This is a genomic window from Bacillus sp. SH5-2, from assembly GCF_008368905.1.
GTDB classification, from domain to species: domain Bacteria; phylum Bacillota; class Bacilli; order Bacillales; family Bacillaceae_G; genus Bacillus_A; species Bacillus_A luti.
Map to the genome: position 1 here is coordinate 630,624 of NZ_QOSD01000020.1, position 57,671 is coordinate 688,294.

Sequence of the window (57,671 nt, forward strand, 5' to 3'; positions counted from 1 at the left end):
TAGGACAAAAGGAATACAAAAAGGGAATGTCTATTTGTGTGGGGAAGACTTCATTCTTATAGATGATTAGATTGATTACTCAAGTTTCAAAGGACAAGTTATCTCTCAAGCTATCTAACCATTTTTGAGGTGGGTCTAAGCGCATTAAAATGGACTATAGAGTGTGTATAGTTAAGGGTGAAAGGAGATTACCGATGAACGAGCAGCAACGATTAGCAAGTCAACAAGTGAATTCCTCTACGAAAAAAGACGAGAAAGATTATAGCAAATACTTTGAAAGTGTATACCAACCACCTTCCTTAAAAGACGCAAAAAAGCGAGGGAAAGAAGAAGTTAAAATTGAACGGGATTTTGGCTTACCTGAAGAGTTTCGCAATTTTGGTACAGGAAGAAAGTTCTATATTCGTACATATGGTTGTCAAATGAATGAGCATGATACAGAAGTAATGGCGGGTATTTTCACTGCACTTGGATATGAACCAACCTTTTCAACTGAAGATGCAGATGTAGTATTATTAAATACTTGTGCCATTCGTGAAAATGCTGAAAATAAGGTGTTCGGTGAACTAGGTCATTTAAAGTCACTAAAACGAAGAAATCCGGACCTTTTAATTGGTGTATGTGGTTGTATGTCTCAAGAGGAATCTGTTGTAAATAAAATTATGCAAAAAAATCAGCATGTAGATATGGTGTTTGGAACGCATAATATTCATAGATTACCGTACATCCTAAAAGATGCAATGTTCTCGAAGGAGACGGTAGTTGAAGTGTGGTCAAAAGAAGGAGACGTAATTGAAAACCTTCCGAAAGTACGCCGTGGTGATATTAAAGCTTGGGTAAATATTATGTATGGCTGTGATAAGTTCTGTACATATTGTATTGTACCGTATACACGCGGAAAAGAGCGAAGCAGACGTCCAGAAGATATTATTCAAGAGATTCGTCATTTAGCTGCGAATGGTTATAAAGAAATTACATTACTTGGACAGAACGTAAATGCATATGGGAAAGACTTTGAAGATTTAGAATACGGTCTTGGCGATTTAATGGATGAACTCCGTAAAGTTGATATTGCCCGTATTCGTTTTACAACGAGTCATCCACGTGATTTCGATGATCACTTAATTGAAGTGCTTGGAAAAGGTGGAAACCTAGTAGAACATATTCATTTACCAGTTCAATCTGGAAGTACAGAAATGCTAAAAATTATGGCGCGTAAATATTCACGTGAGCATTATTTAGAGTTAGTACGAAAAATTAAAGAAGCAATTCCAAGTGCAGTACTAACAACGGATATTATCGTTGGTTTCCCAAATGAAACAGATGAGCAATTTGAAGAAACGATGTCGTTATATCGTGAAGTAGGATTTGATACTGCGTTTACATTTATTTATTCTCCGCGCGAAGGTACACCAGCTGCAAAAATGAAAGACAATGTACCGATGGAAGTGAAGAAAGAACGTTTGCAACGCTTAAATACACTAGTAAATACGTTGGCAATTGAAAAGAATAATGGTTATAAAGGCCAAATTGTAGAAGTGTTAGTGGATGGGGAAAGTAAAAACAATCCTGAAGTACTTGCAGGTTATACTCGTACGAATAAACTTGTAAACTTCGTGGCTTCAAAATCTTTAATTGGTCAGCTAGTGAAAGTAAAAGTAACGGAAGCAAAAACTTGGTCTCTTAACGGGGAATTAGTTGAAGAGCCGATTGAGGTGAAATAATAGATGAAAGTATATACGAAAGACGAAATCGTTGAACAAGCGAAAGAATTAGCAAAAATGATTTCTGAAACAGAAGAAGTTGATTTCTTTAAGCGAGCAGAAGCGCAAATTCATAAAAATGAAAATGTAAAGCGCGCAATTGATGAAATTAAAGCACTGCAAAAACAAGCAGTAAACTTGCAGCATTACGGGAAATGGGAAGCTTTGAAAAAAGTAGAAGCTGAAATTGATGCCTTGCAAGATAAGTTAGACAATATCCCAGTCGTACAAGAATTTAAATCTTCACAAACATACGTAAATGATTTATTACAGTTAGTGGCTAGTACAATTTCTAACAACGTAACAGATGAAATATTAATTTCAACTGGTGGCGATATATTGAAGGGTGAAACTGGCGCAGCAGTAGACAGTAAAAAAGGAAATTGCGGTTGTTAAAGAGATGTCATATTGACATCTCTTTTTTTTAGTAGGTTAAACGTAAGTTCTTCTCGAAAAAAGAATGACACATTCCGCTATTGTCACGCATATGATTAAGTGAATAGTGATTGAGGAGGGTTACGAATGTCCGAATTTAGAGAGATTATTACAAAAGCAGTGGTTGGAAAAGGACGTAAGTATACAAAGTCAACGCATACATGTGAATCGAATAATGAGCCAACAAGTATTTTAGGGTGCTGGGTAATTAACCACTCGTACGAAGCAAGAAAGAATGGAAAGCATGTGGAAATTGAAGGTTTCTATGATGTGAACACTTGGTATTCATTTGATGGTAATACAAAGACTGAAGTTGTTACAGAGCGTGTGAACTACACTGATGAAGTAAGCATTGGTTATCGTGATAAAAACTTTTCTGGTGACGATTTAGAGATTATTGCTCGTGTTATTCAGCCACCAAATTGTTTAGAAGCTCTTGTATCACCAAACGGTAATAAAATTGTTGTAACTGTAGAACGTGAATTTGTAACGGAAGTAGTTGGCGAAACGAAAATTTGTGTAAGTGTAAATCCTGAAGGTTGCGTAGAATCAGATGATGATTTCCAAATTGACGATGATGAGTTTGAAGAATTAGATCCGAACTTTATCGTTGATGCAGAAGAAGAGTAATAGAAAGCTAGGGAGAAGTTCTTCCTAGCTTTTTACTTTACATAAGTGATGCTTGAATGAACATGATTCCTTATGAAATATGCTATAATGAAGAAAGACTCCTGAAATAGGAGATAAGAGTGTCCGTGAAATGTGACATATATGAATATAGATTATTATGTAAGAATTATGGAGGATAAGTATGACGCAATATACGCCTATGATACAGCAATATTTAAAAGTTAAGGCAGACTATCAAGATGCCTTTTTATTTTTCCGCTTAGGTGATTTTTATGAAATGTTCTTTGAGGATGCGGTTAAAGCAGCCCACGAACTTGAAATTACATTAACGAGCCGAGACGGTGGTAGTAGTGAACGTATACCGATGTGCGGTGTACCGTATCATGCGGCTAAAAACTATATTGAACAGCTTGTTGAAAAAGGATATAAAGTAGCGGTTTGTGAGCAAGTAGAAGACCCAAAAACAGCTAAAGGTGTAGTGCGCCGTGAAGTCGTACAATTAATTACGCCAGGGACGATGATGGAAGGGCGTACAATAGATGAGAAAGAAAATAACTTCTTAGCTGCATTAACACATTTTGAAGATGGATCATATGCGTTAGCTTGTAACGATTTAACGACTGGACAAAATACAGTAACGTTATTGACTGGCTCAGTAGAAGATATTTTATTAGAAGTGTATGCAACTGGTTCGAAAGAAATTGTTGTAGATTCTTCCTTTTCTAAAGATGAACTAAACAAGTTAACTGAAACGCTAAAAATGACGATTTCATATGAAGATGCAACGACAATTCCTGAAGGGTTAGAACATCTTGTGAAAAATGTTTCACAAGCAAAGTTAATTAAAGCAGTTGGACGCTTATTTAACTATGTGATAAGAACGCAAAAACGTTCATTAGATCATTTACAGCCAGTGGAAATTTATTATACGAATCAATTTATGAAAATTGATGTGCATTCAAAGCGAAATTTAGAGCTAACAGAAACACTTCGAACGAAAGAAAAAACAGGGTCATTATTATGGCTATTAGATAAGACGAAGACGGCTATGGGTGGTCGTATGTTAAAACAGTGGATGGAACGTCCACTTATACAGAAAGAACGAATTGAAGAGCGTTTAGAAATGGTTGAAACGTTTGTAAATGATTACTTCTTACGTGAAGATCTAAAAGAAAAATTAAAAGAAGTATATGATTTAGAACGTTTAGCAGGGAAAGTTGCATTTGGTAATGTTAATGCAAGGGACTTATTACAGTTAAGACGATCTTTACTGCAAGTACCAGCCATTTTAGAAGCGATTAGTTTATTAGATAACGCGTATGCAGCGAGATTAATTCAAGGTGCAGATCCATGTGAGAGCTTAACAGAATTGCTAGGAAGAAGTATTCAAGAAAACCCACCGCTTTCTATTAAAGATGGAGATATTATTAAAGACGGTTATAATGACAAGCTTGATCAATATCGTTACGTGAGTAAAAACGGAAAAACTTGGATTGCTGAGCTTGAAAAACGTGAGCGTGATATAACAGGTATTAAATCGTTAAAGATTGGTTACAACCGTATTTTCGGTTACTACATTGAAGTAACGAAAGCGAATCTTGGAGCACTTCCAGAAGGTCGCTATGAGCGTAAACAAACGCTTGCTAATGCTGAACGTTTTATTACAGATGAACTAAAAGAAAAAGAAACATTAATCTTAGAAGCAGAAGAAAAAATTGTACAACTAGAATACGATTTATTTACAGCGCTTCGTGAAGAAGTAAAAGTGTTTATTCCGAAATTACAGCATTTAGCGAAAGTAATTAGTGAATTAGACGTACTGCAAAGTTTTGCGACAGTTAGTGAAGAAGAACAGTTTGTAAAACCTGTACTAACAACGAAGCGTGAAATCTTTATTAAAGATGGTCGTCATCCTGTAGTTGAAAAAGTATTGAACGGGAAATTGTATGTACCGAATGATTGTATTATGCCAGAGAATATGGATGTCTTTTTAATTACAGGACCGAACATGTCTGGTAAAAGTACGTATATGAGACAATTAGCACTTGTAACAGTTATGTCGCAAATCGGTTGTTTCGTACCAGCAACAGAAGCAGTATTACCTGTATTTGATCAAATCTTTACGAGAATTGGTGCAGCGGATGATTTAATTTCAGGTCAAAGTACATTTATGGTCGAAATGTTAGAAGCGAAAAATGCAATTGCAAACGCATCAGAAAGAAGTTTAATTTTATTCGATGAAATTGGACGCGGTACATCTACGTATGATGGTATGGCACTTGCACAAGCAATCATTGAACATATTCATGACCAAATTGGTGCAAAAACGTTATTCTCTACGCATTATCATGAATTGACGGTGCTAGAAGAAAGTTTAGATCAACTGAAGAATGTACACGTTTCAGCTATTGAAGAGAACGGAAAAGTAGTATTTCTTCATAAAATTCAAGATGGAGCAGCTGATAAAAGTTACGGAATTCACGTTGCACAACTTGCGGAGCTTCCAGATAGCTTAATCGCTCGTGCGAAAGAAGTGTTAGCGCAGCTAGAAGGACAAGAAGAAATTATTATTCCAAAGCGTGCAGAAGTGACAGTACAAGAAGTTGCTCCAGAACCAGTGGTTATAAAAGAAGTACCGGTAGAAGTGCAAGAAGAGAAAGAAGTGACTGAAGAAGAATCACAACTATCTTTCTTTAGTGCAGAGCAGTCTTCGAAAAGACAAGACAAGCCAGTTTTAGATGCAAAAGAAACGGCAGTGCTTGCGCAAATTAAAAAAATTGATTTACTTGATATGACACCTTTAGAAGCGATGAACGAACTGTATCGCTTACAGAAAAAGTTAAAGAAAGGATGAGTAAGTAGATGGGGAAAATTCGCAAACTCGATGACCAACTCTCTAACTTAATTGCGGCAGGGGAAGTAGTAGAGCGCCCTGCCTCAGTCGTAAAAGAACTTGTGGAAAATTCTATCGATGCGAATAGTACATCTATTGAAATCCACTTAGAAGAAGCTGGTTTATCGAAAATTCGCATTATTGATAACGGTGATGGTATTGCAGAAGAAGATTGTATCGTCGCTTTTGAACGACATGCGACGAGCAAAATTAAAGATGAAAACGATCTGTTTCGCATAAGAACACTCGGTTTCCGCGGCGAGGCATTGCCAAGTATTGCCTCAGTTAGTGAATTAGAATTAATCACTAGCACAGGTGATGCACCTGGCACACACCTTATCATTAAAGGTGGAGACATTATAAAACAAGAGAAAACGGCGAGCCGAAAAGGAACAGATATTACAGTACAAAATTTATTCTTTAATACACCAGCGCGTCTTAAATATATGAAAACCATTCATACAGAGCTTGGGAATATTACAGATATCGTGTATCGTATTGCAATGTCACATCCAGAAGTATCGTTAAAGCTATTTCATAATGAAAAGAAATTGCTTCACACATCAGGAAATGGTGATGTAAGACAAGTACTTGCATCGATTTATAGCATTCAAGTGGCGAAGAAGCTTGTTCCAATTGAAGCTGAATCTTTAGATTTCACAATTAAAGGTTATGTAACATTACCAGAAGTGACGAGAGCATCTCGTAATTATATGTCAACGATCGTAAATGGCCGTTACGTTCGAAATTTCGTATTAATGAAAGCCATTCAGCAAGGATACCATACATTACTGCCAGTCGGGCGATATCCAATCGGCTTCTTATCGATTGAAATGGATCCAATGCTAGTTGACGTTAACGTGCATCCAGCGAAATTAGAAGTTCGTTTTAGTAAAGAACAAGAATTACTAAAGCTGATCGAAGAAACATTGCAAGCAGCATTCAAAAAAATACAGCTCATTCCAGATGCAGGTGTAACAACGAAGAAAAAAGAAAAAGATGAAAGTGTGCAAGAACAGTTCCAGTTTGAGCACGCGAAGCCGAAAGAACCATCCATGCCGGACATCGTTTTACCGACGGGCATGGATGAAAAACGAGAAGAACCACTGGTTGTGAAACAGCCGGCACAACTGTGGCAACCGCCAAAGCAAGAATGGCAACCACCACAGTCACTCGTAAGAGAAGAACAAAGTTGGCAGCCATCTACTAAGCCGATAATGGAAGAACCAATTCGGGAAGAGAAATCGTGGAACAGTAACGATGAAGACTTTGAATTAGAGGAATTGGACGAAGAAGTTCAGGAAATAGAAGAGATTGAAATGAACGGTAATGATTTACCGCCCCTTTATCCAATTGGACAAATGCACGGAACATATATTTTCGCTCAAAATGATAAAGGCTTATATATGATTGACCAGCATGCCGCACAGGAACGTATTAATTATGAATACTTCCGTGATAAAGTAGGACGAGTAGCACAAGAAGTACAAGAACTACTTGTACCGTACCGTATCGATTTATCTCTTACCGAATTTTTACGTGTCGAAGAGCAACTAGAAGAACTAAAAAAAGTCGGTTTATTCCTGGAACAATTCGGCCATCAATCCTTTATCGTCCGCTCGCATCCAACGTGGTTCCCGAAAGGACAAGAAACAGAAATTATCGACGAAATGATGGAGCAAGTCGTCAAACTAAAAAAAGTTGATATTAAAAAACTACGAGAAGAAGCTGCTATCATGATGAGCTGTAAAGCTTCCATTAAAGCAAATCAATATTTAACGAACGATCAAATATTTGCTTTACTTGAGGAACTTCGTACAACAACAAACCCATACACATGCCCGCACGGAAGACCGATTCTTGTGCATCATTCTACTTATGAGTTGGAGAAGATGTTTAAGAGGGTTATGTAGGGATAATGTATTGAGGTAAAAGTTAATCTTACTGAGTTAAAAATAAATTATAAAAAAGATGACTTCGGTATTATACCGAAATCATCTTTTTTGTTTTAGAATAAAGCTTGTTTAAATGAATGCCAATAACCTTGAGAAACAAACAAAAAGAAAAAACGTGTTTTGAAAAAAGATTGATCAAAACACGTTCTTAATTGTTTCAATTGGATCATTTTTTTATAAAAAGTTGGATTATTTCCTGCCTATATTGCTCAACAATCCCGCCTTGTAGCTTAATAAGAAAACCTTTTATTCAAATACAACCATTTCTCCGACATCTATAAATCCAAATCGCTTATAAATATTTTTTCCATCATCTGAAGCTTGTAATACAACTGGCTTTTGTTTATCCTTTGTTTGATTTAGAAGAAATTGAAACATTTCACTGCCAATTCCTTTACCTCTAAATGTTTCTTTTGTCATCACATCATAAATACCATAACTATCTTTGCTTTCTATTAATAAACCAGTAGTCACAGGCATTTCATCTATGCATCCAATAAACATTTGAACTTTTGAACCTAATTTCATTTGTGAAAACTTATTAAAATAATTTTCTAATGCATCTTTTTCGGGTGTACCTTCAAATAAGCTCATAAATACTTCTCTATATTTCAAAAGTTCTTCATTATTTTTTACATTAGTAATTATAAGCTGATTGGAAATCCTTTGCCCAACATTAAGTGTATTTTCAAGTTTCATCATTACATTGCGTTCTGCTTCTTTTTGGTCATATTCTTGCATAAGTTTTGTCCAGTCCTCGGTTAAATACCGAGCATCAATCCAAATACTAAAGGGATATTTTTTATCAGAAAAATTATCGATTCCATGTTTAATCTTAACTGCATTTTTGATATTTGGAGATTTCGGTAATACTACATTGAACGTATCAGTAGGGATTTTTGTATTTGCTATGACGAAATCTTTTTCTTGTGTAAGTTCGCCGCTAACTGCATGAGTAAATACTTTTAATTTTTCTTCCAAATTGTTTATTACTAATTGTTGATTTGTAATCATGCTTTTGCACCTTTCAATTTAATTTAGCACGCTTTTTTTATTATAAGTTGACTTAAATACTAAATAACAGTGTTCACAGTATTTACATCCTCCCATAATATTCAGAAAACATTGAGGTGATTTGTTCTCTTTCCGAATAATCTGCCCGTTTGTTGCATAAGTAGGAAACGAAATGCTCTTAAACTGACAAGTCGATTCAATCAAAGGAAAGTAGTTAAGGTAATTTTTCCTCGACAACAGTTAATATGTAGAGTTAATTGTTAAACGAAAATATGGCGGAGTGATTTTGTAGTTTATTTAAATTTGAGCGTATCAATCTTAAGGTTGTAAGTAGTTCTAGACTAAGATAACTTTCATTTATCTATGTATAAAAAAGCGCCGTATATCAGCACTTTTTAAAGGTACGTAAATTGTATAATAAAAATTTCTACATTACTAAACATATAACTATGCATGGCCAAATATTGATTCTTATTTGGCTAATTGTTATAAGGATCAATATGATTATTTATTTTTATTATTATTATTAATTTTTTCAGTATATAAAACTTGCTCTTTATAATGCTTTTTAATTGGGAAGTTATGTGTACCTGTGCCGTTCTTGAATTTTTTATCAATGGGGTTCTTTAGGGGAACTGTTGTAGTTTCAGTAAATTCATATGGGTAATTTATTTTAGATTTATCTTCAAACATGAAAGTGCCTCCTTTTAGGATTTCCTGAATTCTTTACTATAACATGATATGCATATAGATTTTTTTGGACTAGTTATTTATATAGGTTAGAACAAATTAATTACATAACTACTGAAATATTTTAAAGGAAAACAATTGGAGAAATATATGATAATGATTTCTTTTATTTGTTAGGGAAGGGGATTTTGCATATATATTCGTTATAAATTGTTTTTATAATATGACTTATATAGGTTTTTCTTGATAATATAATGCGGGGGGATTATAGTCTTATTAGGTTATTAGGAACATTTAATGCTGTTTCATAACTGAAAGAGAATTGAAAAAAAACTGAAACTTTTCTCATAAAAATTCAATCTAACTTGAAAAATGAAAGGAAAATGAAATTTTCCAAAAGGTATTCTTTGTTAAGATAAAAAGCATACATACAAAAAAGTATTGACATATCTTAAAAATGTATTTTCGAGATATAGTGGGGGAAAAGATGAGAGTAGAAAAACAATTAATAAAAAAGATGTATTATGAAACGTTCCTAATGGAGAATGAAACAAAACCACCTCTTGACGTACTCGGAGAAGTTTATGTAAATGAAGAAAAAAATGAGATTTCTGATGGATCTTATATTCGTTTTGCACAAGGTGAATTTTATTATCGCCATCAAGATTTTGAAGCAGCTATTTTTAAATGGGAGAAGGTTGGTAATGAATTAACGCCATGGGCACAAAAAAATATTGCGGATGCTTATTTCGAACTTAATCAATTATCAGTTGCTGAAAATGTTTATACTTCCATTACTACTGATAATAAAATATTGATGACCGAAATTAGACTACAATTACTTTCTCTTTACATAGAGCAAAATAATTTTGATTCAGCTTTCGCTGTTATTAAAGAAGCGGTTTCTTTAAATCCGGATTATCCGAATGTCACAAAAATTGCCCGTTCCTTTTATGAGGAGCAGCAAGATTTTGATAGTGCAGTAGAGCTTGCTGTGAATGAGTTAATTCGAACAGAATCTTATCCATGGTTTGAGGTGTTAAAAGGATATATCGATAAAGGATTTACTAAACATATTTCACCAGATTATTTTTATGATGCATTAGTTACATTAAATAATGTAGATCAAGTACAATTTACGCAAATGGTTTCATCACTTTGGAACAGTTATAAAAATGAACAAAATTACTTATTGTGGCTTAACACGATAAATGAATTTTTCTTACATATTGAAATACATTCGTCCGATATTTGGGACAAAATTTCTTCTCTTTACGAAGAAACATACTTTGCATTAATTCAAGGGAAATATATGCTTAGACAATTACACGATATCATTCCAAATCTTTTAACAAATTGGTTAAAAGTAGTCAATCCGTCTTATGCTGTATTTCCATCTGCAGCTGTATTGGCATGGGATGAAATTTTCCCTTCCAAAATGGATGTAGCAAATATACAACATGCGGAAAATCTACTTTCATATTCTGTTAATCATGTGAATGGTTTAGAGTACAGTCTACATCTTTTTGAATCTATTACAGAGTGGGCACAAAAGCATAATATAGAAATAGGTCACCGATTTAGATGGTTAGTTGACGAACTCGCAGATTTAAGAACAAATCGTATTTTAGTAACGGGAACTTCAGGAAATGGAAAAACTGCATTTGTTAACTCTATATTAGGAGAAAATATATTAGAAAACGCCATCTCAAATGTAGTAGTTTTAAAAAATGATGCTCATACAGAAATTAACGCTATATCAGATTCAGCAATTACAACAACTGAAGATTTCTTTGATTACCATAATATAATGTCGTTACACCACCAAACATATAGAGATAGAGCATGTGTTGAATTTAAATTACCATGCAGATTTTTAAGTGAAAATAAACTTACATTTGTAGTTACACCTGGCTTTAATAGGAATAACGACACTAGGGATGAGGTATTTGAATATCTAAATTCTGTGGATGAATTATTGTTTGTATTGAATGCGGATTCACCTTTTACTGATAAAGAACGTGATATTCTATTAAGCATTCAAGAACATACACCAAATTTACAAGTGCATTTCTTATTAAATAAAATCGATAACATTTATAGTGAAGCAGAAGTGAAAAGAGTACTACATGATACGGCAGCGAGAATAAACACATATTTCCCACATGCGAGGATTTTCCCTTATTCTTCGTTATATACAAGTAGTCAACAATTGAATGAATTAACGGAGTTTATTCATTTTAACTTTTCTCATAAAAATATCGATGCAGAACGTACTGAAAAGCTGTTGTTTTTCATTCGAAAAACAATTACATATCTTTTGGATAAACGCGTTGAGAAAGAAAATAATCTAATGGATGCTATTAATTGGAATGAAGATATGCTAGTGAAACTAAACGGTAGCATTAATAACCTTACTGCATTTGAGAGGGAAAAAATTCATTTCATTACAGAGTCATATCGTACAATGAAAACTGAAATTACGAATGATCTTACTGAAAATATTCCGAAGATATTACAGGGTTGTTCTGATTTAATGAGTGAAGAAAGCGATTTCGGTCACATGGATATGGAACTAAATAAAGCAATGAATGAAAGAGTGCATAAATATTTAGAACAAACTGTATTACCTAATCTTGCTCTTTCTATGCAAAATTGGATTGCAACTTCTAATAATGAGCTCCTTCAAAGTCAATCGTACTTAGAAGAACTTAGTGAAGGACTTAATTCTTTATTTGGAGAAAATCGAATACAGTTAGAATGTGACTTTAAAGTGCTTGATGACTGGCGCAGAGATACTGACAGAATGACGACTAGAATACAAATGGATGAAGTAAATATTTTACGTCGATTTACACCAGCACAATTTTTACTGAAAAGTGCCGGTAAATTATTTGGAGTTCTTCCTAAAAACAAAGCTATGCTATATAACAAATACAAACAGTATGTAGAAAATGAAGATTATACCGAGGTAACGGATTCTATTATGAAGAAATTTTTCTTGCAATTTGAGCTATTTGAAAACACACAAGAGCGAGATATTAATATATTCTTTAGGAATCCATTTAACTCCTTGAAACAAGCTGTAGAAAATACACAATTAGAAATACAAGAAAAACAAGAGATGTTACATAAAATGAAATCAAATCCTGAAGTATATCATGATTCTATCATGCTCTTTGAATTGAGATTACGTCAATGTGAAGTGATTTTAAATATAGGTGATGATTATACTTATACAGATGTAACTTTAGAAACAAGCGTAGAATAAAAGTAAAATATATAAGAGTTTTTATTTGAAATTGCATCATGTGTTATAAGAGAGTAAAAGGGAGCAACTGTAACGAGTTGCTCCCTTTTCATATTAAGATTATTTTTCAGTCTCTTTAATTTTAGTTTGTACTTCACCAGCTTTAATTTTATTACTTTCTGAGAAACGTAATAAATCGCCTTCAATAATTTTGTCAGACATTCGTAATTCATTTTGTGCACGGTTAATGAGTGCTTATGCTTCTTTTTTGGTTAATTATTAATGATAGTGGAACTTAAACTATTTGACGGACGTTCAAATATCAGATAAATAGTTTCCAACATATAGACCACTTGCAGCTGCTTGAGATAAGGAATGAGTGACGCCAGAACAATCTCCAATTAAAAATAGCCCATTTATACTTGTTTCAAAATGGTTATTGATTTTTATCGTAGGGGCATAGAACTTTCCATCAATTCCATATAATAAAGTATCTTGATCGATAGGTTCTTGTATAAATTGTTCTAAACGTAATAAAAATTCTTTGAGCCCTTCAATATATAAGGGAGGGATTTCTTTATGCAAATCTCCATAATCTCCGTGCAGTGTGGGTTGTATACGATTATGATTCATACTGTTTGCCGCTGTAGGTTGTTTCTTTATTAAGTCCTCTAAGCGTTGTATAACAATCCGATCTCGTCCTTGGTTAATGCCTTTAATAATTGAGCTTGCGTATATATTTGCTTCTTTGAGAGTTGGAAAATAGCATGGTATAAATAAAGTGAAATTTAAGTTGGCAGTTTTAGTTGCGCGTTCTCGAAAATTTTGACCGTCAGGCATAACTAAACCTTCTTCGTACTTTCGAATAATTCGTCCTTTTGGATTCATACAGTAAGTAGTTGCTGTGAAATTTTCGCCTTGATAAGAAAGTTTCGTTTCAAAAGTATCTTTTAATATAGAGCGTAATTGGTTTTCTTTCATTTCTACTCTAATACCTAAATCTACACGGGTTTGTTCTTGAGAAATATGTAGAGAAGTGCACATCTCCTTTAACCAATCCGCACCAAAACGTCCAGTTGCAAATACTAGTTTCTTAGAATGTATAATTCCTTGGTTTGTTTCTATTTTAAAATGATCTTTCTGTTTCATAATATGTTGTACATCTATATGGAATTGTATATTTATTTTCGTAAGTAAAAATTCGTAGAGCTGCTGAAAAATTTCACTTGAAAGGGTAGTACCAAGATGCCGTACTTCTGTTGTTAGCATTTGTAAACCACAAGATTCAGCTCTCTTATTGAGATTTGGATTTTCTGTAGAATATTTTGAAACTGAATTTCCGCCAAACTGACATAGAATTTCATCTACTTCAGCCATGAGTTGAATAAAACGTTCTTTACCGACTTTTTGTTCAAGTTCTCCGCCAAATCCGTTTGTATAATTAAATTTCCCTTCAGATTTTCCTAAACCAGCAAATCCGAAATATTTATCACATGTAGTACAATTACACGCTTTTCCTTCGTCTAAAGGACAATGGCGATCTTCTAGCGCTTTACCTTTATCAAGAATTAAAACCTTTTTGTTACTTTTAGCTAGTGAATAAGCCATAAAAATGCTACTTACTCCAGCACCGATAATTGTAACATCATACATATTCTTTCACCTGCTAACGAATAGTTTGTTTGTTATTTTCTTAGTGTATAACAAATTAGTGAAGGGAGGAACTAGCTATATTGATAGGGAGAGAGGATGTGTTTGTTTTCGTAAGGTATGTAGGATTCAAGGGAGTAGACTTTCAGGAATTACTTATCCCTATAATGAGTAAAGGTTTAGTTGTATTTATATTTAGAAGCCATCTGAAAAATAATTTTCAGATGGCTTCTTATTTTGGTTTTCTTCTATTATATAGAAAAATTATTTTGTAAGCTCGAGGACTGTGTCATAAAAAATATTCGTAGCGATTATGATATCTTCATCTGAACTATGTTCTAACGGGTTATGACTAATACCATCTTTGGAGCGGACGAACAACATACAGATTGGTGCCACAGCAGCAATGTTCATCGCATCGTGCCCAGCGCCGCTTATTAATGAAAAAGGCAGTATACCATTTTTTTCGATACTTTTTGCTAGTTGTCGATTTAAGATAGAATCTGTTTTTGCAGGTTGGACACGTTGTAACACTTTTGAATCCATCGTAATATTTCTACGTTCAGCAATTTTTTTTAGTTGATCTATAATATTATTTTCTAATGTGTTTATTTTTTGTTCGTCTATGTCACGGATATCAATAGTGAAGGTTACTTTACCCGGGATGATATTTACGCCGTTAGGTTCGACATTTAGCTTACCGACAGTTGCTACAGAGGTGGTCGTATTATTAAGCATGTGTTCAATGGCTAAAATCATTTCACTTGCTGCGGTTAGTGCGTCATGTCGAATTGGCATTGGTGTTGCACCAGCATGCTCACTAATTCCTGTAACGGTAACTTCTAGCCATAACGGTGCAGCGATTCCTGAAACTATGCCCACGGGTAATTTTTCATTTTCTAATACCTTACCTTGTTCAATATGCATCTCTAAATATGCTTTTATATCGTTACGTTTTACTTTGTCTAAGGGAAGAGGGGACAATTGAAATTGTTTCATAGCTTCTTCAATAGAAATGCCAGCAGTATCTTTTTGCTGTAACTGTTTATATGTTAAAAGACCAGCTATTGCACGGCTACCAATCAAACCGAATCCAAAGCGTGTTCCTTCCTCGTCTTTAAATGCAACTACTTGTATTTTCTTTGAAAGTGCTAATTGTTGTTCGTGGATTGTTTGTACAATCTCAATCGCGGCCAAAACTCCTAAAGCACCGTCAAATTTCCCGCCTTCTGGAACGGTATCAATATGTGAGCCTAGCATAATTGTTTCATTACCTTCACCAAATGTGCCAATAATATTTCCGACAGCATCAGTAGTAACAGTCATACCTGCTTCTTTCATAAAAGAGGTTATGAGGTTAATAGCCAGCTGTTCTTCATGTGTAAAAGAAAAGCGATTTATGCCACCAGTTAGTTCATTATGACCAATTTCGCTTAAATGTTGAAGGCGACCTAACAGCCGATTAGTATGAATCATTACATTCACTCTTTCATTTGGAATTGGAAATGACATTGACCTTCGCGAAGTACAAATTGGTCGTGCACGACTTCAAAATCTTTATTATATCCTTTTGCGATGGATGGATCGATTACTTTGCAATACAGAATACCGTATTTACCCATTTCATCATCGGCCCATTGTTGACCAAATGGACATTGAGTAAATGTTTGTTCAATTTCATTTTGTTTGTAGATGGTATCTATTTCAAATAAATCACTGCGTCCCATATCATAGTTTGTTAAATAATTTTCAATAGAATTATCTAGGCCATTTGTTCGCGCGCGCTGTGCAATTCCAGCCCCACGTTTTTGTCCAAAACGTTCGACTGCTCGCATGATGACTTGTTCACCTTCCGTCCCGTATTCATCAACAACTTGTTTTGCGATTTGTGCAAACATTTTTGAAAAACGTGCATACGTAGTTAAGTTAGAGAATTTTTCTTCACCTTCAACAGTTTGCGGTAAATATTCAAAGAAAGTATGATTTTCACCTTCTGCAGTTGCTTTTTTTGCCATAGCTTCAGCGTCTTTCAGTCCGAAGGCTTCTAACCCTTTTTGGATTAAGTTCCGTCCACGTTCATCATACTCTTCGGTAATAGATACATGTAATTCGGTAAACATTTTTGCTGTAATGATATCCATGGATAAGGCCTTCATCATCAATTTTTCCTCTGCCATGTTTTAGCACCCCTCAATAATTCGTATTGATTTACTTGGTTTTTGTTTTTATTATATAGGTGGGTATGAAAATAAATCAAATGAATGTTTTTGTATTCAAGTATGAAAAAAAATCATAAAAGGAGTTAATCAATGGCTACGTTAGCACAATATACAGCATTTCATACACTCATCAATACAGGGAATTTTACTGCAACGGGTTTAAAACTTAATCTCACGCAGTCATCTATTAGTCACGCGATTAGCAATTTAGAAGCAGAATTAAACTTAGCTCTTATTATCCGCAATCGAAATAATATTGTTTTGACGAACGAAGGAAAAGTTGTTTATGAACATATTTCAAAAATTTTAAAGCAACAGCAACATCTTGAAAGTGCAGTTGCTGATTTAAAGAATCTCATTGGAGGTTCATTATCTGTTGGTATACTTCCGAGTGTGTCACTCGTTTTATTACCGAAAGTGTTGGCGTATTTTGAGGAGCATCATCCAAACTTACATATTCGTTTGATGGAAGGGGATTATGATCAAATTGAGGAATGGCTACATAATGGGGTTGTTGATATTGGATTTTTAGTAGAGCCACATTCAAAAGATCTTGTTTTTAATCATGTTTTTTATGATGAACTCGTTTGTATTATGGCAAAGCATCATCCGTTAGCTAATGAAGAGAAACTACACCTAGAACAATTAAAAAATGAAAGATGGATTATGCCAAAGCGAACGATTGATCGTGATGTGTCACGTATCTTAACTGAAAATAAAATGCAACCAAATATTGTGTATGATTTTACCGTTGATCAAGTTATTTTATCAATGGTAAATGAAAACTTAGGGATTTCAATTGTACCGAGTTCGCTTTTAATTCATGCACCACATCAACTTATCCGAAAAAAATTTTATGAGTCATATGTTAGGAATGTTGGAATTGCCCATAATCGTAGTGTTCATCTTTCTCCAGGTGCTTTAGAATTTTTAGAAATATGCAAGAAATTCGCCTCAAACTTGGAATCTAACTATTGACAAATAAAAAATTCCGAAATACTATCTGATAAAACCGATTGGTATTGTTAACTTTAATCAGATGGAGGAATAAAGTCATGCAAACTGTTGTATATGTTGAAATTTTTATATATTTACTTGCGATGCTTGCAATTGGTATATATTTCAGCAAAAAAGATTTATCACACAACGACTATTTTTTAGGGGGAAATAAACTTCCTGGATGGGCATTAGCGTTCTCGGAGCGTGCAACAGGAGAATCAGCTTATATGTTTTTAGGGGCAATTGGGTTTATTTATGTAGCTGGTTTATCGGGTATTTGGATTTTGTCCGGAATGTTTTTAGGAGTTATTTTTTCATGGATATTTTTATCAAAACGTTTTATGACGGAACAACAAAAATATAAGGTGAATAGTTTAACTGATTACATAGCTGTGAAATTTCCAAATCATGCAGATATCATCCGTTGGTTAGCTTCGATTGTTCTTGTATTGTTTTTCGTTTGCTATTTAGCAGCTCAATTTTCAGGGATGGGAAAAACTATTTATTCATTTTCTGGTTTTAATATTACATGGGGAACGATTATTATTGCCATCATCATTATTGCATACTCTTGCATGGGAGGTTTTATGTCTGTAGTATGGACTGATACGATTCAAAGCTTTTTGATGCTTGTATCATTCATTATCGTTCCCATTGCAGCTTTTATGGAAATTCAAAATCAAGGATTAAGCATTTCAACTGAGCTCGCCAAAATGGAAAATGGTGCAGATAGCTGGGTTGGTGGTTTAAATGGAATCGCCTTAGGTACAATGTTATTTACAAACGTATCATGGTTTTTTGGATGGCTAGGTGGTCAACCGCAATTAAGTTCTCGCTTTATGGCAATTACGACTGAGAAAGAGCGTATTACAGGTCGTAATATGGCGATTCTTTGGACTTTAGTTGTATACATTGGTGCTTTTTTATCTGCCATATTCGCTTCTACTTTATATAAACAAGGAACAATAGACGATCCAGAGATGATCTTACCTCATATGGTATTTGATATACTACCGCCATGGATAGCGGGGATAATCATTGCAGGTATTTTAGCGGCAATTATGTCGACTGCCTCATCGCAATTATTAGTCATTACAACTTCTATTAGTGAGGATATTATTCATAAAACATTGCGGTGGAATATTTCAAGTAAAAAGCTAGTTCATTTATCACGCATTGTAGCAGTTGTTAGCGGTATAGTTGGTATAATTATTTCACTTAAATCTGGATCTGTCATTTACAGTCTCGTATCTTTTGCATGGGCGGGTATTGGTAACACATTTTCAGCCATTATTTTATTAATATTTTTTTGGAAACGCATGTCGGGCATAGGTGTTATTGCGACGATTATTGTTGGATTTTTCAGTGCAATCATTTGGTCACTTTCACCTCTTGAAGTGCTTGTATCTGCAAAGGCTGCGACATTCTTTATTTGCTTATTTGTTGGTATTATAGTCTCGTTAATATATCCTGATTCGAAAGAAGAGAAATTAGTTGAATTAGGGAAGTCATCATAATGAATGTTAATTTTACATGAAATGGATGTAGATAATCTTGTGAAAAAGCAACTGATCACTTATGGTCAGTTGCTTTTTATTTTCCAAGTGGATGAGCAAAAAAATACGAAAGTGGTTGGTCCGTTTTTTGCAAACATCCATTATGATAAGAGAAGAAAGGTAGTATGTTATCAAAGTTTTAAAAAAGAAGTTCTTTATTAAAATAGATTGTCTTTAGAGAGGTGAAAATACAATGATTTTTGCAATTTCACTAGTGGTTATTATTGTAATTGGGTCGCTGTTTGGGACCGTGCTAGTTGCACGAAATGTGGAGGAGAATTACGGCAAGTCCACAAAGAGAAATGTGAAAAATTTATCAACGATTTATATTCTCCTTCTTTTCGTACTACTTGTTGGGGTAACGTGGTATGCGGTAGTGATTTAATAGTTTTGAAAGAAAAAGATTATTAGTGAGTAAAATATAGTTAGTTTTGAGAGGGAGGCAACTATATGGAATGGAAACCAAATCGTGCAGATAAGACACCCGTGTATAAACAAATCGCTGATTATATTGAAAGAGGTATTTCTTCAGGTGGGTTTCCTTCTGACAGCAAGTTACCTTCTGAGCGTATGTTAGCAAAAGAATTACAAGTGAACCGGAGCACAATAGTAGCTGCATATGAAGAATTAAAGTCACTTGGAGTAGTAGAACGGCAAAAAGGAAGCGGGACAAGAGTGAATACAGATATATGGGGTGTTTCACAAAAACGTATACCGAACTGGGGTAGGTACGTTGAGGATGGATCGTTCTTACCAAATGTCCCACTCGTTCAACAAATTCGAACAGAAACACAAAAAGATGATTTAATCAACTTAGCGAGTGGTGAATTGTCACCAGAATTAATTCCGAGTGATAGATTCCGAACGATTTTGTCGGAGAAAACATTTATGGAAAACCTCGGTTATGACCATCCACTTGGAAATGAAATGTTGAGAAAAACAATTGCAGCACACGTAAAGCAATATAAACAAATTGAAGCGGATTCAAGTTCGATCCTTATTACATCAGGAGCACAGCAGGCACTTAATCTTATCGTTCAATGTTTATTAAAGCCTGGAGATGCGATTGCAATTGAGGATCCCTCCTATTGTTTCTCGCTTCCCATGTTTAAATCTGCAGGGTTAAAAATATTCCATTTACCTGTTGATCAGCATGGAATGAATCCAGATGACTTAATTGATTTGCATAAAAAACATCGTATACGAATGGTGTTTTTAAATCCAGATTATCAAAATCCAACTGGAACAGTACTATCATTAACGAGACGTAAAAAGATTTTAGAATTATCTTCTGAATATGGTATACCAATTGTAGAAGATGATCCGTATAGTTTGACTTCTTTTAATGGAGAAGTGAATCCGACATTAAAATCGATGGATCCAAACGGGAATGTTCTTTATATAAGTTCACTCTCAAAAATTGTTGCATCAGGATTACGTATTGGCTGGGTAATTGGTCCTACGCGCGTAATAGAGCGTTTAGCAGATGCAAAGCAACAAGTTGATTTTGGTCATAGTGTATTTACGCAGTGGGTAGCAAATCAATTTTTAGAATCAGAGGATTTTCATACGCACATTACGATGCTTCGTGGACAATTGAAGCAAAGAAGAGATGTATTAATTGCAAAGCTTGACGAAATACTGGGAGACCGAGTTGAGTGTTTCGTTCCAGAAGGTGGAATACATGCATGGTGCAAGGTGAAGGGAACGTTTGATGAATACCACTTATTAGGTGAATCTATACAAAATGGTGTCGCATTTGTTCCGGGAAGTGTTTTAGGCTCTAAAAATGAATATATCCGATTTACGTTTGGGAGAGCGAATATAGAACAAATTCAACTTGGAATTGCACGGTTTGCTGATACGTTAAATGAGATTTCATAATATGGATGTGAGATAGTGAAAAGAGGGAAAGAAATGAAGTACGTGACACTTTTACTTCAAGTAGGCGTGCTGTATATATTTAGCTTAGTTGGTCTATGGATTCAGGAAGTATTTCAACTATCGATGCCAGGAAGTTTAATAGGGATGTTAATACTGTTCTTGCTCCTTTCTACTCGGATTTTGCCATTAAGATGGTTTGAGTTAGGTGCGGAGAAGTTAATCGTATTTTTACCGTTATTTCTCATTCCTTCGACAACAGGTCTGATGGAATACGGGTCTTTTCTTTTCAGTAAGGGGAGTATTATATTCCTGTTAGTAGTTGCAAGTACGGTAGTAACTTTGATTATTTCATGGAACGAAATTTATATTTTAAAATGTAATGGAGATGATGAAAATGACAACATGGTTTATAGTTACATTATTTATTTTTGGTGCTCTTAAAGTACTAGTTTCTAGTATGCCAACTTCTGTTGTAGAATCAATTATTAGTAGATTTGAATTACATCAAAAACTCGAGGAAGAGAATACCTCTATATCAATAGATGGAAAGAATATAGAGGGAGAAATGAAACTACAAGTTATTCATGAATTTAATGAAGCTTTATTTTTAGATAAACATTATTTTCCGCCGCACGGGGAAGGAACACCAATCGTTATTAACACGAAGAAAGGGAATAAAGAGATTAGATTTTCTTTATATAGCCATGAGGAACATGTTGATGTGATAAAACAATATAAGAAGAAAATCGTTGCCTATCGTTTACGTTCAAAAAGCCTTCAAACTCTTGCACCATTAGTAATAACCGAAGATTATGCTTAAGAAGAGATCTATATTGGTCTCTTTATTTTTGTATGAAATGATATACTGTCGAGATAAAAGAAAAGAAAATCATATAGCCAAATAAAGAGTATGTATGATTCCAATCTACGCTATGAATAAAGAAACCTAATCTTTCAGCAATCTGTTCAAAAATGCTGGCACAAATACCTATTGAAGCAATAAATAGAATTCTAGAAACTGTAGACAATGTTTTTGAAATTTGTATGAAAGTAGCTGTTAAAATTGGTAGTACAAATAACGTGAAGCCTATGTTAACGGAAAATATGGATGGGAACGGTCTACCTGGAAAGGAATATATTTGTTTCGTGACAAAGAAAGCATCTAAGCACGTTCCGATAACAGTAGAGAGCAAGATTGTAACTGTTAATGCTAGAAAATCATTCTTCTTCTCGAAGGAGGACATTTTTCTTTGCGAGAATTGCCAATTCAATTTTTTCGAGTGTTTTGCAGTAGTCTTCTGTAATTTGCCCAAGTATGTGTTCCTCCTTATCAGTTAAATAATGTATTACTTGCCAGTCATTAAACCAATCTTCATGTTTTGTTTCTTCGTGTTTCACATTTTTCCACGCGTACATAAGTGCAGGACTATATATACGATAGGAATCATTTCTTAATTGGCAATTTTTTATTCTTCGTTTATAAAACTCTCTGGAAAAGGATTCGTTTACACTTGAAAATAAATGTGGCCAGTAATCTTTTCTTGAGCCTGTATGAGGATTAGTGTCTGCCCAATGTTTAACCTGAGATAAAATATGTTCATTATGAAATAACAATGTGTATAATCTTTTTCCAAGTAAAATTCGTTCATGTAGCGAAGTGAAGTGTGTCATTGTATCACCAATTAGTACTGTTTTAGCATTCATGTTACTTTCGTAAAAAGGGAAGAGGATATGATTGAACTGAAAAAAATCAAATAGTTTAAATCCAATGCTGTTTAGAACATTTTTTTTGAAGTGTTCATTTTGAATGACCCTTTTCTCCAAGTAATTTTGCTCATTAATAATGGTTGCGATTGCTAATGTTTTTTTGTCCCCAGTTTTCCAAAAGGAATTCCACATCGTTTCCATAAAGGTGGAAACATTGAGGTGAGAGAGAAGGCGGAAAAGGTTTGTAGCGCTTTTTACACTTTGTTCATATAGCAAAAATTGTGGATACACATCTTGAAAGATAAGCCAATTTCCCCGTTCTAAAAAAGAAAAGAAAGTAAATTGATCTTTCTCAGATAATAACTTCGTATATAAATCCCCCTTTAAATCTGACATGTTCCAACCGCCGTTACGCGATACCATATGTCCAAGTAATGCCCAATGTATTTCAGGATATTTTTTATAAAATTGATAGTAAGCACGAGTTCTTGTAACATTATTTTGATTTAATAATTTTGTTCTTTCTTTAATTGTATGTATTAATACTTCTTCTTCTTTCGAAAGGGGATATAGGAAGTTATTTACGTTGGTGCATTTTTGTTTTAGTTCATTTTTTATTGAATAGAGGGATAGAGGAATATTTTTGTAATATTTATTATTTGGATTATCGTGGTACATATAAATTCCCTCCTTATTCAAGTCTGTTATCATAAATGTATTAGTAACTACTTAAATAAATGATATGTGAAGGAAATGAAAAGTTGCAAAGTACAGAAAAAGGAAAGAAGAGACGGGCTCTTCTTTCCTTTTTTGTAAAAGATTATAACGTGAAGCTATAGGGGATGAACACCTTTTTTGAGCAGAGTAGAGAATGAATCAACATGAATAGGTTTGCTGTAATAGTAGCCTTGAATAAACTGACAGTTATTTTTTTGAAGGAAATTCACATGTTCTTTCGTTTCTACACCTTCAGCAATGACAGACATTTCTAATGTATGTGCTAATGTGATAATCGTTTTAATAATTTCCATTCCATCTTCACACGTTTCAGACATTGTAATAAATTCTCTTGGGATTTTTAACGTATCAATTGGATATAAAGGTAAATACGCTAGTGAAGAATAACCTGTACCAAAGTCGTCGATTGAAATATGAACACCTAAACTCTTTAGTGTGCGCAATTTTATCAATGTTTCTCGCTCATCCATCATTGCAATTCGTTCTGTTAATTCAAGATCAAGAGCATTTGCTGATAAGCCTGTAGTTGCTAATGTAGCAGAAATAGTCTTTACAAAATCGTCTTGTTCAAATTCTTTAGCAGATAAATTTACGCCTATTTTTAAATGGGAATATCCGAGTGTATGCCAACGTTTCATTTGTTGACATGCTTGTTGTAACGTCCATTTTCCAATTGTTATAATTTGCATCGTCTCTTCTGCAATTGGTATGAACTCAGATGGAGAGATTATACCTAATTCTGGATGTTCCCATCTGATTAAAGCTTCGGCTCCAATAATTGTATTAGATTCGCTATTCACTTGTGGTTGATATAAAAGGAACAATTCTTCATTTTGAACTGCGTTTGGTAAATCTTTTTCTAACCGCAGTCTTCTTTCGATTTTTTTAGCGATTATATCGTCGTAAATAGAGAAAGAGTTAAGCTCTTTTGCCTTTGCATCATACATTGCAACATTAGCGTTTTTTAATAGTGTAGTGATATCTATTCCAGAATATGGATAAATAGCGATACCGATACTAAGTGATAAAGTTAATGTATGCTCATGTATGACAAATGGCTTTTCTATGCTTGCAAATAATTGGTTACATAACTTGAATAAGGAATTTTCGTCAGTATAGTTTTCAAGTAAAATTGTAAACTCATCACCACCGATTCTTGACAGATGAGTATGTGATGGAAGGCATGATTGGAATCGTTTTGCTACTTCTTCTAATATGTAGTCCCCTGACGAATGTCCAAGTGTGTCGTTTATAACTTTAAACCGATCTAAGTCTAAATATAATAACGCAAACTCGCTTTCTGTTTTTTTAGCACTTTTTATAACTTTTTTTAATTTCTTATGAAAAAAGGCACGGTTCCCAATTTTTGTTACAGTATCATGGAATGCTAAATATTTTATTTCTTCTTGTTGCTTTTTAAAGGCGGTAATATCTTTCACCATAATGTAGCTTCCTGAAATTTGCTCATCTATCATGATAGGGACAATGGTAACATATAAAGAATAAGTAAAGCCATTATTGTATTGAGAACGTAATTGTAAAGAAGTAGGCTCCTTCATTTTTACTTTTTCTAATGCGGATGCTAGTTTGAGCTTATCTTCATTTAAGATAATAGAAAGACAAGTCTTTCCAAGCAATTCACTTGTAGCGACTCCGAGTAGCATGCCCCCTGCTTTGTTCACATTTAAGAAAATGCCATTTAAATCAATAGTAAAAATAGGGTCAGGATGATATTCATATAATGATTCGAATCTTTGTTGTTTTTGAGATAAAGCTTCTGATTTTTGGACTAGATCAGAAGTTCGCATTGCAACTTTTTCTTCTAATTGTGCATTAAATAATTGTAAACGATTTGTTAAAGTATTATTGTGCATACCGCCAATAGAATGACGAATAAGTACGAAAATAAAAGTGATACAGTTTCCTGTAATAAGAATGGAAGAAGATGTTTGTTCTTTAAGGGTAAAGCCAATTAGAAACGTAACAGTAAGATATGGAAACGCGACTAAAACTTTTTTCCCTAGTATAGGGTTTACAATGAAATAGCTTGTATGATTCGTAAGACCTTTTGGAATAGAAGCCACTATTGCAATCAGTAATAATGGGGCTCTATAGAAAAGTCGTAATAATGCTATCGTGTCATTCGATACATGGGTATCTAAGTAAAAATAAATATAATTAAATGTTGCCGAACTTATTAATACAAAAACAAAAATATATGTTTTCCATGTTGACTTAAAAATCGTTGGACGGAAAAAGAAACTAACACCCAGCAATAAGAAGAATAAATCTGCAATTGGATATAGAAATGCAAGGAAAATTTCTCCTATTGGTAGAGAAAATATACTTAAATCTAATTGATAAAATAAATACCATTCTAATGTGAGTACGGAAGTCAGTAAAATACATATATCACAAATAAAGAAAGCTTTTTCCCACTTATCACATTCTTTTAAAATTTTATAACAAAAAGCGATGATGAAAAAGAATAGAAATAGCATGTAAAATATATCAGAAATAACAAACTCTTGTATTGGGAATTGGAAAAATTCATGTTGAAACGTAAATATTATATTCCCTAAAAAAAAATTTCCTATTGCGAAAGTAATACATATCCAAAAAGGATTAAAACAAACCTTCTTGGAATAAAGAGAGTAAATCAGTGATATAAATGTAATGCTTTCAACAGTGAGTGAAGCAAAACGTACAGCGAAATCAGAGAAATGTATAGGGAATAAAAAGAAATGTATAAGACAATAACTTAAATAGCAAAGCAAAAACGTTAATAAAATACATAATTGTAAATTTTTATTTAGTTGCAATAGAATCACCTTCTTAAAGTATACACTATATTCATAATATCCATACGTAAGAATATTACTTGGAAATTGTATCAGATTTATTAGGAAAAATCATGTTTCTGAGTAAAGTAACGAAGAATGTAATGAATCTGTAATCAGGAAAATATTACAAAAAATAGCTCGATAAAAAATGAATGAAAATTGTATATTAAGTCATTTTTAAAATGGTAATGTTTTTTTATGCTTTGCAAATGAATGTGAAAAATTTCATAAATACTCCAATTTTCATTTTGTGTAAACTTTTGTATGTATCTATTCTCATACTAATGAGGGATTTCAAAAAAATGTTACGTATATACAATAATACGTAAGCATGTATGAAGTTTTTTAGTACGGGAGGAAGCGTATGAAAAATTGGGTGAAGTTTCGAATCGCACGTCCGACGGATAAGTTTGAAGAGGTTACAGCATTTTATGAAAAAGGGTTAGAGTTAAAACGTATAGGTGAATTTTACGGTCATGAAGGCTACGATGGGGTCATGTTTGGACTCCCAGATGAAGAGTATCATTTAGAATTTACAAGGCATATAGAGGGGAGTCCTTGTCCAGCTCCAACAAAAGATAATTTACTTGTATTTTATATGCATGACGATAGTGAAATGAGAAAAGTGACTAAAAGGCTGTATGGATTGGGATATGATGAAGTCGAACCAGAAAACCCATATTGGAAAGATAAGGGGATAACGATAGAGGATCCAGATGGCTGGAGAATCGTGTTAATGAAAATAGAAGAATAAGGGGTAACGAAACTAATAAGAACAAGGTTTCAAATTATGATAGGGTAAAAATAGATCAGCTTCCTTCTAGGAAATAAAAATAGAAGGAAGCTTTTTATTTATGATCTGAAAATTCGGATTTGACAATTAATTGAATGGGATGTAAATTGAGAACGTGTATTCTTATAAATTTGATAGTGTTGCCATTCAAAAGGAATGTATAAATAGGGAGGACTTTTTATTTTATTTCGAATTGAGGATGCAGAAATATACTATGAAATCGTTGGAGAAGGAAAACCAGTCATTATCATACATGGCTGCGCTCCTGACCATAGGTTAATGATGAAATGTATGGAATCGGTATTTCAGAAATATGAAGGTTATAAGCGAATATATATTGATTTACCTGGAATGGGAAAATCGAATGCTCCAGATTGGATAAATAGTTCAGATCGTATAGTAGAAGTGCTTATCACATTTATTGAGAAAATCATTTCTACTGAAGAATTTTTATTGGTAGGAGAGTCATACGGAGGCTATTTAGCCAGAGGAATACTCACAAAGCTGTTTGAAAGAGTTAACGGATTACTATTAGTATGTCCCGTTGTTGTAGCGGATCCAGAAAAAAGGACTCTTCCAGAAAAACAGATAATTTTACAAGATGAGGAATTTTTAAATAAGCTCACTTCTACTGAAAGAGAGGAATTTTGTGAGTTAGCAGTGATAGCAAATGAATATACATATAAGCGATTTAAAGAAGAAATTAAGCCGGTGTTAGATATTGCTAATTATGAATTTATTGAAAGATTGCAAAAAAAATACTCTCTTACTATGGATTTTCACCGTAAGAATTATGAGAAACCCGTTCTTTTATTAGCCGGAAGACAAGATATATCGGTAGGTTATCAAGATGTTTTAGAAATTATTAATGATTACCCAAGAGCGACATTAGCGGTGTTAGATATGGCAGGGCATAATTTGCAAATGGAACAGCCTGAATTATTCGAGAGTTTAGTAGGAGAATGGATTAGACGAACAGATCAGCAAAGTTTATAAAAGACAAATGCATATTTTCAAGGAGGAAGTATGAATACATATATCTATATGGTTAGGCATGGTGAATCACCAAAATTAAAAGGGGATGAAAGAACACGTGGATTAACTGAAAAGGGAAGTTTAGATGCTCATAAAGTAACGGACATATTAAAAATAGAGGAAATTGATACTTTCATTTCAAGTCCATATAAAAGGGCTGTATTAACGATAGAAAAAACAGCCGATTTCTATGAAAAAGAAATAGTAATATATGAAGATCTCAAAGAGTGTATGTTTTCAAGTGAGGATAAGATTATATCAGATAAAGAGGTGTATCCACTTGTAAAGAAGATGTTTTCTAATCCGGATTTTGCACTAACGGAAGGGGAGTCATATAAGGATTGTCAGAGAAGGGTAGTGAAAGTGTTAAAGGAAATATTAATGGATTTTCAAGGGCAAAAAATTGTAATTGGCACACATGGGCTTGTAATGACACAAATGATGAATTATTTTGATAATCAATACGGGTTTGAGTTTTTAATGAATACGTCAAAACCAGATATATATAAGATGGAGTTTAAAGAAGAACAATTGATGAATATAGAGAGATTATGGAAAGCGTAATAAAATCTTCTTATTTGAATAGAAAGCATTTTTATCAACTATTTTTAGAATGTTAAATCAATAAGTAATTATTCAGTATTTGAATAAATTACGGAGAAATTGGTTTAGGAAAATAATTTTAAATGTGTCAAAACTCCAAACGTTGGATTTATATTCAATAGGAGAAAAAGATGTAGAATTTTGTCTTACTGTCCCCCGTTTACTTTTCGTTTCATTACATATGGGCTTTGTGGTATAAAGGGGAAAATCACCTTTACACAAAATTTATAAGGAGGATATTGTGATGAAAAAGATTAAAAAGTTTGCGGGAGTTGCTTTAGCGGGAACGATTGGATTAAGTGGACTACTGTTTTTAGAACCAAGTATAAGTGCTGCGGAAGCACAGCAAGTGAAAGAGGAGAATTTCAATGCAATTGATGTATCAATGAATCTAAATGAATGATATGTATTAAGTGGCAGAAGCATTGATGTTCTTTCTGGAGATAAAGAAGCATAAATACACAATTAGTTTTAGTAAACCCGGGAAGTACGTTATTAGGGTAAATGGTTGTATTTATGACGATGTATATACTTTTATTGTGAATGAATAGCATATATTCTTAAATTGTGAGATAAAAAAAGAAACACCCTATTTGCGGTGAGAACCGTAAATAGGGTGAATTTACTTGTATTAAGTTGTGTTTTATAAATTTTCATTAATTTGCTCTTTGTTTTTGTTTTGTAAAGTATGTAAGAGTGTTTGAAACATTTTAAACGATTGCTGAAAGATTGGACTTTGAATAAAAGTGTATAGAAAAGTTACGATAAAAACAGGACCACCGAGCATAAATCCAATAACTAGTACAAAGCATTCTACAATGATTCGCGCACGGCTAATAGATAGACCTGTTTTATCGGAAATAGTAAGCATGAATCCATCACGAGGTCCAGCGCCAATTCCAGCCGCAACATACATACCTCCCCCGATACCTGTAATGGCGATACCAGAAAATAAAATGAGTAAGTTTATCCATAAATAATTAGTAGCGTTTGGAAGAATATTTGATTGTAAAAAAAAGTCCATAATAGGACCGATAAGTAGTGCATTTAAAAATGTTCCCACATTTATATATTTTCGATCTACTAGTAAAGAAATGAGAACGAGACATAACCCACATATGACACTCCACGTACCAATAGTCCATCCAAACCTTTGGTAGAGAGCCATATTTAAAACTTCCCAAGGATGCAAACCGAGAAATTTAACTTTGACTGCAAAAGCATTTCCAAGGCCAAAGAAAATTAAGCCTAAGAAAAAAAGAAAATAGCGAAAGAGAATTAGCCTCATCTTTAATACCTCCCATATTTATAATTATGTATGTTACATGTTAGAGTTGTGGTGAGCAAATATTATGAATTTTTATTGTTTGTGAAAATGTAAAATATTATATATATCTTCATAGCCAAAAAAGTTAAAATATTTCGTTTTAAGGATTATAATAGAGAAAGAAGAAAAAAAGGGAGTGAGCGAGTTTGAAACAAGAACTTATTGAAAGATTTACGAGATATGTAAAGATTGATACACAATCAAATGAAGAAAGTCATACAGTGCCAACAACACCAGGGCAAATTGAGTTTGGTAAGTTATTAGTGGAAGAGTTAAAAGAAATTGGGTTAACAGAAGTAACGATGGATGATAACGGGTATGTAATGGCAACACTTCCGGCTAATACGGATAAGGATGTTCCTGTAATCGGCTTTTTAGCACATTTAGATACGGCAACAGATTTTACAGGGAAAAACGTAAAACCACAAATTCATGAAAATTTTGATGGCAATGCGATTATGTTAAATGAAGAGCTAAATGTTGTGTTAACACCAGAACAATTCCCAGAATTACCATCTTATAAAGGCCATACGATTATTACAACTAATGGTACAACACTTCTTGGAGCAGATGATAAAGCGGGTCTTACAGAAATTATGGTTGCAATGAATTATTTAATACATAATCCGCAAATTAAACATGGGAAAATCAGAGTAGCATTTACGCCGGATGAAGAAATTGGCCGCGGTCCAGCTCATTTTGATGTAGAAGCGTTTGGCGCTTCATTTGCTTATACGATGGATGGAGGCCCATTAGGTGGTTTAGAGTATGAAAGCTTTAATGCTGCAGGTGCTAAGTTAACGTTTAACGGAACGAATACACATCCTGGAACAGCGAAAAATAAAATGCGTAACGCAACTAAACTTGCGATGGAGTTTAATAGTTATTTACCGGTAGAAGAGGCACCAGAATATACAGAGGGTTATGAAGGATTCTATCACTTACTTTCTTTAAATGGTGATGTTGAGAAAAGTAAAGCGTATTATATTATTCGTGATTTTGATCGTGAAAACTTTGAAGCGCGTAAAAATAACGTTGAAAATATTGTGAAGCAAATGCAAGAGAAATATGGACAAGATGCAGTCGTTTTAGAAATGAATGATCAATACTATAACATGCTTGAAAAGATTGAACCAGTGAGAGAAATTGTTGATATTGCATATGAGGCGATGAAAAGTTTAAATATCGAACCAAACATTCATCCGATTCGCGGTGGAACAGATGGATCACAATTATCGTATATGGGGTTACCAACGCCAAACATTTTCACAGGTGGTGAAAACTATCACGGTAAATTTGAGTATGTTTCGGTAGATGTTATGGAAAAAGCTGTTCAAGTTATTATAGAAATTGCAAGACGATTTGAAGAACAAGCTTAAAAAAGAACCAAGTAGTACGGATGTGCTACTTGGTTCTTTAGTATAGTACTCGCCACAAATAAAAAGTTGCGTAAGACTCCCAGTTGATCCAATTTGCTGCAAAGGCTTTTATTTCATGTTTAGTCGGTTTACTTTCGGAACCTGTTATACATTTAATTGCATTATGCAAACCAACATCGTCAATTGGAAAAGCTGAAGGAAATCGTAAACAGCGCATTAAAACATAGTTGGCAGTCCACGGTCCTATACCATGTATAGCAGTTAATTGTTTTTCAGCAATCTTTACATCCTGTGTTTGTAGTAAAGATTCTTTTGATAGTTTTCCTTCTGTAATAAGCTTTGCAATACCGATTAAATATTCACACTTTCTAGTCGTCATTTTTAAATTTTTGAGATCCTCTACGTGTAAATTGGCAATCGTTTCAGGAGAAGGGAATATCCAATGTTTTCTATCGTCCCATTCTACATAATTTCCAAATGTCTCGACTAATCTTCTTTTTAGCGTATAAGCATATGTGAGATTAATTTGCTGACCGATAATTCCCCAGGAAAGTGCTTCAAATAAATTCGGAATACCTAAAGTTCGAAGTCCATAAAAGTTTTGAACAGGACCTTGAAGTAGCAGATCAAGTTTAGCTAATTTATAAAAGGGAGCTAAATCAGTAGTTAAATCCAACCACTCTGTTACATAGTTAGCTACAGCATCACATATCCATTTGTGAGAGATATATGATTCTCCTAAAAAACGTATTTCCAAATGGCCATCAATGTTCATACTAATTTCAACCAAAGGGTTTATATGTTGAACAGGGATAACTTTATAAATTTTGTTATCTTCAATGTGAAACATACATTCATTGTTAGAACGGGATAGATAGCGTAAATTTTCTTGGAAACTAAATTCTTTCGGAACTGCTAAAGTTAATGCGCTAGTATATTCTGCCGTCATATGAATTTCACCTGTGACTTTTCTAATATAAGCAATTCTTTTTTCATTTCTAATCCCCCTCTAAAACCAGTTAGTTTTCCATTTTTCCCTACAACACGATGACAAGGAATTGTAATAAGAAGAGGGTTAGCAGCAATAGCAGAAGCAACAGCGCGCACAGCTGTAGGTTTTTGCATTATTTCGGCAATTTCTGAATAAGAATATGTCTTCCCGTAAGGAATTTCACGTAACGTATTCCAAACAGATAATTGAAAGGCGGTTCCGTAAGCATCGATAGGGAATGTAAAAGTTCCCCGCTTATTTTCTAAATACTCGATAACTTCTGTCGTATATGTTTGCAAGTAACCTGGATTGCGGGTCAATATATATTGCGGCAGTTTTTTTCTAGCCCATTTAGTTAGTTCTTCGAAGTTTTCGTCTTGTGATCCAATGAAACATAGTCCATTTTCAGTTGCGGCAATATGAAAGCACCAATTTTTGTGTGTAAGTAGCGTCCAATATATAGATTTATTTTTGTAGGAATTCATTATTGTATCCCTCTTTCATTGCATTCTGTTTTCGATATTCAGTCGGAGTAAAGCCGGTTTTCTTTTTAAATAAAGTTGCGAAATACTCTGGGTTTTCTATCCCGACAGCAGTACTAATTTCTTTAATAGATTGATTTGTATGTGAAAGATATTCTGCAGCTTTAACAATCCTGAATTGCTGTATATATTCTATTGGACTTATTCCTATCAGTCTTTTGAAAGTACGTTGTAAATGAAATGGGCTACCGTGGCACATTTCTGCGAGTAGGTCGAGAGTTAATCCTTGGTCAAAATGTTTTTCGATATAATCTTTAATTTGTTCTACCCACTCTTCGTTAGGTAAAGTTATCCCATTTGGTTTACAACGTTTGCACGGGCGAAAGTTTTCACTTAATGCTTGCTCTGCATGATGAAAAATTCGTACATTGTTTTTATTCGGTATTCTTGATTTGCATGATGGCCTGCAAAAGATTCCGGTTGATTTCACAGCATAAAAGAATTTGGTATCATAGGAAGAATCATTATGAAGAATTGCTTGCCAATGCTCATTTGTTAACGTAATCCCTTCATTGTGCAAAGAACATCACCTCTGAAATTAGTATAACCTGAATAATGTGCATATGTACGTATTTACAAATGTAAGAGCAAGATTACAAAGATGGAAATATGCTTGATTTTCTATTTTGTGGTAGCATGAAATTTGAAAGTGAACATCAAGAGGAGGATTATTAGTGAAGTTAATTTCATGGAATGTAAATGGTTTGCGAGCAGTTATCGCAAAAGGTGGATTTTTAGAATATCTTGAGGAATCAAATGCTGATATATTTTGTTTACAAGAGATTAAATTACAAGATGGACAAATTGATTTAAATCTAGAGGGATATTATACATATTGGAATTATGCTGTGAAAAAAGGATATTCTGGGACAGCTATTTTTTCGAAAAAAGAACCGCTTTCTGTTACATACGGTTTAGGAATTGAAGAGCATGATCAAGAAGGACGAGTTATTACTTTAGAGTTCGAAGATTTTCACATGATAACGTTATATACACCAAACTCCAAACGAGGATTAGAACGATTAGATTACAGAATGAAATGGGAAGATGATTTCAGGGCGTATATTAAACGATTAGATGAGAAGAAACCAGTTATTTTTTGCGGTGATTTAAATGTTGCTCATAAAGAAATAGATTTAAAAAATCCAAAAAGTAATCGAAAAAATCCTGGGTTTTCTGATGAAGAAAGGGAGAAATTCACACGTATTGTAGAAGAAGGATTTATCGATACGTATCGTTATCTATATCCTGATCAGGAAGGCGCATATTCGTGGTGGTCGTATCGAATGGGAGCCAGAGCAAAAAATATTGGATGGCGTTTAGATTATTTTGTTGTTTCCGAGAGAATGAAAGACCAAATAAAAGAGGCGAAAATTAATAGTGAAGTAATGGGATCAGACCATTGCCCAGTTGAATTACATATAAATTTCTGAAAAAAGAAGTATCCCCCTAACATTAGGCGGATACTTCTTTTTTAATTCAGTTTGTTAAAATATTTCAAATCTTTCTTGAAATAATTGTATATTAAATATATAATTAATAACGATAATCATTATCAATGAAAAATATTATCAATGGGTGAGGTGTAAAAGAATTATAGCTTAGGGGAAGTGAACGAGAATGAGTTCTGGATAGAATTATTCATCTAATGAAATATATATGTAAGATAAGTTTCATATAGTTAAGTTTTATTGAGAACATAGTTTTGAAAATTTGAGAGGAGATATATAAAGATGAATAAGAAGTTATTTACATTAGGGATGGTCACAGTTTTAAGTGTAGGTTTAGCGGCATGTAATAGTGCAGATAAAACTTCAGGAGAGCAAAAACAACAAACAAAGGCTAGTGAGACGAAAAAAGAAGAAAAAAGAAAAATTACATACTTAGGTAAAGAATATACAGTGCCAGCAAAAGTAGATAAAATTGCGACGGCTAGTTTAGAGTCAATGGAAGATGCAGCAGTACTTGGTATTAAACCAGTAGGTGCAATTACTGTTGGTGGTAAACTACCGAAGTATCTAGAGAAAGATTTAGAAGGTGCGAAATCTGTTGGTGAGAAAATGGAACCAAATTTCGAAACATTACTTCAATTAAAACCAGACGTTATTACATCAAGTACGAAATTCCCAGCAGAAACAGCTGAAAAGTTTACGAAAGTAGCTCCGACGTTCCCAGTATCACACGTTTCAACAAATTGGGAAGATAACTTAAAGTTAATGGGAGAATTAACTGGTAAAAAGGATAAAGCAGAAAAAATTATTAAAGATTACAATGCAGATGCTGAAAAAGCAAAAGCAAAACTAGGAGATAAGTTAAAAGACAAAAAGGTACTTGTAATCAGACTAAGAGCAAACGAATTATTCCTATATCCAGAAGGAGTGTACTTCAACCCTGTAATTTATAAAGACCTTGGGCTAACTGCTCCAGAACAATTGAAAGCTGTAAAAGCACAAGAGAAAATTTCATTTGAAAAACTTGCTGAACTTAACCCGGATTATATTTTCTTACAATATGAGACAACTGAAAATAAAAATCCGAAAGTGCTAGAAGAAATTGAAAAGAATCCAATTTGGCAAAGTATGAATGCTGCGAAAGAAAAGAAAGTATTTGTAAACGTTGTTGATCCAATGGCACAAGGTGGTACTGCTTGGAGTAAAACAGCATTCTTAAAAGAAGCAGTGAAAAATTTATCTAAATAATATAATAAGTAAGGTGCGTTGAATGATATGCAGAAAACAAATGCAGTACCAGTAACTATATTATGTATAGCACCCATACTCATCTTATTTACAGTTATACTTTCTATTTTGTATGGGGCAAAAAGTATTGATGCTGAAACAGTGTGGAACGCATTATTTCATTTTGATTCAAGCGATGTAAATCATAATATTATTATTACTTCACGTTTACCAAGGGTAGTTGCAGCTCTTTTAGTCGGAGCATTTCTAGCCATATCAGGAGCACTTATGCAGGGGATGACAAGAAACTATCTTGCATCCCCTTCTATTATGGGTGTGACGGATGGGGCAGCCTTTGTTATTACACTTTGTATGATTTTTCTTCCGGGAATGTCCTCAATTGGCATGGTTTTATGTTCAATGATTGGTTCTGCACTTGGAGCCGGTATCGTGTTTGGTTTTGGTTCGCTTCTTCAAAATGGCTTATCACCAGTTCGGTTAGCAATTATAGGGACAGTTATTGGAACATTTTTAAGCAGTCTATCTGCTGCAATGGCTTCATATTTCCAAATTTCTCAAAATGTTAGTTTTTGGTTTAATGCAAAATTAGATCAAGTCGATCCTAATATAATTAAAATCACGATACCTTTTGGGATAATTGGAATAGTTTTAGCTCTGGTAATATCAAAATCTATTACTATTCTCTCTTTAGGAGAAGAAGTTTCTATTAACCTAGGACAGCGTACAAAACTAGTTAAAGCGATGGCAATTTTATCAGTTATTTTCTTAACAGGAACGGCAGTTGCTTTAGTGGGGAAAGTTGGTTTTGTAGGTTTAATTATTCCACACATTACTCGCTTTATAATTGGGGTAGATTATAAGTGGATTTTGCCATGTGCAGGCGTTATTGGCGGCGTTTTTCTAGCATTATGTGACGTTTTAAGTAGATTTGTAAATTATCCATTTGAAACGCCAATCGGAGTTGTAACATCTTTAATTGGAATTCCTTTCTTCCTTTATTTAATCCGTACAAGAGGAGGAGAGAGACATGCTTAAAAGTTCAAGGCAACGTTTTGGAATGACGATGGGGATTATTATATTTTTAATATTATGTGCTATTTATATTAGTTTAACGAATGGTACGTTTGATATTACGATTACAGATGTATTTAAAACACTCCTTAGAATAGATCCAGTACCAGACCATGATTTGGTTATTTTTGAGTTTCGTCTCCCGCGCATTGTAATTGCTGGATTAGTAGGATTAGGTCTCGGTGTTGCAGGTGCTGTTATTCAAGGGATTACGAGAAACGGATTGGCGGACCCAGGTATTTTAGGCGTAAATGCCGGAGCAGGAACAGCCATCGTTATTTTTATGTTTTTCTTTCAAGGACAATTAAAAAGCACAGACTGGGTTTCTATTATGATGATGCCAATGTTTGGTTTAGTAGGCGGATTAGGTGCAGCTATCATTATTTATCTGTTTTCTTGGAAAAATGGTAAGTTAGATTCGCAGCGTCTTTTATTAACAGGGATTGCGATTGGATCAGGATTTGGAGCTTTTTCTATGTACTTATCACTCAAAATGAAGTCAACTGATTTTGAAATGGCTGCAGTATGGGTGTCTGGAAGTATTTATAATGCAAACTGGAAATATATTATTGCTATGTTACCGTGGCTTATTATATTAATTCCTCTCATACAAAAGAAAGCTTATTTATTAGACTTATTTCAATTGGAAGAAACGAGTATTACAAGTTTAGGTGTTTCAGTAGAAAGAGAGAAATCAATTTTACTACTAAGTAGTATTGGACTTGTGAGCGCATGTGTTGCTGTTTCAGGAAGTATTGGTTTCATTGGACTAATGGCACCGCATATAGCGAAACGACTTGTCGGTATTCAGCATAAGCATATCATTCCTACGTGCGGAGTAATTGGAATGTTCCTTGTAATTGCTTCAGACTTTATTGCAAAAACAGTTTTCACACCTGTAGAGTTACCAGTTGGAATCGTTATTTCTATCGTCGGTGTACCGTATTTCTTATATTTACTTTATAAGGCGAAAGCGTAAGAGGAGGAATAAAAGTGAGTATTTTAAGTGCAAAAAATTTAGAAACAAGTTATGAAAAGCTTACAGTGTTTCGCGATTTAAATGTGGAAATACAAGAAGGAAAAGTAACGACAATTATAGGACCAAACGGGTGTGGTAAATCGACACTGTTAAAAACAATGGGAAGAATTTTAAAGCAAAAGAGCGGTAAAGTATATTTACAAGGACAAGATTTACATACAATTCCAACGAAAGAAATTGCGAAGCAGTTAGCTTTACTCCCGCAAACTCCAATTGCACCAGGAGAACTTAAAGTAGAAGAATTAATTTCTTATGGACGTTATCCACATCGAAATAACATACATAAGTTAACTTCAAAAGATAAAGAGATGATTGACTGGGCATTAGATATAACGAAAACTTCTGCATTTCGAACGAGACAAATTGCAAATTTATCAGGCGGTCAACGACAAAAGGTATGGCTAGCGATGGCGTTAGCACAAGAGACAGAAGTGTTGCTATTAGATGAGCCAACTACATACCTTGATATGTCTCATCAGCTAGATGTACTACAAATTGTGGAGAAATTAAATAAAGAACATAATTGTACGGTCGTAATGGTACTACATGATATTAACCATGCAGCGAGGTTTTCAGATGAAATTATTGCAATGAAGGAAGGGGAAATTGTTACAACTGGTAGTCCAGAAGAGATTATTACAAATGAAGTATTAAAAGAAGTATTTCATATTGATGCGCGTGTCATGATCGATCCGTATAACGGGGCTCCTGTTTGCTTCGGTTATGATAGCGTTGTATCTCAAGAAGAAAAAGTAGAAATATATGTAACAAGTTAAAAGGGGGGATATAGGGTGAATACTACTATTGAAAAACAGCAGATTATAACATCTAATACAGAGCAGTGGAAAATGTATTCAAAATTAGAAAGTAAGGAATATCAAATTCATATTTCAAAACCGAGGCAACCAGCACCCGAGTCAGGGTATCCTGTCATTTATGTATTAGATGGCAATGCCTTTTTTCAAACATTCCATGAAGCAGTTAAAATACAATCAGTTAGAGCAGAAAAAACAGGTGTTTCACCAGCCATTATAGTAGGTATTGGTTATCCAATTGAAGGGGCATTTTCAGGTGAAGAAAGGTGCTATGATTTTACGCCTAGCGTAATTTCAAATGATGCACCTTTAAAGCCAGACGGTAAACAGTGGCCTAAAACAGGAGGAGCACATAACTTCTTTACTTTTATTGAAGAAGAATTGAAGCCGCAAATTGAAAAGAATTTTGAGATTGATAAAGGAAAGCAAACGTTATTTGGACATTCTTTAGGTGGCCTATTTGCCTTACATATATTATTTACAAATCTAAATGCTTTTCAAAATTATTTTATAAGTAGCCCGTCGATTTGGTGGAATAACCAATCTGTACTTGAAAAAGAAGAGAACCTTATAAATGAATTAAACAATGCAAAGTTTGAAACAGGAGTGTTCCTTACAGTTGGGTCACTAGAACGAGAGCATATGGTTGTAGGTGCAAATGAATTATCAGAGCGCCTTCTTTTAGTAAAACACGATCAGTTTAGATTTAAGCTTTATGAGGCGGAAGGAGAGAATCATGCATCAGTTGTGCCGACTTCTTTAAGTAAGGGATTACGATTTATTAGTTGTGTGTAGAATGTGTACGAGATATGCATACTTTTCATATTTGGACGATTGATAAGAAATAGGAGAATCACGAAGTTCATCAAAATATGATTGATATGTTAAAACAACAGTTCCATATTGGACATGCTACAATTCAAATTGAAACGCTTAAAATTACACATAACGAAATGATTGTTTAATAAAATGCAAATAAAAGGCTGTGGGGAATTTCTCCATAGCCTTTTATTTGTGTAAGTAGAATTGTCCTTTTTGAAAGTTTTGTTTCAACTTTTCGTCTAAAGAGACAAAAAGTTGTCACAATTCGGTCACAATTAGCATAAACATAAAATAGACGAAATGAACTTATTTCCAAAAGGCTTGGTTTATTACAATCAGGATTCGTAGAGCTGAAAAAGCACGGATAAAAAGTTCACTATATTCCCAAGGAGGTAGATCGTATGAAAACTATTCTTGCTATCGCTGGACTTATTTGGGTTTTATCGCATGGCATCCCAATTTATGAAGGAGAACAAATTCGCAGTGCTCTGAATAAAAATTTTAATGAATATCATATCATTGATCGGCAAGATAATGTTGTGACAGTTCGAGTGAATGATTGTTTTCATACGGTAACCGTTGAAGGAACTTCAGTAGTGAATGATACAAAAGTATGTGATCAGCAATAATTATATATAGGGAGAAAAAAGTCTCAATTTACATATGTGAAGATTGAGACTTTTATATTTTGGGATGAATAATAAGCGGGGATGGACAATCCCCGCTTATTATTGTTTTTTGAAAAAAGTAAAGGGTATAATGAAAATTGAGACTGAGAAGCTAACAATGTGTTAAGAATAATCATAAAGTGGAAATATACTCATATGGGGTATCATGCATAGATATTTAATGCTATAATTGGTATACTCATAAAAGCAATTGTTTTATTGGATGAAGAGAAACTTTAAGAAGGTGATAATATGGATCATAAAGAGCATGAATCAGTAACACATAGATCAGAAAAAGAAAAAGAGCAAATTATAAATAGATTGAAGAGAATCGAAGGACAAGTTCGTGGTATTCAAAATATGATTGAAAATGATCGTTATTGCGTCGATATTTTAGTGCAAATTTCAGCGATTAATGCAGCGATGAAAAAAGTAGGAATGGGTGTCTTAAAAAATCATACAAGTCATTGTGTTTCAGGAGCCATTAAAGATGGAAATGGTGACGAAGCAATTGAAGAATTAATGACAGTATTTGAACGTTTTTCAAAAGCGTAAGAACAAGCTAGTATGTAACTGGCTTGTTTTTTTGTTTAACTTTATATAGGATTTCGAGGTATTGGTGTGAAAAAGTGTGTGTAAAATAAACTTTTAGAAAATAATTGAAAAATCATGATATAAAACCATTGATTACCTTAGGGGGGTATGGTAAGATGTAATTGTGATTAACAAACAATGAAGAAACAAGAGGAGGATTTTAAATGGAACAGTTAACATTACAAGTTGAAGGTATGTCTTGTGGACATTGTGTAAATGCTATCGAAAGCAGTGTGAAAGAGCTAAACGGTGTTGAACAAGTAAAGGTTCAATTAGCAGAAGGAACTGTTGAAGTTACTATCGACTCGTCTGCTGTAACATTAAAAGATATCGTTGCTGTCATTGAAGATCAAGGATACGATGTTCAATAATTATTTTTAGATATGGAAATAAATCGTACTTTAAATGAAGTACGATTTATTTTGCTAATAATTATACCTCATAAGGGTATATAGAGGTGAGAGATATGAATGAACAAAAAGAGGCCAATCTTCAAATATCAGGAATGACATGTGCAGCATGTGCAAATAGAATTGAAAAAGGTCTAAAAAAAGTAGAAGGTGTTCATGATGCAAATGTAAATTTTGCACTTGAAAAAACAAAAATAATGTATGATCCCCAAAAAACAAATCCACAACACTTTAAGGAAAAGGTTGAAGCGTTAGGATATGGAATTGTAAGTGATAAAGCTGAGTTTACTGTTTCAGGGATGACATGCGCAGCATGTGCAAATAGAGTAGAAAAGCGGTTGAATAAGTTAGAAGGTGTGAACGAAGCGACAGTTAACTTCGCTTTAGAGTCGGCAACAGTAGACTTTAATCCAGATGAAATTAATGTAAATGAAATGAAGAGTGCAATTACGAAATTAGGATATAAATTGGAAGTGAAATCAGATGAGCAAGATGCATCAACTGATCATCGCTTACAAGAAATTGAGCGACAAAAGAAAAAGTTTATCATTTCGTTTATTTTATCATTCCCGTTACTATGGGCAATGGTGAGCCATTTCTCATTTACATCTTTTATTTATTTACCAGATATGCTTATGAACCCATGGGTACAACTAGCACTTGCAACACCAGTTCAATTTATCATTGGGGGCCAGTTTTATGTTGGAGCTTATAAAGCGTTACGTAATAAAAGTGCCAATATGGATGTTCTCGTGGCACTTGGAACGTCGGCCGCTTATTTCTATAGTGTATATTTAAGTATTCAATCTATCGATTCTTCGGAACATATGACAGATTTATATTTTGAAACGAGCGCGGTACTTATTACACTAATTATTTTAGGTAAATTATTTGAAGCAAAAGCAAAGGGACGTTCATCAGAAGCAATTAAAAAGTTGATGGGTTTACAAGCAAAGACAGCTACAGTTGTGCGAGATGGAACAGAAATGAAAATTTTAATCGAAGAAGTAGTAGCTGGTGATATCGTTTATGTAAAACCTGGTGAAAAAATTCCGGTAGATGGTGAGATTGTAGAAGGAAAGTCAGCCATAGATGAATCGATGTTAACAGGTGAAAGTATTCCAGTTGATAAAACAATTGGGGATGTAGTAATCGGTTCTACAATGAATAAAAATGGATTTTTAAAAGTGAAAGCAACTAAGGTAGGAAGAGATACTGCATTAGCTCAAATTATTAAAGTAGTAGAAGAGGCTCAAGGTTCAAAAGCTCCTATTCAAAGGGTAGCAGATCAAATTTCAGGTATTTTCGTACCGGTTGTAGTTGTGATTGCTATTATCACATTTGCAGTGTGGATGATATTTGTTACACCAGGCGACTTTGGCGGAGCACTTGAGAAAATGATAGCAGTACTTGTTATCGCTTGTCCATGTGCATTAGGTCTTGCAACGCCTACATCTATTATGGCTGGATCAGGAAGATCAGCTGAGTATGGTATTTTATTTAAAGGCGGAGAGCATTTAGAAGCAACGCATCGATTAGATACAGTTATTCTAGATAAAACAGGTACTGTGACAAACGGGAAGCCTGTGTTAACAGATGTAATTGTAGCAGATGGATTCCATGAAGAAGAAATACTACGTTTAGTAGGTGCGGCAGAAAAAAATTCTGAACACCCACTTGCAGAAGCGATTGTAGAAGGAATTAAAGAAAAGAAAATTGATATTCCAAGTTCAGAAACGTTTGAAGCGATTCCTGGATTTGGTATTGAATCAGTCGTAGAAGGGAAACAATTATTAATTGGTACACGCCGATTAATGAAGAAATTCAATATTGATATTGAAGAAGTTTCTAAATCAATGGAAGAGTTAGAACGAGAAGGCAAAACAGCAATGCTTATTGCGATCAATAAAGAATATGCTGGTATAGTTGCCGTTGCAGATACTGTAAAAGATACTTCAAAAGCAGCTATCGCAAGACTTAAGAAAATGGGTCTAGATGTTGTTATGATTACAGGAGATAATACACAAACTGCTCAGGCAATCGCTAAACAAGTTGGTATTGATCACGTAATTGCAGAAGTATTACCAGAAGGAAAAGCAGAAGAAGTGAAAAAACTTCAAGCGCAAGGTAAGAAAGTAGCAATGGTTGGAGATGGAATAAATGATGCTCCTGCTCTTGCAACGGCGGATATCGGTATGGCAATTGGAACGGGAACGGATGTAGCGATGGAAGCAGCAGATATTACGTTAATCCGTGGTGATTTAAATAGTATTGCTGATGCAATCTTTATGAGTAAGATGACGATAAGAAATATTAAGCAAAACTTATTCTGGGCACTAGCTTATAACGGCTTAGGAATCCCGATTGCAGCGTTCGGCTTCTTAGCACCTTGGGTTGCAGGAGCGGCTATGGCATTTAGTTCTGTATCGGTCGTATTAAATGCATTACGATTGCAAAGAGTGAAATTAAAATAATAAAACTTTAAATCTATAGAGTAATGGCATAGGTTTTTAAACAAAAAACAATACTTTGAAATAAGTATTGTTTTTTGTTTATATAGAAAGAAAAAAGATATAATAAAGCAGAAATGTTGAGTCGTAGATGGTAGAAAAGTTAAATGATAGTTTAGTAAGGGGGTTCATATATGTTAAAAGATACGGTCATTAGAACATTCCGTAAAGAGGATTTAGAACAAGTATTACAGCTGTTCTATGAAACAGTTCATACAATTAATGCAAAAGATTATAACGTGTTACAGCTACAGGCGTGGGCACCAGATCGACTAAATAGAGAAGGCTGGTTAAAATCTTTAGAGAAGAACATTAGTTATGTAGCGGATCATAACGGTGTGATAGTCGGATTTGGAGATTATAATGAGGATCATTACGTAGATCGTTTATTTACACATAAAGATTATCAAGGGAAAAGCATAGCTTCATACATAATACAGAAGTTAGAAAAAGAAGCAGTGAACCTAGGGCATAGGGAGATCTATACAGAGGCGAGTATTACAGCAAAACCTTTCTTTGAAAGTAAAGGTTTTATTTGCATAAAGGAACAAAGGAAACAGCATAATGGTCAGATTTTTATTAATTATATAATGAAAAAAATAGCCCTCTCGTAAACGAGAAGGCTATTTTTCATTATTTTACAGCTTCTTTTAGTTCTTTACCAGCTTTGAAAGCAGGTACTTTAGAAGCTGCGATTTGCATTTCTTCACCAGTTTGTGGGTTACGGCCTGTACGAGCAGCTCTTTCGCGAACTTCGAATGTACCGAATCCGATAAGTTGTACTTTTTCACCAGCAGCTAAAGTGTTAGTGATTGATTCTACTACAGTTTGTACAACTACAGTAGCTTCTTTTTGAGAAATCTCAGCATTTTGTGCTACGTTTTTAATTAATTCAGTTTTGTTCATGTTTTTCACCTCATATGTAAATAATGCTATTTAAGTTGTTATTATAACGTATAAAACATCTAAGAACAAGTGTACGCAGATATATTCACAAAAAAAATGAAATTTGTAATATTTTTCAGGATTGCTGTATAGTTGTTCAATTTAAGCGGATACAGATTTTTTCTTTAATGCGGTTTGTTCTTCTTTGGAAGGCATCTTCTTTTTATAAGATATGAAATAAGGTAATGCCACAAATAACATACCTCCTACTAAGTTTCCGAAGAAAACAAAAATGAAGTTTGGAAAATATTCAATCCATGTTAAATGACCAGCAAAAATTGCAGCTGGGACGACAAACATATTGGCTACAACGTGTTGAAATCCAATTGCAACAAAAGTCATAACTGGGAACCAAATGCCGATAATCTTTCCGATAAATTCTTTACTTCCCATACTGAGCCAAACAGCTAAACAAACGAGCCAATTACATCCGATTGCAGAAATGAAAGCTTGTAGTGGTGTATCTTGTAGTTTAGCTTGCGCAATAGAAACCGTTTTCGCTAAAAAAGCTCCCTCTGTTAATCCGACGATATGACCGAAAAAATAAGCAACGAATACAGCACCTATGAAGTTGCTAAACGTAACAATAACTAAATTTCGAATGAAGTGAAATAAGTCTATTTTTTTATGAAGCCACGCCATTGAAACGGTCATCATATTGCCAGTTACTAACTCACCGCCTGCAAGAATAACGAGTATAAGACCGATAGGGAATACAGCGGCACCTAGAAAACTAGTAAATGATCCCCAAGCCTTTGGCATTGTTCCAATAACATGAATATCGAGTAAATACCCTAATGCTATGAAAGCACCGCCAAAAAAACCGAGAATTAGCATAGGGAGTAATGATAAATGAGCCTTTTTTCTTCCGGAATTAGCAGCAAGTTCCGTAATTTCTTCTGGTGTAAATACAGACATGAATAATCTCTCCTTAATAAAATGATAAAAAATAAATGGAACATTTTTAAGAATCTATGTATTATAAAAATATGTTATGACTTCTGTATAAATTTGTCAAAGTGAGCAGGGATGGAATTGAATATAACTAACATTGTTCGTGTTGTCACATTAATGTAACAATAAGGTTTTAAAGTACTTCTAGAGGTGAGAACATGAATACGCATCACGTAAAAGAAGAACAAAAAAAATCAATCGTCAAGATATCTATAATCAGTTTCGTAAGTATAGTAATGATTTCTATAAGTTTGTATTTCTATGCGACAGAAATAGAACGAAAACTAGTAACAGTTACGTGGAATGAAATAGAAGCTTCTACAATTCCTAAAGAGTTTCATAATAAAAAAATATTGCAGTTCTCAGATGTACATTTAGGACCAGAATTCACACTGAAACAATTAGAAAATTTGGTGGAGAAGATGAATGCATTAAGTCCAGATGTAGTAGTTTTCACAGGGGATTTAATAGATAAGTTTGGATCGTACAAAGCCGAAAGAGAAGAAGCGAAAAGGATTTTACAAAAAATACATGCGCCCTTAGGGAAATATGCAGTGTTTGGGAATCATGATAGAGGCGGGGGAGGTAGTTTATTTTATAAAAAATATATGGAGGAAGCTGGTTTCGCAGTGTTAGTCAATGAAGTGCAGAAAATTAAAGCGGAAAACGGCAAGTATATTACAATATCAGGTTTGGATGATTTTTTATTAGGGAAGCCACAAATAGACTCAACTTTAAAACATGTAAGGCAACAAGATTTCAATATGCTATTAGTACATGAGCCAGATGTTGTAGACAAAGTAGCACGTTACCCAGTTGATTTTCAAATGTCAGGCCATAGTCATGGAGGACAAGTTCAAATTCCTTTTATAGGCCCATTAATTACGACAAAACTAGCTGAGAGTCATGTTGAAGGTATGTATGAATTAGAAGGAAAGAATAAGCCATTACATTTATACGTAAATCGTGGTATTGGGACAACTCGAATGCCTGTTAGATTTTGGAGTGTACCTGAACTTTCAGTATTTGTATTGAAGCAAAATAGTAACTAATGTATTCAATTCCACATCATCATTCTCAATTTGATTTTGATGAACGAGCGATGTTAATTGGTGGTAAATTACTTTTAGGTCTTGTAAGTAGTTATGTAAGAGATGGAAAAGAATCTCTTCATCATGTAGAAGTGAAAAAGTAATTTACATAAATAAAAAACAACAATAGGTCATATAAAACCTATTGTTGTTTTTTATTATTTTTGCAAAGGAATAGCATCGAAATATGTTCTATAGTTACTAGAGAATTCAAAGTTGTTTTTTGCATCCCAATTAATAGACCAAGACATTAGACCGCGGAATGCAGGATAGCCACTCTGATTTGAAAGTTTATACTTTCCTCCGAAAGGAATTCCCTTAATGATATAATCTAAAGCTTTTTTCATTTCAGTTGGAGAAATATACCCACCACTTGGAGCGGCCGCTGGTGCTGCAGGAAGTCCAATCATTACTTGATCCGAACGAAGAGCTGGGAACATGTTATTTGCATTATAGGATACAGGAAAACCATGTAAGAGCATATCTGCCATAGCGACCTCATAGTCTGCAGTACCTTGATTGTAGTTATTACCGTCCATTCCAATGCCACTGCCAGCGTTGTAGTGTTGAACGTGAATGTATGTTAGTTTGTCTTTCACTCCGTAAATAATCGGTAAATATGCACCCCAGATGCTTCCGTATGCGCTATAACCGCCTTGAACATAAGCTGTTTCAGGAGCCATGCTTAATAGAAAGTCGGGACCATAATGATCTGAGATTGTTTGAATAGCCGAAATAAGATGTACGATTTGAGGAGTAGTTGGTTTTTGGAAATTAGTGTCATTACCGTTTAAGTAAATACCTGATTCAAGGTCAATATCTATTCCATCAAAACCGTATTTATCGATTAGAGATTGTATGGAATTAATGAAACGTTGCTTAGCGGCATTGTCAGGAAGTAAAACGACCCCATTCTGTCCACCTATTGAAAGAACTACTTTCTTTCCTTTACTTTTTAAATAAGAAATATCTGATTTGAATTCTGCATCTGAACCATACACAGGAGAAAATTCAACAGTAGAACGATCACCACCAGTTTCCCCGAATGATACATTGATTACATCCCATTTTGGTGAAACGTCTCTTAATTTAATAATGCCAGTACCGTTATCAAAGTTATGTCAGTACTCAACGAGTAGTTTTGATCCTAAATTGTTTGCTGCTTGTGCTTGAAAGGGGGCTAGTGGTAGCAGTAAAAAAATTACTAACGTACAACAAATGAATTTGAACTTGTTTAACATATCAACACTCCTATACAAAAGTTGTCTAGATGTATAATCTTGTTTATTTAATGATATCTGAAAATTTTTTTTGTAAGGTGACTATAATTTTCTCAATAATTGTATATGGAAAATTATTAAACTTAATGTAATAATTTCTGTAGGAGCTTGCTTACAATTGTTAAATTCAGAATATTTTGATATATTTTAAAGTATAGAACAAGGTTTTTCGCATAATACTCTTACATAAATTTCAAAATTATGTTTGGAAGGGGATGTACAAGAGTTGGAAAAAAATCTTAAGAAAGACCTCAAAATACGCCATATTACAATGATTTCAATTGGTGGCGTAATAGGAGCTGGTTTGTTTGTTGGAAGTGGGGCGGTTGTACATTCAGCCGGACCAGGTTCTATCGTTTCATATGCATTAGCAGGACTTCTAGTTATTTTCGTTATGAGAATGCTTGGGGAAATGGCAGCTATTAACCCGACAAGTGGGTCATTTGCAACATATGCAAGAGAAGCGATTGGTCCATGGGCGGGTTATACAATTGGGTGGCTATATTGGTTTTTCTGGGTAATTGTTATTGCGATAGAAGCCACAGCAGGTGCTGGTATTATTCAATACTGGATTCCAGAAATCCCGCTTTGGTTATTAAGCCTAATATTAACGATTTTATTAACATTGACGAATGTTTTTTCAGTGAAATCATTTGGAGAGTTTGAATATTGGTTTTCTTTTATTAAAGTAATAAGTATTGTTTTGTTCCTTTGTCTTGGACTAGCTGTTATTTTAGGATTTGTACCAGGAACGGAAGCACCTGGCACTTCCAATTTAGTAGGACAAGGAGGATTTATGCCAAACGGTATAAGTTCGGTGCTACTTGGAATTACTGTCGTAATATTTTCATTTATGGGATCTGAGATTGTTGCAGTAGCTGCTGGAGAGTCTGCTGAACCTGTAAAAGCAGTAAAAACAGCAACAAATAGTGTAATTTGGCGTATTCTCGTATTTTTCATTGGATCTATCGCTGTAGTTGTTACACTTCTTCCATGGAATTCAGCGAACATACTAAAAAGTCCGTTTGTAGCGGTACTGGAACATATAGGAATACCAGCGGCAGCACAAATTATGAATTTTATCGTTTTAACAGCTGTACTTTCATGTTTGAATTCGGGTTTATATACAAACTCAAGAATGCTTTTTTCGATGGCAGAAAGAGGAGATGCTCCAAAGGCGTTTTTGAAATTGAACAGTAGTGGTGTTCCAGTTCGGGCAGTTTTATTCGGAACGTTCTTCGCTTATATTGGAGTTGTTTTTAGTTATATATCTCCAGATAAAGTCTTTTTATTTTTAGTGAATGCATCTGGCGGGATTGCGTTGCTCGTTTATCTCGTTATAGCTGTTTCACATTTAAAGATTCGTAAAAAAATGGGAAGGGTAGAACAACAAAATTTGAAAGTGAAAATGTGGTTTTTCCCGTATGTGACGTATGTTACAATTGCAGCTATTATAGCAGTTTTAGTTGCGATGCTTGCAATTGAATCTTTACGTTCACAAGCACTTTTGACGATGTTTGTTACGGTTCTTATAATAATTTCTTATTTTATTTTTAATAGAAATAAAAATAGTACGGTGTTGAATACTAAAAGTAAGAATGAGGAATCTATTCGATTCTAATTTCTTGTTTTCTAAGAAATGCTACATCCAATCATTGCTAGAAAAGATTCATATACAAATAAAGAAAAGGGTAATTACTATTGTCATAGTGGTTATAAACTTTTTTCTTGACTTTTTATACGAAGGCGAGCAAAATGGTAAAAAAGGAAGGGGGGATGATGATGGAAGAGTACGTATTAGAGCTATATAACCTGTTATATACGACAGAATGGCAAGATATTGTTTCGTTTCTAGGAATAGTATTTTGCATGAAAATTGTAATCGTATATGTGGAAGAGCAAGGTATGTTCTATTCCTTCTCATCTCCGTTCGATTTGCAACGCGAGCCGTTGCTACACTATGCCAATATAAATTACGAACAAATTCCTTTTGTTATCTTCTTTATGATTCGATTTATAACAGCGATTGTAAAGAAAAAAGAAAGTGATGATGAAGAGTGCCACTCAACTTGTAATATAGCGAATGCTTTTTAAGCTAAATACAAGGAGGAGATTTATATGTGGTTTCGATTTCTTATGATTGGTTTCTTTTCATTAACAGCAATTTCATTAATGGGATATCAAGTGTCTGAAATTTTTCAAGCATATAGCAGCACGTTTTTTAACAAAAACTAATTACATTGCTATTTAAATAATAAAGCGATAAAATCCTTCTTAAGAAGTTTTATTAAGAAGGATTTTTTTCTTTGTCTTGTCTTGCTGTGTCAAACTATTGTCACATTTACACTGTGAATAATATGTTAAAATAGTGAGGTTACGTATACATATTTGAAGGAAGAGGGAGTGACCATTTTGGTGGATCAATCAACAAATCAGAAAAGCTATGCTCCTATTGTGATAACGCTTTCTGTAATTGTAAATGCGATTATTTTATTTTTATTCTTTGGACCTGTTGGTTATGAAGGAGAAGTACATTTTGATGTAACAATTTTACCAATGTTAAATGCGATTTTTAATAGCTTTACGTTCGTATTCTTATTAGCAGCATTATTTTCTATTATTAAAAAGAATGTAAAAATGCATCGTGGTTTCATCCTCGCAGCATTTACAACGACGTTGCTATTTTGTGTTTCTTATTTATCGTATCATTACTTGGCGCCAGCAACACATTTTGGCGGAGAAGGATTCATTAAATATGTGTATTTCATCATTTTAATTACACATATTATCCTTGCAGCAATTATTGTACCACTTGCATTGTTTGCACTTGTATTTGGTTTTACGAATCAATTAACACGTCACCGTAAAATTGTACGTTGGACGATGCCAATTTGGTTATATGTAAGTTTATCTGGTGTTATTGTTTACTTAATGATCTCACCTTATTATCAATAAAAAAATCTCAGCCTTTAAGGCTGGGATTTTTTTATTAAGCAAATATTTTTGTGAAATGAAAAAAGTATGGTATACAAAAGTATAGTTGCTTTTCATATAGAAGGGATGGTAAAGGAATATGCAAAATTTTGTATTTCGCAATCCAACGAAACTTATTTTCGGTAAAGGTCAATTAGAACAGTTAAAAACTGAGATTCCACAATTCGGTAAAAAGGTTCTTCTCGTATATGGAGGAGGCAGCATTAAAAGAAATGGTATTTATGATAATGTAATTTCTATTTTAAAGGATATAAATGCGGAAGTATTTGAGTTGACAGGTGTTGAACCGAATCCTCGTTTATCGACAGTAAAGAAAGGGATTCAAATTTGTAAAGACAATGGAGTCGAATTTATTTTAGCAGTTGGTGGAGGAAGTGTAATCGACTGTACAAAAGCGATTGCTGCTGGTAGTAAATATGATGGTGATGTATGGGATATTGTAACAAAAAAAGTATTTGCTAGTGAGGCGTTACCGTTTGGTACTGTACTCACTCTTGCAGCGACAGGTTCTGAAATGAATGCTGGTTCTGTAATTACAAACTGGGAAACGAATGAAAAATATGGCTGGGGTAGTCCAGTTACTTTCCCGCAGTTTTCCATTTTAGATCCGGCCCATACTGCATCTGTACCGAGAGATCAAACGATTTACGGTATGGTAGATATTATGTCACACGTATTAGAGCAATATTTCCATCATGGAACAAATACAGAATTACAAGATCGTTATTGTGAATCTATTTTAAAAACAGTAATAGAAACTGCTCCAAAGCTTTTAAGTGATTTAGAAAATTATGAGCATAGAGAAACCATTTTATATTGCGGCACGATGGCGTTAAACGGTATTTTAGCGATGGGAGTAAAAGGAGATTGGGCAACCCATAATATTGAGCACGCAGTTTCTGCTGTTCATGATATACCGCACGGGGGTGGCCTTGCGATTTTATTCCCAAACTGGATGAAGCATGTTGTAGATGAAAATATAAGTCGTTTTAAACAGTTCGCTATTCGTGTGTTTAATATAGAAACAGACGGTAAAACAGATAAAGAGGTGGCGTTAGAAGGAATTGAGGCGTTACGTCAATTTTGGACTTCAATTGAAGCGCCAGTAACTTTAGCTGATTACGGTATTGGGGAAAATGAGATTAACTTAATGGCGGATAAAGCGATGGCTTATGGTGAATTTGGTAACTTTAAAAAATTAAATAACGACGATGTTTTAAGTATATATAAAGCTTCTTTATAAGTGAATCAAGTAAAGAAACCCATTTGATTATTAGATCAAATGGGTTTCTTTTTTGTTGTTTATAAACGTTAGTGACCGAATTTGGTTATTTATGAACGTTTGTGGTTGATTTTTGTGATCGTTTTCATTATACTGTAATCAAAGAAGAGGTGAATAAAATGTTAACTCCTGAACGTCATCAAATGATATTGCAACTTGTCAAAGAACAGAAGGTTGTAAAATTACAACAATTAGTGGAAAGAACAGAAAGCTCTGAGTCGACAATTCGTCGTGATTTAGCACAATTGGAAAAACAAAGGTTATTAAAAAGAGTTCATGGTGGTGCGGCTGTTTTAACAGGAAAAGGACAGGAGCCAACGATGGTTGAAAAATCATCCAAAAACATTCAAATAAAACAACAAATTGCGAAGTATGCAGCTAACCTGGTTGAACAAGGAGATTGCATTTATTTAGACGCAGGAAGTACAACATTTGAAATGATTCCATTTTTAATAGATAAAGATGTTACTGTCGTTACAAATGGACTTATGCATATTGAAGCTTTAGTTGAAAATAATATTCGTGCATATTTACTAGGCGGAATGATGAAGAGTAGGACGAAAGCTTTAATTGGTGCAATGGCCCAGGAAAGTATGCAGAAGTACCGTTTTGATAAATGTTTTTTAGGAGCGAATGGTGTACATGAACAGCTTGGTTTTACAACGCCAGATCCAGAAGAGGCACTTTTGAAACAAATGGCATTAACGTTAGCGAACGAAGGATATTTCTTAATTGATGAAAGTAAGTTTTCGGAAGTTGCGTTTGCGAAAATTGCCAATGTTGAAGAGGCAAATATTATTACAAACCATTTAGAAATTGATTTAGAAAAATATAAAAGACAAACCAATGTAATTGAGGCTGATAAACAATGATCTATACCGTTACTTTAAACCCATCTATTGATTATGTAGTACAAGTTAATTCCTTAGATTTAGGCGCAGTAAATCGAGCAGAGAAAGATATGAAGTTTCCTGGAGGGAAAGGGATTAATGTTTCTCGCGTTCTCCAGCGTTTAGGTGTTGAAAATATAGCGCTTGGATTTACTGGTGGATTTACCGGTCGATTTATTAAAGATGTATTACAGGCGGAAGGTGTAACAACAAACTTCGTCCAAGTAGATGGAGATTCTCGAATTAATGTGAAAATAAAAGGGCAGGAAGAAACAGAATTAAATGGGCAAGGGCCTAGCGTGACAAATGAACAATTTGAACAATTAATGAAACAAATCGAAAGTATGAAGAAGGGAGATTGTGTTGTACTAGCTGGAAGTGTACCGGCATCTATCCCAACAACTTTTTATGAATCAATCGCAGCGTTTGGGGCTGAAAAAGGTATTCGCGTAGTAGTAGATGCAAGCGGAAGTGCACTGCAGCATGGAATTAAAAATAAGCCGTTTTTAATAAAGCCTAATCATCATGAACTTGGTGAGTTATTCGGAGTAGAGATTTCAACAGTAGAATCTATTTTACCGCATGGAAGAAAATTAATCGAACAAGGTGTAGAGCACGTTATCGTATCAATGGCGGGCGAGGGAGCTATATTATTTACGGCAGACGGAATATATGAAGCGACTGTTCCAAAAGGTGTTGTAATTAATTCGGTTGGGGCTGGAGATTCTCTCGTTGCAGGGTTTGTAGGTAAATATGAACAGACGAAAGATATTGAAAAGGCATTTCAATATGGTGTTGCAACAGGGAGTGCAACAGCATTTTCAGCTGATTTATGTGAAAAGGAAAAAGTAGAAGAATTATTGTCGCAAGTAATTGTAACTAAGCGATAGGGGGAAGCAACATATGAAAATTACAAAACTATTAAAAAGGGATACAGTCATTATGAATTTGACAGCTTCAAATAAAGAAGCTGTCATAGATGAATTAGTTGAAAAATTAAACGGGGCAAATCGTTTAAATAGTAAAGCCGAATTTAAAGAAGCTATTTTAAAGCGGGAGTCACAAAGTACAACAGGCATTGGTGAAGGGATTGCGATACCTCATGCGAAAACAAAAGCTGTTAAGCAACCAGCTATTTGTTTCGGTAGAAGTGTAAGCGGTATCAACTATGAATCGCTTGACGGACAGCCTGCGCATTTATTCTTTATGATTGCTGCGAGTGAAGGGGCGAATAATACTCATTTAGAAACGTTATCACGTCTATCTACACTATTAATGGATGAAGGGTTTCGTAAGCAATTATTAGAAGCAAAGGATGAAGAGGAACTTCTTCGTTTATTTGATGAAAAAGAAAATGAAAAAGAAGAAGCTGACATTGAGGTTGCAAAACCAGAAGGAAATGAACCATACGTATTAGCTGTTACGGCTTGCCCGACTGGAATCGCTCACACATATATGGCTGCGGATAGCTTAAAAGCAAAAGCAGCAGAGCTAGGAATAGCGATTAAAGTTGAAACGAACGGATCAACAGGTATAAAAAACGGTTTAACAAAAGAGGATATTGAACGCGCAACGGCTATAATTGTTGCGGCAGATAAACAAGTAGAAATGAACCGTTTTGCTGGGAAACATGTTATTCAAGTGCCAGTCGCTGACGGGATTAGAAAAACGGAAACTCTTCTTAATCGAGCCGTAAAACAAGATGCACCGATCTTTAAAGGAATAAAAGAAGATGGGAAGACAGAAAGTGCAGAGAAAGAAAAAGGATTAGAAATTTATAAGCATTTAATGAGCGGTGTAAGTAATATGCTTCCATTCGTTGTTGGTGGCGGGATTTTAATCGCATTAGCATTTATGTTCGGTGGAATTAAGGCGGAAGGTCCTATTGCTGAAATGTTAATGACCATTGGTGGTGGAGAAAAAGGAGCCTTTTTATTCCTTGTACCAATTTTAGCTGGATTTATTGCAAGTTCTATTGCTGATCGACCTGGTTTTATGCCTGGTGTTGTTGGAGGATTTTTGGCGGCACAAGCGAATGCTGGCTTTTTAGGTGGATTAATCGCTGGTTTCTTAGCGGGGTATGTTGTTGTTGGGTTGAAAAAGTTATTTTCTAGTTTACCAGCGCAGTTAGAAGGGATTAAACCAGTCTTGCTTTATCCAGTATTGGGGTTATTAATTACAGGTGTTATCATGTTAAAAGTAGTTAATCCACCTGTAGTTGCGTTAAACGAAATGTTAACGAGTTGGTTAAATAGTTTAGGTGGTACGAATGCTATACTATTAGGTTTAATTTTAGGTGGTATGATGGCAATCGATATGGGGGGGCCAATTAATAAAGCGGCATTTACATTTGGTATCGCTGCAATCTCAGCAGGGAACTTTGGTGTTCACTCAGCAGTTATGGCCGGTGGTATGGTACCGCCACTTGCGATTGCATTCGCAACTACATTCTTTAAATCAAAGTTTACAGAAGCGGAACGTAAATCTGGTTTAACAAATTATATTATGGGAGCATCGTTCATCACAGAAGGTGCGATTCCATTTGCGGCAGCAGATCCGGTTCGAGTGATAGTAAGTTGTGTTGTTGGTTCAAGTATTGCGGGTGCATTATCTATGTTATTCCAAATTACATTACCAGCACCACATGGTGGATTGTTTGTTATCGCATTAGTAAATAAACCATTACTATATATTTTCTCTATATTAATAGGGACAGTTGTTTCAGCTCTTATGATGGGGATTTGGAAAAAAAATTAAATAACAAATGAAAAGGGAGTAGCTGCTATTAGCTGCTCTTTTTTATTACAAAAAAGTAGGTTAATAATTGAAGAATGATGAATTTTGGTAAAAGATGTAATGAAATGTGAATTTTTTGTAACAAAAAAGTAATACTGTAATTTTTTTTGGAAAAAAATTCTGGTGCTTGTATGTGGAAAATATATGAAAACTATTGGGAATTCTATTGGAAATGGAATTTATTAATATGGAAATTTATGTTACAACTCATTAATCGTATATTACGAATGGTTTGTAATTGTGTGATTTCTAAAAATCCTAAAAATCTGTTGCTATAATAAAAATACGAAAACAAAGCAAATGGAGGCTATTCATGAAAAAATTATTAGGTATAGCAACGGCGGCAGTTTTTGGTCTTGGGATTTTTGCAGGTTCTGCGAAAGCAGAAACGATTGTAACAACAGATGTATTAAATGTTAGAGAAAACCCAACTGTAGAGTCAAAGCTTGTAGGTAAAATGTTGAGTGGAAATAAATTAGATGTGATAAATACAGAAAATGGATGGACGAAAATTAAGTTGGATGGTAAAGAAGCGTTTGTAAGTGCTGAATTTACAAAAAGTACATATTATGTAACGGCGAGCGTATTAAATGTTCGTGCTGGAGCGAATACTGGCTCTGAAGTTCTTGGTAAACTGAATAAAGATGATGTGATTGAAACGACAAATCAAGTTCAAAATGAATGGTTACAATTCGATTACAATGGAAAAGTCGGATATGTTCACGTGCCATTTTTAACAGGAACGGCACCTGTGATTGAAAAGAAAGAAGTTGTGACGCAAGATGAAGCGCTGGCTAGAGTAAATACGCCGGTTAAAAATAATACAGCAGTTAAGAGTAAGGAATCTGTTAAGAATGTAGAATCAAGTAAACCTGTAGGAAAAGCAAAGCCAGCTGCGAAACCAGTTGCAAAATCTACTGAAACTAGTGCACCTACAGGTGGTGGTCGTGAAATAACAGTAGAAGCGACAGCCTATACAGCAAATCCGAGTGAGAATGGTTCGTATGGTGGTCGTGTACTAACTGCAATGGGGCATGATTTAACGGCGAACCCAAATATGAAAGTAATTGCTGTTGATCCTAAAGTAATTCCACTTGGATCAAAAGTATGGGTAGAAGGATACGGAGAAGCGATTGCTGGAGATACTGGTGGTGCGATTAAAGGAAATCGTATTGATGTTCTAGTTGGTTCAGATGGTAGTGCTAATAGCTGGGGACGTAAATCTGTAAAAGTGAAAGTTATACAATAATTTACCTTTTATTAATGTGAAAAAAGCGGTTGCTTGAAAATATGTAAGCAACCGCTTTTTATTATTTTGTGATAGAACACTTTCGTCTCAAAAATGATTATTGAAATGGATAAATTGTTTTACCTGTAATAATTTTATATGCGCTGCAAAATTGAGTTTGCATATACTCTGTATGTGCATTTTCCGAATGTAAGGTTGTCTCTTGAAGGGTAGAATAAAAGGAACGTAGTAAACAATTTAAGGCGAAGTATAATTCTTCTTGTGAACAATTTTGTTCTTTTGTAGCGGTAGCCAAAATGAGGTCATTTGTTAATGCTGCAAAATTGATAGTGGATTGTTTCATAGTTAACGCATCCTCTCCGAACGATTTTTATCATGTATATGCAGATTTGGACAAACTATGTTCTTTTTTTATATGAAATTTCATGTACCGAATTGAAAGAACTTGCAATAATGTCGTTAAAATTGTTAAGATTGGGTATAATCAATAGATGGAGTACATTACATAAAGAGAGTTGAATGATATGGGAGAAGTGCAACGTGAAAAAGTTGCTGTCATCATTGGGCCAACGGCTGTTGGGAAGACGAAGTTAAGTATCGATCTTGCAAAAGCATTGAACGGTGAAGTTATTAGTGGTGATTCCATGCAAATTTATCGCACAATGG

The 57,671-nt window shown here is 34.2% G+C and carries 54 protein-coding genes and 3 pseudogenes (1 of these 57 only partly in view); 41 read left to right on the top strand and 16 right to left on the bottom strand.

The window, feature by feature from the left end:
- Positions 1–194 precede the first annotated feature (194 nt).
- The 5 genes from miaB to mutL all read left to right on the top strand — a co-directional run bounded on the left by miaB (position 195) and on the right by mutL (position 7,634).
- Positions 195–1,724, top strand: coding sequence for a tRNA (N6-isopentenyl adenosine(37)-C2)-methylthiotransferase MiaB (miaB, locus tag DN410_RS18485; protein WP_149177543.1), 1,530 nt, complete (start codon positions 195–197; stop codon positions 1,722–1,724).
- 3 nt (positions 1,725–1,727) lie between these two features.
- Positions 1,728–2,159 (top strand): YlbF/YmcA family competence regulator, encoded by a 432-nt coding sequence (locus DN410_RS18490; protein ID WP_149177544.1) that lies wholly within the window; start codon positions 1,728–1,730, stop codon positions 2,157–2,159.
- A 126-nt stretch (positions 2,160–2,285) separates the two neighbouring features.
- Positions 2,286–2,828, top strand: coding sequence for an outer spore coat protein CotE (cotE, locus tag DN410_RS18495; RefSeq protein WP_088230066.1), 543 nt, complete (start codon positions 2,286–2,288; stop codon positions 2,826–2,828).
- 181 nt (positions 2,829–3,009) lie between these two features.
- Positions 3,010–5,682, top strand: coding sequence for a DNA mismatch repair protein MutS (gene mutS, locus DN410_RS18500; RefSeq protein ID WP_149177545.1), 2,673 nt, complete (start codon positions 3,010–3,012; stop codon positions 5,680–5,682).
- An 8-nt stretch (positions 5,683–5,690) separates the two neighbouring features.
- Positions 5,691–7,634: a DNA mismatch repair endonuclease MutL gene (gene mutL, locus DN410_RS18505; RefSeq protein WP_149177546.1), complete on the top strand. Its 1,944-nt coding sequence runs from the start codon at positions 5,691–5,693 to the stop codon at positions 7,632–7,634.
- A gap of 288 nt (positions 7,635–7,922) precedes the next feature.
- Here mutL and DN410_RS18510 read toward each other — a convergent pair whose 3' ends face one another.
- Together DN410_RS18510 and DN410_RS18515 are read right to left on the bottom strand one after the other, a co-directional pair.
- Positions 7,923–8,690, bottom strand: coding sequence for a GNAT family N-acetyltransferase (locus DN410_RS18510; RefSeq protein ID WP_149177547.1), 768 nt, complete (start codon positions 8,688–8,690; stop codon positions 7,923–7,925).
- Positions 8,691–9,194: 504 nt separating this feature from the next.
- Positions 9,195–9,383: a hypothetical protein gene (locus DN410_RS18515; RefSeq protein ID WP_000461139.1), complete on the bottom strand. Its 189-nt coding sequence runs from the start codon at positions 9,381–9,383 to the stop codon at positions 9,195–9,197.
- 454 nt (positions 9,384–9,837) lie between these two features.
- Here DN410_RS18515 and DN410_RS18520 point away from each other — a divergent pair, with 454 nt between their 5' ends.
- Positions 9,838–12,651: a dynamin family protein gene (locus DN410_RS18520; RefSeq protein ID WP_149177548.1), complete on the top strand. Its 2,814-nt coding sequence runs from the start codon at positions 9,838–9,840 to the stop codon at positions 12,649–12,651.
- A 294-nt stretch (positions 12,652–12,945) separates the two neighbouring features.
- On the opposite strand, the gene DN410_RS18525 is transcribed toward DN410_RS18520, so the two are convergent.
- The 3 genes from DN410_RS18525 to DN410_RS18535 all read right to left on the bottom strand — a co-directional run bounded on the left by DN410_RS18525 (position 12,946) and on the right by DN410_RS18535 (position 16,457).
- Positions 12,946–14,283, bottom strand: coding sequence for an NAD(P)/FAD-dependent oxidoreductase (locus DN410_RS18525; protein WP_149177549.1), 1,338 nt, complete (start codon positions 14,281–14,283; stop codon positions 12,946–12,948).
- Positions 14,284–14,544: 261 nt separating this feature from the next.
- Positions 14,545–15,756 (bottom strand): Zn-dependent hydrolase, encoded by a 1,212-nt coding sequence (locus tag DN410_RS18530; RefSeq protein WP_149177550.1) that lies wholly within the window; start codon positions 15,754–15,756, stop codon positions 14,545–14,547.
- A 5-nt stretch (positions 15,757–15,761) separates the two neighbouring features.
- Positions 15,762–16,457: an L-2-amino-thiazoline-4-carboxylic acid hydrolase gene (locus DN410_RS18535; protein WP_149177551.1), complete on the bottom strand. Its 696-nt coding sequence runs from the start codon at positions 16,455–16,457 to the stop codon at positions 15,762–15,764.
- A 132-nt stretch (positions 16,458–16,589) separates the two neighbouring features.
- Between DN410_RS18535 and DN410_RS18540 the strand changes: the two genes are divergently transcribed.
- The 7 genes from DN410_RS18540 to DN410_RS18570 all read left to right on the top strand — a co-directional run bounded on the left by DN410_RS18540 (position 16,590) and on the right by DN410_RS18570 (position 21,758).
- Positions 16,590–17,477 carry a LysR family transcriptional regulator gene (locus tag DN410_RS18540; RefSeq protein ID WP_149177552.1) on the top strand — a complete coding sequence of 296 codons (888 nt, stop codon included), beginning with the start codon at positions 16,590–16,592 and terminating at the stop codon, positions 17,475–17,477.
- A gap of 77 nt (positions 17,478–17,554) precedes the next feature.
- The gene (locus DN410_RS18545; RefSeq protein WP_149177553.1) at positions 17,555–19,015 is read left to right on the top strand and encodes a sodium/proline symporter; all 1,461 of its coding nucleotides are present in this window, start codon (positions 17,555–17,557) and stop codon (positions 19,013–19,015) included.
- Positions 19,016–19,036: 21 nt separating this feature from the next.
- Positions 19,037–19,216 (top strand): hypothetical protein, encoded by a 180-nt coding sequence (locus DN410_RS18550; protein WP_218947475.1) that lies wholly within the window; start codon positions 19,037–19,039, stop codon positions 19,214–19,216.
- A gap of 31 nt (positions 19,217–19,247) precedes the next feature.
- Positions 19,248–19,439, top strand: coding sequence for a hypothetical protein (locus DN410_RS18555; protein WP_000575326.1), 192 nt, complete (start codon positions 19,248–19,250; stop codon positions 19,437–19,439).
- A gap of 65 nt (positions 19,440–19,504) precedes the next feature.
- Positions 19,505–20,938: a MocR-like pyridoxine biosynthesis transcription factor PdxR gene (gene pdxR / locus DN410_RS18560; RefSeq protein WP_149177555.1), complete on the top strand. Its 1,434-nt coding sequence runs from the start codon at positions 19,505–19,507 to the stop codon at positions 20,936–20,938.
- 33 nt (positions 20,939–20,971) lie between these two features.
- A complete protein-coding gene (locus tag DN410_RS18565) occupies positions 20,972–21,379 on the top strand; it encodes a CidA/LrgA family holin-like protein (protein WP_255446756.1) in 408 nt (135 codons plus the stop codon).
- Positions 21,333–21,758, top strand: coding sequence for a YfmQ family protein (locus DN410_RS18570; RefSeq protein WP_149177556.1), 426 nt, complete (start codon positions 21,333–21,335; stop codon positions 21,756–21,758). The genes DN410_RS18565 and DN410_RS18570 overlap by 47 nt, the downstream gene beginning before the upstream one ends.
- Before the next feature lie 22 nt (positions 21,759–21,780).
- On the opposite strand, the gene DN410_RS18575 is transcribed toward DN410_RS18570, so the two are convergent.
- The 3 genes from DN410_RS18575 to DN410_RS18585 all read right to left on the bottom strand — a co-directional run bounded on the left by DN410_RS18575 (position 21,781) and on the right by DN410_RS18585 (position 26,205).
- Positions 21,781–22,182 carry a CBO0543 family protein gene (locus tag DN410_RS18575; RefSeq protein ID WP_149177596.1) on the bottom strand — a complete coding sequence of 134 codons (402 nt, stop codon included), beginning with the start codon at positions 22,180–22,182 and terminating at the stop codon, positions 21,781–21,783.
- Entirely contained in the window at positions 22,157–23,323 is a 1,167-nt protein-coding gene (locus tag DN410_RS18580; RefSeq protein ID WP_149177557.1) for a DUF2515 domain-containing protein, read from the bottom strand. The genes DN410_RS18575 and DN410_RS18580 overlap by 26 nt, the downstream gene beginning before the upstream one ends.
- A gap of 155 nt (positions 23,324–23,478) precedes the next feature.
- Complete coding sequence (locus DN410_RS18585) at positions 23,479–26,205, bottom strand: bifunctional diguanylate cyclase/phosphodiesterase (protein WP_149177558.1); 2,727 nt, start codon at positions 26,203–26,205, stop codon at positions 23,479–23,481.
- A 385-nt stretch (positions 26,206–26,590) separates the two neighbouring features.
- Here DN410_RS18585 and DN410_RS18590 point away from each other — a divergent pair, with 385 nt between their 5' ends.
- From DN410_RS18590 to DN410_RS18605, 4 genes and pseudogenes are all read left to right on the top strand, one after another.
- Positions 26,591–26,980 carry a VOC family protein gene (locus DN410_RS18590; protein ID WP_149177559.1) on the top strand — a complete coding sequence of 130 codons (390 nt, stop codon included), beginning with the start codon at positions 26,591–26,593 and terminating at the stop codon, positions 26,978–26,980.
- A gap of 219 nt (positions 26,981–27,199) precedes the next feature.
- Positions 27,200–28,015, top strand: coding sequence for an alpha/beta fold hydrolase (locus DN410_RS18595; RefSeq protein WP_149177560.1), 816 nt, complete (start codon positions 27,200–27,202; stop codon positions 28,013–28,015).
- Between the two features lie 30 nt (positions 28,016–28,045).
- Complete coding sequence (locus DN410_RS18600) at positions 28,046–28,618, top strand: histidine phosphatase family protein (RefSeq protein WP_149177561.1); 573 nt, start codon at positions 28,046–28,048, stop codon at positions 28,616–28,618.
- 283 nt (positions 28,619–28,901) lie between these two features.
- A pseudogene (locus DN410_RS18605) lies at positions 28,902–29,208 on the top strand (hypothetical protein).
- 92 nt (positions 29,209–29,300) lie between these two features.
- On the opposite strand, the gene DN410_RS18610 reads toward DN410_RS18605, so the two are convergent.
- Complete coding sequence (locus DN410_RS18610) at positions 29,301–29,945, bottom strand: YczE/YyaS/YitT family protein (RefSeq protein ID WP_149177562.1); 645 nt, start codon at positions 29,943–29,945, stop codon at positions 29,301–29,303.
- A 185-nt stretch (positions 29,946–30,130) separates the two neighbouring features.
- Between DN410_RS18610 and pepT the strand changes: the two genes are divergently transcribed.
- Positions 30,131–31,363, top strand: a complete 1,233-nt coding sequence (pepT, locus tag DN410_RS18615) for a peptidase T (protein WP_149177563.1) — start codon at positions 30,131–30,133, stop codon at positions 31,361–31,363.
- 37 nt (positions 31,364–31,400) lie between these two features.
- Here the strand turns inward: pepT and DN410_RS18620 are convergent, their stop codons facing one another.
- The 3 genes from DN410_RS18620 to DN410_RS18630 are packed head-to-tail and all read right to left on the bottom strand — an operon-like array spanning position 31,401 to position 33,416.
- Positions 31,401–32,312, bottom strand: coding sequence for a DNA-3-methyladenine glycosylase family protein (locus DN410_RS18620; RefSeq protein ID WP_149177564.1), 912 nt, complete (start codon positions 32,310–32,312; stop codon positions 31,401–31,403).
- Positions 32,309–32,839 carry a methylated-DNA--[protein]-cysteine S-methyltransferase gene (locus DN410_RS18625; protein ID WP_149177565.1) on the bottom strand — a complete coding sequence of 177 codons (531 nt, stop codon included), beginning with the start codon at positions 32,837–32,839 and terminating at the stop codon, positions 32,309–32,311. The genes DN410_RS18620 and DN410_RS18625 overlap by 4 nt, the downstream gene beginning before the upstream one ends.
- The gene (locus tag DN410_RS18630; RefSeq protein WP_149177566.1) at positions 32,820–33,416 is read right to left on the bottom strand and encodes a bifunctional transcriptional activator/DNA repair enzyme AdaA; all 597 of its coding nucleotides are present in this window, start codon (positions 33,414–33,416) and stop codon (positions 32,820–32,822) included. The genes DN410_RS18625 and DN410_RS18630 overlap by 20 nt, the downstream gene beginning before the upstream one ends.
- Before the next feature lie 154 nt (positions 33,417–33,570).
- Here DN410_RS18630 and DN410_RS18635 point away from each other — a divergent pair, with 154 nt between their 5' ends.
- The 12 genes and pseudogenes from DN410_RS18635 (at position 33,571) to DN410_RS18690 (ending at position 44,138) form a co-directional block, all read left to right on the top strand.
- The gene (locus DN410_RS18635; protein ID WP_149177567.1) at positions 33,571–34,329 is read left to right on the top strand and encodes an exodeoxyribonuclease III; all 759 of its coding nucleotides are present in this window, start codon (positions 33,571–33,573) and stop codon (positions 34,327–34,329) included.
- A gap of 300 nt (positions 34,330–34,629) precedes the next feature.
- Positions 34,630–35,595, top strand: coding sequence for an iron-hydroxamate ABC transporter substrate-binding protein (locus DN410_RS18640; RefSeq protein ID WP_149177568.1), 966 nt, complete (start codon positions 34,630–34,632; stop codon positions 35,593–35,595).
- A gap of 27 nt (positions 35,596–35,622) precedes the next feature.
- Positions 35,623–36,630, top strand: coding sequence for a FecCD family ABC transporter permease (locus DN410_RS18645; RefSeq protein WP_149177569.1), 1,008 nt, complete (start codon positions 35,623–35,625; stop codon positions 36,628–36,630).
- Positions 36,623–37,645 (top strand): FecCD family ABC transporter permease, encoded by a 1,023-nt coding sequence (locus DN410_RS18650; protein ID WP_149177570.1) that lies wholly within the window; start codon positions 36,623–36,625, stop codon positions 37,643–37,645. Before DN410_RS18645 ends, DN410_RS18650 begins: the two co-directional genes overlap by 8 nt.
- Positions 37,646–37,659: 14 nt before the next feature.
- Complete coding sequence (locus tag DN410_RS18655; RefSeq protein ID WP_149177571.1) at positions 37,660–38,481, top strand: ABC transporter ATP-binding protein; 822 nt, start codon at positions 37,660–37,662, stop codon at positions 38,479–38,481.
- Positions 38,482–38,496: 15 nt separating this feature from the next.
- Positions 38,497–39,315, top strand: coding sequence for an alpha/beta hydrolase (locus DN410_RS18660; protein ID WP_149177572.1), 819 nt, complete (start codon positions 38,497–38,499; stop codon positions 39,313–39,315).
- Positions 39,312–39,485 (top strand): annotated as a pseudogene (locus tag DN410_RS18665) (cation diffusion facilitator family transporter); the annotation flags it as partial. The gene DN410_RS18660 and the pseudogene DN410_RS18665, both read left to right, overlap by 4 nt.
- 258 nt (positions 39,486–39,743) lie before the next feature.
- Positions 39,744–39,971: a hypothetical protein gene (locus tag DN410_RS18670; RefSeq protein ID WP_000849103.1), complete on the top strand. Its 228-nt coding sequence runs from the start codon at positions 39,744–39,746 to the stop codon at positions 39,969–39,971.
- A 291-nt stretch (positions 39,972–40,262) separates the two neighbouring features.
- A complete protein-coding gene (locus DN410_RS18675; protein WP_000349641.1) occupies positions 40,263–40,565 on the top strand; it encodes a metal-sensing transcriptional repressor in 303 nt (100 codons plus the stop codon).
- A gap of 203 nt (positions 40,566–40,768) precedes the next feature.
- Positions 40,769–40,975, top strand: a complete 207-nt coding sequence (gene copZ, locus DN410_RS18680; protein ID WP_000436973.1) for a copper chaperone CopZ — start codon at positions 40,769–40,771, stop codon at positions 40,973–40,975.
- A gap of 95 nt (positions 40,976–41,070) precedes the next feature.
- On the top strand, positions 41,071–43,488 hold the full coding sequence (locus DN410_RS18685; RefSeq protein WP_149177573.1) for a heavy metal translocating P-type ATPase: 2,418 nt from the start codon (positions 41,071–41,073) through the stop codon (positions 43,486–43,488).
- Positions 43,489–43,658: 170 nt separating this feature from the next.
- Positions 43,659–44,138, top strand: coding sequence for a GNAT family N-acetyltransferase (locus tag DN410_RS18690; RefSeq protein ID WP_149177574.1), 480 nt, complete (start codon positions 43,659–43,661; stop codon positions 44,136–44,138).
- 19 nt (positions 44,139–44,157) lie between these two features.
- Here DN410_RS18690 and DN410_RS18695 read toward each other — a convergent pair whose 3' ends face one another.
- Together DN410_RS18695 and DN410_RS18700 are read right to left on the bottom strand one after the other, a co-directional pair.
- Positions 44,158–44,430, bottom strand: a complete 273-nt coding sequence (locus DN410_RS18695; RefSeq protein ID WP_001043904.1) for an HU family DNA-binding protein — start codon at positions 44,428–44,430, stop codon at positions 44,158–44,160.
- A gap of 141 nt (positions 44,431–44,571) precedes the next feature.
- On the bottom strand, positions 44,572–45,387 hold the full coding sequence (locus DN410_RS18700; RefSeq protein ID WP_149177575.1) for a formate/nitrite transporter family protein: 816 nt from the start codon (positions 45,385–45,387) through the stop codon (positions 44,572–44,574).
- Between the two features lie 194 nt (positions 45,388–45,581).
- Here DN410_RS18700 and DN410_RS18705 point away from each other — a divergent pair, with 194 nt between their 5' ends.
- Positions 45,582–46,475 (top strand): metallophosphoesterase, encoded by an 894-nt coding sequence (locus tag DN410_RS18705; RefSeq protein WP_149177576.1) that lies wholly within the window; start codon positions 45,582–45,584, stop codon positions 46,473–46,475.
- Complete coding sequence (locus DN410_RS18710; protein ID WP_149177577.1) at positions 46,475–46,618, top strand: amidohydrolase; 144 nt, start codon at positions 46,475–46,477, stop codon at positions 46,616–46,618. Before DN410_RS18705 ends, DN410_RS18710 begins: the two co-directional genes overlap by 1 nt.
- A gap of 54 nt (positions 46,619–46,672) precedes the next feature.
- On the opposite strand, the pseudogene DN410_RS18715 reads toward DN410_RS18710, so the two are convergent.
- Positions 46,673–47,755 (bottom strand): annotated as a pseudogene (locus tag DN410_RS18715) (chitinase).
- A 265-nt stretch (positions 47,756–48,020) separates the two neighbouring features.
- Here DN410_RS18715 and gabP point away from each other — a divergent pair.
- The 8 genes from gabP to entD all read left to right on the top strand — a co-directional run bounded on the left by gabP (position 48,021) and on the right by entD (position 57,005).
- Positions 48,021–49,415, top strand: coding sequence for a GABA permease (gene gabP, locus DN410_RS18725; RefSeq protein ID WP_149177578.1), 1,395 nt, complete (start codon positions 48,021–48,023; stop codon positions 49,413–49,415).
- 134 nt (positions 49,416–49,549) lie between these two features.
- Complete coding sequence (locus tag DN410_RS18730; protein ID WP_002019036.1) at positions 49,550–49,888, top strand: hypothetical protein; 339 nt, start codon at positions 49,550–49,552, stop codon at positions 49,886–49,888.
- A 318-nt stretch (positions 49,889–50,206) separates the two neighbouring features.
- On the top strand, positions 50,207–50,749 hold the full coding sequence (locus DN410_RS18735; RefSeq protein WP_000228315.1) for a DUF420 domain-containing protein: 543 nt from the start codon (positions 50,207–50,209) through the stop codon (positions 50,747–50,749).
- Between the two features lie 118 nt (positions 50,750–50,867).
- On the top strand, positions 50,868–52,031 hold the full coding sequence (locus tag DN410_RS18740) for an iron-containing alcohol dehydrogenase (protein ID WP_149177579.1): 1,164 nt from the start codon (positions 50,868–50,870) through the stop codon (positions 52,029–52,031).
- A 158-nt stretch (positions 52,032–52,189) separates the two neighbouring features.
- Complete coding sequence (locus DN410_RS18745; RefSeq protein ID WP_149177580.1) at positions 52,190–52,942, top strand: DeoR/GlpR family DNA-binding transcription regulator; 753 nt, start codon at positions 52,190–52,192, stop codon at positions 52,940–52,942.
- A complete protein-coding gene (gene pfkB / locus DN410_RS18750) occupies positions 52,939–53,850 on the top strand; it encodes a 1-phosphofructokinase (RefSeq protein ID WP_149177581.1) in 912 nt (303 codons plus the stop codon). Before DN410_RS18745 ends, pfkB begins: the two co-directional genes overlap by 4 nt.
- Positions 53,851–53,863: 13 nt before the next feature.
- Positions 53,864–55,717 (top strand): PTS fructose transporter subunit IIABC, encoded by a 1,854-nt coding sequence (locus DN410_RS18755; RefSeq protein ID WP_149177582.1) that lies wholly within the window; start codon positions 53,864–53,866, stop codon positions 55,715–55,717.
- Between the two features lie 352 nt (positions 55,718–56,069).
- On the top strand, positions 56,070–57,005 hold the full coding sequence (gene entD / locus DN410_RS18760) for a cell wall-binding protein EntD (protein WP_149177583.1): 936 nt from the start codon (positions 56,070–56,072) through the stop codon (positions 57,003–57,005).
- A gap of 97 nt (positions 57,006–57,102) precedes the next feature.
- Here entD and DN410_RS18765 read toward each other — a convergent pair whose 3' ends face one another.
- Complete coding sequence (locus tag DN410_RS18765) at positions 57,103–57,348, bottom strand: hypothetical protein (RefSeq protein ID WP_149177584.1); 246 nt, start codon at positions 57,346–57,348, stop codon at positions 57,103–57,105.
- 181 nt (positions 57,349–57,529) lie between these two features.
- Between DN410_RS18765 and miaA the strand changes: the two genes are divergently transcribed.
- Positions 57,530–57,671, top strand: the start of a protein-coding gene (miaA, locus tag DN410_RS18770; RefSeq protein ID WP_149177585.1) for a tRNA (adenosine(37)-N6)-dimethylallyltransferase MiaA. The gene runs 812 nt beyond the window's last position; the window shows 142 of its 954 coding nt (coding positions 1–142); the start codon lies at positions 57,530–57,532; the stop codon falls past the right edge of the window.

Coding starts and splice junctions, on each gene's coding strand:
- cotE (WP_088230066.1), top strand. CDS start 2,286: ATGTCCGAATTTAGAGAGATTATTACAAAAGCAGTGGTTGGAAAAGGA.
- DN410_RS18695 (WP_001043904.1), bottom strand. CDS start 44,430: ATGAACAAAACTGAATTAATTAAAAACGTAGCACAAAATGCTGAGATT.
- DN410_RS18580 (WP_149177557.1), bottom strand. CDS start 23,323: ATGTACCACGATAATCCAAATAATAAATATTACAAAAATATTCCTCTA.
- DN410_RS18600 (WP_149177561.1), top strand. CDS start 28,046: ATGAATACATATATCTATATGGTTAGGCATGGTGAATCACCAAAATTA.
- DN410_RS18640 (WP_149177568.1), top strand. CDS start 34,630: ATGAATAAGAAGTTATTTACATTAGGGATGGTCACAGTTTTAAGTGTA.
- DN410_RS18730 (WP_002019036.1), top strand. CDS start 49,550: ATGGTAAAAAAGGAAGGGGGGATGATGATGGAAGAGTACGTATTAGAG.
- DN410_RS18675 (WP_000349641.1), top strand. CDS start 40,263: ATGGATCATAAAGAGCATGAATCAGTAACACATAGATCAGAAAAAGAA.
- DN410_RS18685 (WP_149177573.1), top strand. CDS start 41,071: ATGAATGAACAAAAAGAGGCCAATCTTCAAATATCAGGAATGACATGT.
- pfkB (WP_149177581.1), top strand. CDS start 52,939: ATGATCTATACCGTTACTTTAAACCCATCTATTGATTATGTAGTACAA.
- DN410_RS18620 (WP_149177564.1), bottom strand. CDS start 32,312: ATGACGGCAGAATATACTAGCGCATTAACTTTAGCAGTTCCGAAAGAA.
- mutL (WP_149177546.1), top strand. CDS start 5,691: ATGGGGAAAATTCGCAAACTCGATGACCAACTCTCTAACTTAATTGCG.
- DN410_RS18610 (WP_149177562.1), bottom strand. CDS start 29,945: ATGAGGCTAATTCTCTTTCGCTATTTTCTTTTTTTCTTAGGCTTAATT.
- DN410_RS18765 (WP_149177584.1), bottom strand. CDS start 57,348: ATGAAACAATCCACTATCAATTTTGCAGCATTAACAAATGACCTCATT.
- mutS (WP_149177545.1), top strand. CDS start 3,010: ATGACGCAATATACGCCTATGATACAGCAATATTTAAAAGTTAAGGCA.
- DN410_RS18525 (WP_149177549.1), bottom strand. CDS start 14,283: ATGTATGATGTTACAATTATCGGTGCTGGAGTAAGTAGCATTTTTATG.
- DN410_RS18755 (WP_149177582.1), top strand. CDS start 53,864: ATGAAAATTACAAAACTATTAAAAAGGGATACAGTCATTATGAATTTG.
- DN410_RS18745 (WP_149177580.1), top strand. CDS start 52,190: ATGTTAACTCCTGAACGTCATCAAATGATATTGCAACTTGTCAAAGAA.
- DN410_RS18515 (WP_000461139.1), bottom strand. CDS start 9,383: ATGTTTGAAGATAAATCTAAAATAAATTACCCATATGAATTTACTGAA.
- miaB (WP_149177543.1), top strand. CDS start 195: ATGAACGAGCAGCAACGATTAGCAAGTCAACAAGTGAATTCCTCTACG.
- DN410_RS18535 (WP_149177551.1), bottom strand. CDS start 16,457: ATGGCAGAGGAAAAATTGATGATGAAGGCCTTATCCATGGATATCATT.
- DN410_RS18545 (WP_149177553.1), top strand. CDS start 17,555: ATGCAAACTGTTGTATATGTTGAAATTTTTATATATTTACTTGCGATG.
- copZ (WP_000436973.1), top strand. CDS start 40,769: ATGGAACAGTTAACATTACAAGTTGAAGGTATGTCTTGTGGACATTGT.
- DN410_RS18650 (WP_149177570.1), top strand. CDS start 36,623: ATGCTTAAAAGTTCAAGGCAACGTTTTGGAATGACGATGGGGATTATT.
- DN410_RS18590 (WP_149177559.1), top strand. CDS start 26,591: ATGAAAAATTGGGTGAAGTTTCGAATCGCACGTCCGACGGATAAGTTT.
- DN410_RS18540 (WP_149177552.1), top strand. CDS start 16,590: ATGGCTACGTTAGCACAATATACAGCATTTCATACACTCATCAATACA.
- DN410_RS18530 (WP_149177550.1), bottom strand. CDS start 15,756: ATGATTCATACTAATCGGCTGTTAGGTCGCCTTCAACATTTAAGCGAA.
- DN410_RS18550 (WP_218947475.1), top strand. CDS start 19,037: ATGGATGTAGATAATCTTGTGAAAAAGCAACTGATCACTTATGGTCAG.
- DN410_RS18555 (WP_000575326.1), top strand. CDS start 19,248: ATGATTTTTGCAATTTCACTAGTGGTTATTATTGTAATTGGGTCGCTG.
- DN410_RS18520 (WP_149177548.1), top strand. CDS start 9,838: ATGTATTTTCGAGATATAGTGGGGGAAAAGATGAGAGTAGAAAAACAA.
- DN410_RS18645 (WP_149177569.1), top strand. CDS start 35,623: ATGCAGAAAACAAATGCAGTACCAGTAACTATATTATGTATAGCACCC.
- DN410_RS18575 (WP_149177596.1), bottom strand. CDS start 22,182: ATGTCCTCCTTCGAGAAGAAGAATGATTTTCTAGCATTAACAGTTACA.
- DN410_RS18705 (WP_149177576.1), top strand. CDS start 45,582: ATGAATACGCATCACGTAAAAGAAGAACAAAAAAAATCAATCGTCAAG.
- DN410_RS18740 (WP_149177579.1), top strand. CDS start 50,868: ATGCAAAATTTTGTATTTCGCAATCCAACGAAACTTATTTTCGGTAAA.
- DN410_RS18670 (WP_000849103.1), top strand. CDS start 39,744: ATGAAAACTATTCTTGCTATCGCTGGACTTATTTGGGTTTTATCGCAT.
- DN410_RS18490 (WP_149177544.1), top strand. CDS start 1,728: ATGAAAGTATATACGAAAGACGAAATCGTTGAACAAGCGAAAGAATTA.
- entD (WP_149177583.1), top strand. CDS start 56,070: ATGAAAAAATTATTAGGTATAGCAACGGCGGCAGTTTTTGGTCTTGGG.
- DN410_RS18690 (WP_149177574.1), top strand. CDS start 43,659: ATGTTAAAAGATACGGTCATTAGAACATTCCGTAAAGAGGATTTAGAA.
- DN410_RS18700 (WP_149177575.1), bottom strand. CDS start 45,387: ATGTCTGTATTTACACCAGAAGAAATTACGGAACTTGCTGCTAATTCC.
- DN410_RS18625 (WP_149177565.1), bottom strand. CDS start 32,839: ATGAATTCCTACAAAAATAAATCTATATATTGGACGCTACTTACACAC.
- DN410_RS18710 (WP_149177577.1), top strand. CDS start 46,475: ATGTATTCAATTCCACATCATCATTCTCAATTTGATTTTGATGAACGA.
- DN410_RS18565 (WP_255446756.1), top strand. CDS start 20,972: ATGAAGTACGTGACACTTTTACTTCAAGTAGGCGTGCTGTATATATTT.
- DN410_RS18570 (WP_149177556.1), top strand. CDS start 21,333: ATGACAACATGGTTTATAGTTACATTATTTATTTTTGGTGCTCTTAAA.
- DN410_RS18510 (WP_149177547.1), bottom strand. CDS start 8,690: ATGATTACAAATCAACAATTAGTAATAAACAATTTGGAAGAAAAATTA.
- pdxR (WP_149177555.1), top strand. CDS start 19,505: ATGGAATGGAAACCAAATCGTGCAGATAAGACACCCGTGTATAAACAA.